Below are 44,184 nucleotides of genomic sequence, written 5' to 3'. Positions count from 1 at the left end.
CCCGCCTCCTCGATCTCCTCCCCCAGGTGGTAGTTCTCCTGTTCGCTGAACTGGAACCGATCCAGGTGCGAGCGCCACACCAGCCCCTTGACGACAACACCGCGGCGTGCGGCGTCGCACAACACATCGCCGATAGCGCTCTCCGGACCGTCCAGCACCTCGTCAGGGTCACCCCGCCAGTCCGTGAACATCAACATGTCGCCGGCCCGCTGCGCCCGCACGGCCGCGAGCAACTCGGCGAAGTACACCGCCCCATGTACCAGGGGGCGGACGTCGTTGCCCGTGGACCACGCCGCACCGTCAGCATGACGGCGGTCCACCCGCGACGCCGGATTCCCCCGCTGAGCGGCGGTGAGCAGCCAGTCGGCGCGTTCCACGTGACAGTCCTTCCAGCCGACGGCCCTTCCGGGATCTCCTGGTAGATCCGTTACCCCCAGAGCGCGCGACCACGCGATTCCTGCTCCGCCAGTCCTGCGGAGACCTGTCAATCCCCTCGAATTCGAATCGTGGAGACCTTCCTATGCAGCCAGCCCCGCACCGAGGCTGGCCCAGTAGTCGTGTTCGTAGTCGATCGGGCTCTTGAAGCCGCACACGCTGTGTAGCCGACGGCTGTTGTAGAAGTCGGTGATCCAGGTCGCGATCCGGATCCGGGCCTCGGTGCGTGTGGCGAAGGCGTGCCGATGGACGTACTCGACCTTCAGCACGCCGTTGAACGCCTCGCTGACGGCATTGTCGAAGCACGAGCCGACCCGGCCCATGGACCGGAAGACACCACGCCGGCGACAGGCCCGGCGGAACCTTTGAGAGCCGTACTCGCTGCCGCGGTCCGGGTGGAAAATGACACCGCGCACGTCCCCGCCGCGGGTCGCGGGCGGCCATGTGCAGAGCGGCGACGACCAGTTCGGCATCGTAGCGGGTACCCATCGAATACCCGAGCAGGCGGCGGAAAAACATATCGATGACCGTGGCCAGGTACAGCTTGCCCTCACCGGTTTCGATCTCCGTCATGTCCCCGCACCAGACAAGGTCGAGCATCCCGTGAAGTCGCGACGCACGAAGTCCGGGGCGGCCGGACTCTCCGCCGTGCCAGAGACAGCAGTGCCTGCTTGTGCCCCTTCCCCTCAGCGCGCTTGCGGTCGTAGTACGCCCGTGACGCTGGACACGAGCGCAGACTGGCCATGGAGGAGAGGTAGAAGGCCCGTAGGAGACCGCGGTGGTAACGGCGGGGCCGGCGCATGTTGCCGCTGACGCGGCCGGAGTCACGCGGGACCGGGGAGAGTCCGGCGAACGCGGCCAGCCGGTCGGCAGTCCCGAAGACTTCCAGATCGCCGCCTGTGGCGGCGACGAACTCCGCGCCGAGCAGGGCGCCCATGCCGGGCAGACTACGAATCACCTCGGCATACGGGTGTTCGTGAAACCGGGCCTCGATGAGGGTGTCGAGCTCGGCGATCTCCTCTTCGAGGGCCATCACCCCCTTGGCGAGACGGGCCACCATTGAGGCGGCCAGCTTCTCGCCGGGCAGCGCGGTGTGCTGAGCCTGGGCCGCCTCCACGGCGATCTGAGCAAGGGCGGCAGCACCCTTGACCTTGCGGTTCTTCAGCCAGGTCTCGATGCGCCTGGCACCGCTGCGCCGAATCGCGGCCGGCGTCTGGTAGCCGGTCAGCAGGAGGAGGGATCCCTTGTTCGTCAGGCTCAACGAACGCTCCAACGCCGGGAAGATCTCAAGGAGTTGTCCTCGCAGCCGGTTGACCTGCCGGGTGCGGTCGTTGACCAGATCGGTGCGGCGCCTGACCAGGATCTTGAGGTCGACGGCTATCTCGTCGCCGGGCCGCAGCACGCCGAGGTCCTTGCGCATGCGGGCCTGGTCGGCGATGACGAAGGCGTCCTTCGCGTCCGTCTTGCCCTGGCCTCGGTAGGCGGCTGACGCCTGGTGGACGGCGAGGCCGGTGAGGTAGACCATCGGCTGGCCGTGGCTGATCAGCAGGCCGATGAGCAGGGCGGCTCCGCCGTGGTTGATGTCCACTGCCCACAACGCATCCTCGGAGAGCGCGAGGACATCGCCGATCAGCTCCAGCAGAGCGGACTCGTCGTTCAGGACCCGCCGCGACAGAAGGCGCTCGCCTTGCGCGTCGACCACTACGCAGTGGTGATGTTCCTTGCCGATGTCCGCCCCGGCCCAGATCTCGGGCACGGCCACCTCCGCCAGCTCGTCGTCACAGAAGCCCAGCAGACGACCTCGCCGACGTTGTCCTACACAGCGATCGAGTCGCGTATCCCAATTAGCGGTCGAGTCGTCGCGGGGCTCCGGGCGGCCAAGTTCTTTGAGCCATCAAGCGGCGACAAGCTCACAGCCATACCCGGAACCCCCGGGTCCGACGATCTTACGAATGACCGTCTCAGACCCACGCTTGGAAGGTAGGACAAGCTAAGGGGGTCACCTCAGTTGGTAGAGGCAACGGTAGGGGCTCTGGAAGGGGGACTGGCAGCTTGCCCGCTACTGGCGGGCAAGCCCGGCCGGGTCGATGTCCACCGGGAACGGTGCGCGGATCCGGGTAGTGGCGCCGGCGAGGGCAGTGGTGGTTTCCACGTACCGACCTGCCTGCAGCTCGCTCACAATCAGCCGCGGCGCCGGGTCGAACTCCAGGCGCCAGAAGTGCGGGATGGCCGCCTCGGCATAAAGCAGGGGCTTGAACTTGCGGTCCATCGTCTTGTTGCCCGGGGAGACGAGTTCGACCACGAGTTGAACCGCGTCCGCGTCCACACTGACGATGTCCTCGGCGGTGGCGCCCGCGTCGGTGACTACGAGGTCGGGCACAACCAGGCCGGACGGCAGGATCACGTTGATGGCTTCGAGGATTTCCACCGGTGTGCCGGCAGCGCGAGCCGCTGCGTCGAGAATGACGTGGAGCCGGAAGGACGCCCGCTGGTGGCGGATTCCGGGAGCGGGCGACATCACCAGGGACTCTCCGAGCAGCTCATAGCGGGTCGTGCGGTCTTCGGGCAGCGCCAGGACGTCGGCAATGGTCCAGGGCCCGGTGTGGTCCGTGGCAACGCTCATGTGCTCCACCTCCTCCAGATCAAGTGGCATTCCCAGTGTGACCCGGGCGCGGCGCCGCTGTCTTCGGCCAGGCGGCGAGTGAGGGCTTCTCATCGTAAAGGGGTGGGTACGGGGCGGCTGCTGTACCGGAGCCCGCGCCCTGTGCCCGGTCCCTTCTCGCGCCGACTCCGTCCAACGCTGAGCGCGAAGCCCCGCCCGACGCGCAACCAGGAGACGTGCAGCGCCGATCCCCGAGTCGCACCGCCCGTCCCGCCCGTCCTTTTTGTCTTCTTGTTGTCTTCTTGTTGTCTGGTGTGGTGTGGGGGTGTGCAGAGGGGGATGTCAGCTCCCCGACCACGGTCGAGTGACATGTGGGCTGAGCCAGCGGGTTCACGGGTCTGTCGTACATGTCACCTCTCGGTCTGCTGCCAGACGGAGGTGAGTGCCGTGACCGGGTCGGGGTCGGCCGGCGCTGCTGGCCACCAGTCACCGTCGTCATCCTGGAGATAGGGGTACCAGCGGGCGTCGGGGCCCAGGCGCAGCTGGATGCCGTGGTCGGTGAGGGTGAGGCGGTTGCGCCAGGCCCTGAGGGCGACCGGGGTGGTGGTCATTTCGGTGAGGGTCTCGGTCAGGGCGGTGCGGGCGGCTGTCATCGCCGTCGGGTCGGGGGTGCGGGGCTGTTCGGCGACGGTGACGCCGGTCGGGCCGCCATACCGCCAGGCGCGGGTGAGGCGGGCGAACGCGGTCGGGTTGGCACCGGTGTTCTGGATGAGGTGGTGGAACCACTCGGGTCCGCAGTTGCTCGCGGCGATCCGCGCCGCGTCCTCGTGCTGGGACAGGTGCAGGCTGGTGGTGTCGCCCGTGAGCAGCCCGGCGGCGCGTGCGGCGGTGTCCGCCATGAGGCGTTCGAGGTCCGCGGTGGACAGACCGGTGCCGAATGGCGGGGCTACGGGCAGTGCGGCGGTGTGGGGGGCTGGTTCGGGGAGTTCCGGAAGGAGCGGAGTGTGTTCGGCCAGGGCGGCCCAGGCTGCGTAGGCGCCGGCGGCCGGGAGGCCGGCTGGGGCCGGTGGGGTTGAGGTCGCCCGGGCCGCGGTACGGCGGGCGCGCAGCTGGGCGAGGACCTCCTCCCGTCCGCGGCCGCGGAGGGCGAACACTACGAAGGGGTCGGCGTCGATGGTGGAGGCGATGGCGTAGCAGAGCGCGGCGGCGTGTTTGCAGGGGTAGCCCCAGTCGGGGCAGGAGCATTCGGGGTCGAGTTCGGTGGGCTGCGGGAGCAGGGGGACGCCGGCGTGGCGGGCGTCGTCCACGAGTTCGGCGGGCATCTCGCCGTCGAGGAGTGCGGCGAGATGCCCGGCCCGGGCCGCGATGGTGTCGAGGAGGGTGTCCCACTGTGCGTCGATGAGGACGGGCAGGTGGACGGCGGAGCGGTAGGGGCGGGGCCTGCTGCCCTGGACGGCGGCTTTGACCTGGCCGGGGGCGATGGTGACGGGACCGACCATGCCCTGGCGGGCGTAGGTGCGTCCGCGGGACAGGCGCCCCGAGTCCAGGGTGGAGTCCTCCAGGGCCGTCACCCATGCCTGGCCCCACCAGGTCGCGGCGAAGGCACGCTTGCCGCGGGTGGGTGCGGGGCGCGGGCCGGGGAGCGAGGGACTCATGACTGCCTCCCCAGGGCGACCAGTTCGGCGAGATCGTCGTGGGACAGTTCGGTCAGAGCGGCCTCACCGGAGCCGACCACGGAGTCGGCGAGCGCGCGCTTGGATTCGAGAAGCTTCGCCACCTTGTCCTCCACGGTCCCCTCCGCGAGGAGTTTATGGACCTGTACGGGCCTGTCCTGACCGATGCGGTAGGCGCGGTCGGTGGCCTGGTCCTCGACGGCAGGGTTCCACCAGCGGTCGTAGTGCACGACATGGGTGGCGCGGGTGAGGTTGAGGCCGGTGCCCGCGGCCTTCAGGGAGAGCAGGAACACCGGCACTTCGCCGCGCTGGAAGCGTTCCACCATCTCCTCGCGCGCGGTGACGGACGTGCCGCCGTGCAGGAAGAGGGTGGGGACGCCTCGTTCTGCGAGGTGTTTCTCCAGCAGGGTCGCCATCTGCTTGTACTGGGTGAAGACCAGCACCGACTCGCCTTCGGCGGTGATCGTGTCGACCAGTTCGTCGAGAAGCGCCAGTTTGCCGGAGCGGCCGTGCAGCGGTGTGGACTGGCGCAGGTACTGGGCGGGATGGTTGCAGATCTGCTTCAGCGCGGTGAGGAGCTTCAGGATCAGGCCGCGGCGGGCGATGCCTTCGGCTTCGGCGATCGCCGCCATGGTTTCGCGGACCACCGCCTCGTACAGACTTGCCTGCTCGGCGGTCAGCGGCACGACACGGTCGGTCTCGGTCTTGGCGGGCAGTTCGGGCGCGATGCCTGGATCGGACTTCCTGCGGCGCAGCAGGAACGGGCGGACGAGACGGGACAGCCGTTCGGCGGCCTGTGGGTCCTCGCCCGACTCGATCGCGCGGGCGTGGCGGTCGCGGAAGGCGGAGAGGGGGCCGAGGAGTCCGGGGGTGGTCCAGTCGAGGAGCGCCCACAGTTCGGAGAGGTTGTTCTCCACGGGAGTGCCGGTGAGGGCGACGCGGGCGCGGCTGGGCAGGGCGCGCAGTTCGCGGGCGGTGACGGCGTAGGGGTTCTTGACGTGCTGGGCCTCGTCGGCGGCGACCAGGGACCAGGCGGTCTCAGCGAGGGCTTCGCGGTCACGGCGCAGCACTCCGTAGGTGACCAGGACGATCTCGTCGTCGGCGAGGTCTTCGAGGTGGCGGTCGCCGCCGTGGTAGCGGCGCACCGGCGTGACCGGCGCGAACCGGGCAGCCTCGCGTTGCCAGTTGCCGAGCAGCGAGGCGGGGCAGACGACGAGTGTGGGGCCCGCGGTGGCGGGATCGGTCTGGCGGTGCAGGTGCAGAGCGAGCAGGGTGATGGTCTTGCCCAGGCCCATGTCGTCGGCGAGGCAGCCGCCGAGACCGAGCTCACACATCTCGGCCAGCCAGGCCAGGCCCCGTTTCTGGTAGTCGCGCAGCGTGGCCTTCAGTGCGCTGGGCTGCGGGGCGGGGGTGCGGGTTTCGGGGTCGCGGATGCGGGCGACGAGGTCGCCGAGTGCTCCCACCGCCGCGCAGCGAAAAGTCTCCCCGTCCCGCTCCATCTCACCGGTCAGCGCGGCGCCCAGTGCCTCCATGGGGGCGAGCGATTCCATCCGGCGGCGCCTGGCGCGGGCCACCAGCTTCGGGTCGGCGACCACCCACTGGTCGCGCAGCCGGACGAGGGGGCGGCGCGTCTCGGCGAGGGCATCCATCTCGGCCTCGGTGAGCGGCTCGCCGCCGAGCGAGAGCTGCCAGCGGAAGTCGAGGAGGGTGTCAGCGTCGAGCCTGCCGCCCGCGCTGGAGCCGGGTGCGGTGCGTTGCCCGATCTCCGCGGTCGCGGTGAGTGCCTTGACAAGCTCGCGCGGCCAGTGCACGTCGACACCGGCGGCGCGCAGCGTGTTGGTGGCATCGCCCAGCAGGTCGAACGCCTCGTCGTCGGTCAGCCGCAGCTGGTCCGGAGCGGCGTCCTTCAGCAGCCGGTCGAGCGGTGGCCAGACGTGGGCGCCGCGGCGCAGTGCGAGCAGCGTCTCGGTTTCGGCGCGCGGGCCGAGCAGGCGCTCGGTCGCGGCCGGCTCGCTCCACAGCTGTGCGGCCTCCACGACGAGCGCCGGATCCGCAGCGGTGTGCAGCTGGAGGACGGCCCGGAACTGCCGACGGCGTCCCTCGGGTACGTCGACCCGCAGCGAGACCCTGACATCGGCGGTGAACGCGGCGGCGGTCTCCTCGGCCCACTCGTGCAGGACGGGCACGGCACGCGTCTCGCGCCAGGCGTACGGCAGGGCTCCCATGGCGAGCGGAGCGGCGGGGGTGCGGACCAGCTCGTCGGCGACCGCGTCGCAGAACCGGCGTACCAGCGCGCCCGGTTCGGTGATCCGCAGTGGGGCCGGCCCTGGTTCGGGCAGGCAGTGGCCGTGGGGCGGGAAGGTGGCGGCGAGGGCGTCCAGCGTCCGACGCTGGGCGGCGGTGAAGGGGCCAGCCTGCCAGGTGTCGTAGCCGGCGGGGGTGAGGGCCGGGTGGAGACGGCCGTCGGCGAGCAGCCGGAGCGCGAAGCGGGCGGCGGCCTGCCAGGCGGCGGCGGACGGGTGCGGCGGCTGTGCCCCGGACAGCGCGGCGACAGCGAGGGCGACAGGCAGCGCGTAGCCCTCCGCCTTGCGCCGTCTGACCGAGCGGCCGTGCGGCAGCACGAGCTCCGCCGACTCGGCCTCGACGCCCGCGGGCGCCATGCTCTCGGCGGCGGCTGCCCCGGCGGGCTGCCAGAGCAGCAACCGGCCGAGGCGGGCGGGCTCACCGGGCAGGAACACCGCCGCCCAGCCGTCGTCGAGCAGACTCCGCGCCCAGGCAGCCGATTCCGGTGCGGCCAGTGGCGGCACGCTCCTCATACCCGTGCCCTGCTCCCGTACGAGGACTCGTGCCACTCTTTCGCCTCACCGTCGTCCAGGCGGCCTTCACCGCGCCTTCGTCCACCAGCAGGTTCCGACGGTGCTGTCACCGGCGGGAGTGGGCCTTGTTCGCCGCGGTACGCATGCGTTTGGCCAGCCGCTTGTCGACGCCGCGCAGGCCCTCACCCAGTTCGGCGAGCACGTGGGCGGTGGCTGGGTGCTCCACTCGCCACAGCTCGTCCACCCGCTGTTCGAGCGCCTCCGGCGCCGTGTTCCAGTTCTCCAGGAAGCCCCGGACCAGCTCCTCGGTCTCCCCCGCACCGGCGAGGATCGACAGCCCGTCGATGAGCAGCCACAGTCCGGCCTCCTCCGCCCGCGCCGGGTCCACGGGTGCTTCTGCCCCAAGGCGCGCGCCCAGGGTCGCGGTGGCCACCTGCCGGCACCCCTCGACGTCGGAGTCCGCCGCCTTGCGCAGCACGCGCAGTGCCCTGGGATCGTCGAGATCGGCCAGCACCAGTTGGGCCCCGGCGCGCTTCGCCGCTGCCTCGTGGCCAGCTCCCGCGCATGCGTCGAGCAGCCCTACCGCGGCATCGGCCGCCGAGCGATGGTCCAGCCACCCTTCGACCTCCCGGCGCATCTCCTCGGGGGAGTAGCCCAGGAGTCCCTGGAGCAGAGCGCCAGCGTCCGCTTCGGCGTACTCACCGAGCAGGGGGGCGGGCACACCGCACTCCATCAGGTAGGCGCGGAGCCCGTAGCGGCCGAGTGGGGTGAGCCGCATGCGGTGCCCGCGCTTGTCCTCCCACGACCGGTCCGACGCCGCCGTCGAGGTTCCCGAACCGCCGTCCAGCTCATGTCCGGCCATGGCGTTCAGGAGTGTGCGCAGAGTCTCCTCGGCTGAATCGTCGCCGTCACCGGGCTCGTACTCCACCGCGCCCAGCAGGGCGAGCCCTTCCCCGAGCTCCCGGAAGGACGCCGCGAACAGCGCTTGGAAGAGATCGAACTCCGGCCCGTTCTCCCCCGCTTCGCGGGCCTGCGCGCGCAGGTCGTCGACATCCATCCAGGCGTCGTCCGGGGCGTCGTACAGCAGGCCGACCAGCCCGTCGGCGATCTCGGCCGTCAGCTCGCCCAGCTCACCGTGCCACCCGCCCAGCACCCCCGTCTCACCGATCTCCTCCAGCAGATCGCCCATCGTGGCAGCCCAGGACTCCAGAAGGTCCTCACCGGTGAAGTCGGTTGCCGCGCCACCCCACGCGCGGCCCCCGCTGACCGTGATCATTCCGCCATCCACGGCGAGCCACCACGGATCATCGAGAACGGCCACGTCCTTGGCGCTGCGCACCGATTTCAACGCACGAGCCCGCGCGACGGCATCGGCATACGGCGAGTCGTCGCCGGCCAGCTTCCACAGCCGGAGCTCCTCGACGGCCTCACGGGCGAGCGCGGGCCGCAGCACCCGGCCGGCGGTGACCTGCCGTCCCTCGCGGCACCAGGCGGCGAGCCGCAGCGCCGCGTCGAAGAGCGGAACACCCCGCACGGCAGCGACAAGGTCCTCCTGCGGAGCCAGGGTCACCGGGCGCAGCACCGGCGCATCCTCGGCCGGTCCGTCGACTCCGGCATCGACCAGATCACCCACCCCGCACTGCCCGCAGGTACACAACGCCACGTCCTTGGCGGTCAGCCGACGGACACCGCCGCGCCCGGCCCGATCACCGGCCGGCGGCTTCGCTCTACCGGACACCGTGTCCGGCGTCACCTGGGCCAGCCGCGCGGTGATCCCGTCCCGGTCGAAGGCCGCCGGGTCGTAACCGGCCGCCCGCAGCCCGGCGACCAGCTCACCGTACGGGCCATCCCAGGCCCCGTCCGGGGTGTCGAGCAACTCCAGCACCTCGGCCAGCCCCGACACGCCGCCGATGTCCTCGGCCGGTGCGTCGGCGCGACGCCCGCCGACGCAGCGCACCGTCCGCTCCGCGCCGACCGGGCGCGGCAGTGTCTTCTCCAGCGTGATCCCGTGCTCCCAGTCGTCGCCGAAGTCGTAGACGTAGCGCAGCCGTGCTCCCTCCTCGGCCAACACGTCGCCGAGCGCGATGGTGTCCTCGTCGCCGACCCCGCGGCCGAAGCCGAGATCGATGTCGGTGAGCCGGGCCGTATCGCCGTACCCCCGGCCGAACTCGTCGGTGAAGAGATGCAGATGGCCACCGTGCCATCCGAAGGCGACCTGGATGGCGTCGTGCAGCGTCCCGAGCGGGGTGTCGGACGGCAGCACGAGGCGCCGCCACAGGGGCGGTCTCGTGCCGTGCAGCACGATCTTCAGCTGGAGATCGGACGGGGCCGTCTTCCCGTCTGGCCGCATCTGTTGCTCCCACCGCACCGGGGCTGCTCGAACGGCCCCATCATGGCGCGGTCTGTGTGCCCAGTTCAAACCCGGTTGCGGCGGCCACCGTCCTTGTGCGTAGACACGGTGTCGATGCCGCCCGCAGTGGATGTCCTGTGTCCTCGCGATCTTTCGCGGGCAGCGCAGGCGCTCGGGAGCCCACGGCCCTACGGCCACGGTTGTCCCAACCCTCGGCATGTGCAGACGCAGCTTGAATCCTCCCCAGCTAAAGCAGGGGATTCCTGGCTCACGCTGCCTGCGGGTCAGCGACCCAAGGGCGTAACCACCGAGTGCTGGCGGCCGTGGAAGAAGTCTGGGCGGCCGACTCGGCCGTCCTCGCCCACCAGCACGCCCACCAGCACGACCTGCCCCCTCAGCAGATCCTCGCGGCAGCGAACCTCATAGCCATCGCCGACGACCTTCATCAGGACGTCTCGGGCGGGTTGTGCTGGCTGTCCGCCCAGCCCAAGCCGAGCGCAGCGACCCGGCTTCCCGAAACGCTGCTCCAGCAGGCGCGCGAACTCATCCTCCCGGGCGACTGGAACGCATTGCGCCGCACTCCTGCTGGGCACGTCCTCGTCGAGGAGCACTGGGCGGCCCGGCGTAAGGCCCTGGCCTGGCAGCGGACCGCCCTCGAAACGGCACCACACACTGACGCGGACGCCGTCCTGCACGCACTGCTGACCGCACACCTTCGCCTCGCGGACGAAACCCCCAACGGCATTGCCTGGCGGCTGGCCAGAGCGATCGCTCTGGCTCACACGAAGCCACGTCGCTCGGTGAACCGTGCCCCGAGGCAGCCATGAATCGCCCTACCTCGCGGTTCTGCTCGCTCCTGGAAATGGAGCAGGCTGGACGGGGCAACCAAGGTAACGGCGCTCGGCGCATTGGATTACGCGGCGACCTGGTACAGCAGTTCGGTCACACCCTGGGCATCTCGATATGCCTCAAACGACGGGACAAGGTCGCGTACGAGGGCGGCGCACCGTGGGGCACCGATGCGCTGAGCAACCTGGAGTGCCTCGAGGGCAGCTGCGGCCGCGCGTTCGGGCTCTCGCAGGTCGAGATGACTGCGGGCCTGGTACGTCAGGAAGACGCCGCGGGTTTTGTCGCGGCTTGGCGGCAGCAGTTCGTGGCCCTCACGGATCAGCTGGTGGGCGCGGCGAGTGTCGCCCAGGTCGAGGAGTGCCTGTCCCGAGTCGACAGCCAGATCGGCTGGGGACATCCAGGCGCACCACGCTGGCACGGGCTCGCCGGACGAGGCGTCGAGGAGATGTTCGGCTGCGGTGAGAGCCCGCAGCGTGGCGCGCCGCTCGCCCTGTGCCGCGAGCGCTCGCGCGAGCCGAAGCTGGAGCAGAGACTGGGCAGCTGGGTGCCGGGTGCCGGACAGGGCTCGGTCGAGAATGCCGGCGGCCGTGCGCGGATCGTCCCGCCAGGATGCCTGGTAGGCCAAGTCCCCGAGCAGTGCCGCACCCATGTCGCGGTCTCCTCCGGTGTGGGCGCTGTGCAGGCCTGCGATCCAGTACTGGCTGGCCTCGGCATGGAATCCGTGGTCGAACCGGTGCCATCCCACGGTCTGGCTGAGACTCGCGGCGAGCGCGTGAAGACGGACCTTGATCGGCAGACTGTACCGGCTTTCGTCGATGATGTCCGTGACCGTGGTCAGGAGCGCGTCCAGCAGGGGCGCGGTGTGTTGACGCTGATCGGTGGCCTGGAATGTCAGGCGGGCGCTGGTCTCCTCGAGCAACGCCACCAGGTCTTCTCCGACCGTTTTGGGGCCGCGCGAGGACTCGCCTGTGAGGGCCTGAGCGCCGCTCGACGACCAAGTGCTGGCCAAGGCGAGCAGGGCGGTGCTGGAGACACCTGTCAGAAAGCTGCGGCGGGAGTTCATGGTCGTTCGCAATGCCTCTCGGAGGGCCGGGACCGGGCTGGCTGGACCGAGCGGGATCACTATGCCGCCGACTCCCGGCAGCCAGTTCGGCCACGAGCCGGGGTCAATGGCCTCGGCCGGGATGCCCAGCGCTTCGGCGATGTAGGTCTGCGAGTCGGCATCGGGCGTAACGCCCCGCGCCTCCCACTTGTAGATGAGCTGCTTGGTCGCACCCGACCTCAGTTCGCGGCGCGCAGCCGCGTCGCGGATCGCCCGGGCGAGGTCAACCCCGGTCATCCCGCGCGCGATCCGGGCCCGCGCCAGAGGGTGCATCGTCTCTGCCACGGAGTCATCCAATCAAGCGCGCCTGCGCTGAGCGTAGTCGCGAGCCAGCCGGGATTACCGCGAGATGACCGTCAACTCCTGCCGAAAACAGCACATTTGCTCGACACTCAATCACCTTGGCGATCCGGTGTCGAACCAATGGCGGCATCCCGCAGCTAGAACCACTCACTCCTCTATCCACGAAGGACTCTCATGGATCTCCGTTCCGTTCCGCTGCCGTCCGGGGCCGAATTCCACGAACCCAGTCTCCTCATGTCTCATGCCTGATCACCCGCTTGGCTCTGCCAACCAACAGGGGGCGCAGTGCCGCCGAGGGACAGAGGCCCACATGAGTCCGAACAGTACCTACTGGATGAACTACGCCATTAGCGTTGCACAAAGGGCGCCGCAATCAGGCCGGCGGGTCGGCGTTGCGCTCGTTTCTGAACACGACGAGTTGATTTGCTCCGCCTTCGAGGGAGAAGTGCGCGGCGCATCCTGGTATCGCGCTCTGCGGAGCAAGATTCAAGAACTCGGAACACCCAGCGCACACAGCGTATATCTGACGATCAACACCCTGTCAGTGGACTGCTCGTTTGAGCTCGGCGAGCTCTTGAAGGAAGTGCGCATCGGCAGGGTCTATGTCGGTTTGCCAGACCCCGCGTTGACGAGTTACCTCGACGACGATCCCGTCACTGCACGAGGTCTCACACACCGCTTCCCCGACGATTTGCAGCGCGAGATCCTCGAGCAGAACCGAGATTTCTACGCAGCGAGCGAGCAAAATATCGAGTGCAACCCCCACTACTCCACACATCGCATTAGTGAAGCCGTCTCCAGTCGGCTGCAGTCGAGCGGGTTCATGCTTTCCAGGAGTGATGTCAATGAGAACAGGGGGAGGGCCGCGCTCGCTTCTCTGATCTGCCAGAGGTATGGAATCGAGTACGAAGAGGCTGATCGCACCGTAAACGACGTATTATCCGAAGCGTTTGACGCGAAGTACGGTACTTATGATTACGCTTACGACGCTCGCGCCGCCAACTTGAGGTGGCCCGACGACTTCAAGTCGGTTTACGGGAGGTCGTCCACAAGGTCTTTGTCTACGGTCAACATCCTCAACGTCGGCGTCGGAGCCGGCTACGAAGCGGCAGCTTTGTTTTCAGATTGCTCGCAGATCACCTTTGTCGATATCGCGGAACGTGGGCTTGCGAATATAAGCGAACGCATTCCCACGTCGAGAACGGTCGTCTCCAGCGCCGAAGACCTGTCTGCTCTGCCAGAGAAAAAATTCGATCTGTATGTCTCCTTGAGAACGTACAACTCGTCGTTCTTCGGCACGTCCGCAGCGGCCTCAGAGGCGCACAGAGTACTGAAGCCCGGCGCAGTGATTATCGTCTCCGTAGCCAACGGATTTCTGTATACTCAGCGAGGCTGCGTTGTCCCGGGACTGATCATCCCCGGCACTGACTTCGTCGACATCTATCGCGGGATGGACACAGCCCATCTGATTGGCGTGGAGCTTGATCGTATCGGATTCAAAGACATCCGAATATTCCCAACAAGTACCGAGATTTACCTGTCGGCTGTCACCGCCTAGCGTTTCCACCGCCTCTCCGGCCGGCCACGTTCATGAGGTCCCATCAGTTCTATGGGAGGACTGAACCGCGGGCGGCCGGGCGCGAACGGACTATTCAGAGTGGCCAGCGTGAAGGAAGGACTTCTGCAATGAATGGGCGAACAACTGTTGCCGGTCGGATCCTGCAGTTCAACGAGGAACTTGCGGAAACGACGCTTGAACTTCCCCCCGGATTCGCGGTCATCAATCCGTTCAACGGCCCTCAGAAGGAGCGCGTCCGGGAGGTGACGACTGCGTTCTACAACAAGTACTACGACGACGATAAGCCGCGTCGTCTGGTACTGGGGAGCTCGCCCGCACGACGCGGAACGGCCGTGACCGGGGTGCCGTTCGAAGACGCCAAGCTCCTCGAAGACGAAACGGGAGTCGATGTCGAGGGCTATGCGGTGAGCGGGCCTTCCGCCGGGTTTCTGTACGACGTCATCAGCCGCTACGGGGGCCGCGGCACGTTCTATTCCGACTTCGTCATGAGTTTCGTGTGCCCCCTTGGCCTGGTGAGAACGAACTCCAAGCGAAAAGAAGTCAACTGCAACTACTACGAGAACAAGAAGCTGCTGGAACTCCTGGGCTCTTTCCTCATTGACGCCCTGGAACGCCAGCTGGAATTCGGAATTGACACCTCCGTGTGCTACTGCATCGGCAGTGGCGAGAACTTCGCGTACCTGTCGAAGGTGAACGAGGGTCAGCGCTTCTTCCGAGAGATCGTGCCCCTGGAGCACCCCCGTTTCATCACCCAATACAACGGGGGCAGGAAGGAAGAATTCGCCGAAAAATACCTCGGCGCCTTCCGTGGAAAAGGCGATTAGTCGTTGCGTCGTCCGGAACGCTTGCCAACCTCTCAGCTGAATAGATGAAGGTCTTAGATCCGAACGTGCTCGACCGGGAAGAAGGAGAGCAGTACATTGGCGGCAGAAGGCAGGGTCCTGGTCCACTTCGACTCGGAACGCGTGAGCGTCTACCGCTTCCAGAGCGGCGAGCTGAAACTACTCAAAAGGGAGCGGCTTGCGTTCGAAGACATCCGCGCGCGCGAGGTGCTGGCAGAAAGAGTGGGCGAGTTCTGCATCGGGCTCACGGAGTTCAGCGAGGTCGTTGACAACAAGACCACGCGCCTGCACGCCACCGGGGTCTTTCAGCAGCTCCCGCAGTCGGAAGCAGCCGCACTGGTCAACAGCCTCTATGTCGACACCGGCCTCTACTTCAACATAGTCGGGCCTGAGCTGGAGCAGTTCTACCGGGAAGCGGGCATGTCCGCGTGCGGGTCGAACGAAATGATGGAAGGTCTGACCCGGCGGGAATTTCGGAATGTTGTCGTCTGCGGCAGCTTCCAGCAGTCTCTGGGGTACATCGAGGACGTCATTGCCAGTCTGCGCGGGAGCGGTACCGCGGTGCTGAGCCCTCCTTCCACGAGGGTCAAGCCAGAGACCGTGGGTACCGACTTCATCCTCTTCGACTATCAGGATCTCCTGAAGAACGAACGCGACACGTGGCGGCACAAGTACGTGCACCTGGACGCGTTCAGGCAGGCCGATGCTGTGGTCGTATGCAACCCCGGCGGCCGCGTTGGAAAGGGAACCATTTTCGAGCTCGGCTACATGTCCGCGCTTTCCAAGAGGGTCATCTTCACGGAGGAGCCCCAGGATGTTTCTGTCCTGTTCCCCTGTGAGGTCGGCCTGGAATCTTGAGCGTTCCTGCCGAGTGCTGCGGCACCCTATTCCGCTCTTCAATCCCTGACCGGATGCAAGCGGCGTTCCGGCGAAAGGATCCGGGGCGGGAGCAGGTCTCTGGCTCACTCTCGCTTTCTTTCTAACCAGGTCTCACTTCTCGGCTACGAAGATACGGAAAGGACCCCAGCGGTGCGCGATGCAGAACCCATCGATTCAGTCCTCGACTGGCTGCGAGAGATCGTGGCGTCTGTCCTCGAAGTCCAGAAGGAGGACATCGAGTCCGGTGCCCTGTTCTACGAGGAACTCGGGATGAGCTCCCTGGAGAAGGTCGCGATCACGGTCGCGATCGAGCGCGAGTACGGAGCCCTGTCCGCTGAGGAAGCGGCAGCCCTCACCAGCCTGGACGCCGCGGTGCCCGTGCTCAGCAAGCGGGCGACAAGCCTCCGCGGGGTCGACCTGCTCGACCACCTGGTGGCGGGTCATGTCTCCGCCGGCCGGGGCGAAAGGATCAGCTACCTCGACCCCCAGGCGGGGGAGATCACCTACGCCGCCCTCCTGGAGGCGGCACGTGGGTACGCGGGCGCACTCAGGGCAGCAGGCGTGCCTGAGGGCGCCCGCGGCCTCCTGGTCGCCGACGACTCCGTGGCGACCGTCGTAGCCGTCCTCGGCCTGTGGTGGCACGGCTGCGTCCCCGTGGTGATCAGCCCGATGCTCAAGGACGACGAAGTCCGCTACATCGCCGAGAACTGTGCCGCCGCGATGGTGCACCTCGACGCAGCCCCCACGCGGCAACGCGCCCTGGAGGAGCTGTTCGAGACGACAACCCAGTTCGCCGGCGCTGACGTCCTCGCCGCTCTGGCCACGGCCGAGCCCGGCCCCGCACGCCGCCCGCAGAACGTCGGGCCCCCGGCCGCGTGGAGTGCAGGGCGTGAGGCGCTCGTGCAGTACACCTCCGGAAGCACCGGCATGCCCAAGGGAATCCGGCACTCGGCGGGAGCGATCGCGGCCATGGCCGACGGCATCGGCACCGTACTGGCGCTGACTCCCGAGGACACCGTGCTCTCCAGTGCCCGGATGTCCTTCGGCTACGGATTCGGCAATTCCGTCCTGTGCCCTCTGGCGGCCGGCGCCCGCGTTGCACTCATCCGCGGCACGGTCGACGTCCACTCACTCACCGCCGCTCTGCAACACCACCAACCCACCGTGCTGTTCTCCGTCCCACGGCTGTACGCCGCGCTGCTGAACGCATCCGAGACGGCGACGCTCGCCTCCGACTCCGTGCGGCTGTGCGTGTCGGCGGGCGAGAATCTGCCCGCTCCGCTCAGCGAGCGGATCCGCACCGCCTTCCAGGCCGAACTGCTCAACGGTCTCGGCGCCACCGAGGTGCTCTACACAGTCGTCGGCACCCCGCCGGGAAACGAGCGTCCGGGCACCTTCGGGGTACCGGTGCCCGGGATAACCGCGACCATCCGCGCTGCGGACGGCACGCCCGTCGCCGACGGGGAGGAGGGCCGACTCCACATCGCCGGCCCGACCGTCGCCCTCGGCTACATCGGCCGCCCGGAGGCCGCAGCGGCCACCTTCTCCGACGGCGGCGCCTACACCGGCGACGTGGTGCGCCACGCGCCGGACGGCACGTTCACCCATCTCTGCCGCGCCGATGACCTGCTCAACCTGGGCGGCTACAAGGTCTACCCGCGTGAGATCGAGAGCGTCATCCGCGGCGCTGACGGGGTTCAGGACTGCGTGGTGGTCGGCTGCCGCGATGGCGACGGCCTGGAGCAGGCCGTCGCGTATCTGGTGGCCCGGCCGGGATGCGACACGGCCGTGGTACGGCGCGCGGTGATCGCCGCGATCCGTAGCGGTCTCGCCGCCTACAAGCGGCCCGCCCGCCTGGAGTTCCTCGACGAGCTCCCGACCACTTCAACCGGCAAGCTGGCCGCCTTCAAGCTCAGGAAGGCGGCACGATCGTGACCTGGGACATTACGGGCATGGCCGCCGTCGCCAACATCGGCGCCAGCCCCCAGGAGATATTCGCCGCGTTGTGCGCGGGCCAGGAGAGCCGCAAGCCTCTGCGAGCGTTCGACCCCGACAAGTACAGGGCGGGCTACGCCTACGAGATCGACGACCGGCCCGAGGGCGGTGGCGACATCCCACGGCGCGCCACCCGCTGGCTCACTACCGCGGTTCGCCAGGCAGTCGCTGACGCGGGCCTGGGCGAGGACCTGTCACAGGTACCCGTTCTGGTCGGGACCACCATGCGCGAGCAGCGCAGCCTCGAACTGTGGTGGCGTGATGACGCGGACGTCGCCCTCGAGGACCTACACTTCGGCACCGCCCTGAAGGAAGCCTTCGGGGCGTCCACCACGTACACCTTCGCCAACGCCTGCTCGGCCACCCTGTACGCGCTCGGCATGGCCACCGACATGATCGAGCTCGGCATGGCCGACACGGTCGTCGTCGCCGGCACCGACGCCGCCACCGAGAGCGGCTTCGGCACGCTCGACCGGGTGCAGAACGACATCCCCGACGCGCTCCGCCCCTTCGACACCACGCACAAGGGCATGCTGATGGGCGAGGGCGCGGCAGCCGTCGTCGTCCAGCGCACCGGCACCGGGAACGGCCCCGTGCACGCCCGGGTGCGCGGTGTAAGCATGAACTGCGACGCCCACCACGCCACCGCGCCCGACCCCGACGGCATCACACGCGCGGTCCAGGACGCCTACAGCAGAGCAGGGGTACGGGCGGAGGACATCGACCTGGTGATGCTGCACGGCAGCGGAACCCCCCGCAACGACCTGACGGAGTCGAGCGTCCTGAGCCGCATCTTCCACGCCGCCGGAACGGATCCGCGGATGACCGCCATCAAGGCGATGACCGGCCACACCCTGGGCGGTTCGGGACTCCTCAGCCTCCTGATGGCGGTGCTCGCCATGAAGGAAGGGACGGTACCCCCGGTCCTGGGACTCACCGACCCGATCCCCGAGGCCGCAGGACTGGGCCTGGTGCAGGGCGCCCCCGCAGCCGCCGACCTGAGCATCGCTCAGATCGATGCCTTCGGCTTCGGAGGGATCAACGCCGTCGCGATCGTGGAGGCAGCCCGGTGAGCGGGACGAGTACCGCACGGATGAGTAACCCGGGCGCCCCGGAGGTTGTCGTTACGGGCATTGGACTGGCGCTCCCGGGTGTCGCGACGTACGGCGACCTCCTGGGACCGCTGCCCGGCGAGGGCGGCTTCGACCCGGCAACCGGACTCGGCGGACGCGAGATGCGCCATAAGGACCGTGCGTCCCGGCTCGCCCTGCGGGCTGCCGAGTCCGCCCTCCACGACGCGGGCCTGACCGACGCCTACGCCACGTTCACGGGCGTGGCTGACTCGACCGCCGTCGTGGTCAGCACCAACTTGGGCAACTCGGACAGCGTCTGCGAAGCCACCGACACCATCGCCAGGGCAGGCGTCAGGGGCCTCAGCCCGTTGGGCCTGCCGCAGACATCAAGCAATGTCATCGCCGGCTGGATGGCCATTCGCTACGGGCTGCGCGGCCCCAACCTCACCGTCTGCAACGGCGTCACGAGCGGTCTGGACGCCCTCGCCTGGGCCCGCAACCTCATCTTGGCCGGGCGCGCCGAAGCAGTCGTCGTCGCTGGCGTCGAACCAGCCAATGACGTGGCGACAAAGCTGCTCGGCAAGCAGTCCCCCGACGCGGCGGTCGCGATCGTCCTCGAACCAGCGAACGCAGCTGCTTTCCGTGGCGCACGGCCGCGCGCCACGATTGCCGGGTACGCACGGGCCCGGGATCTCGCCGCGGCGCTGACCTCCGCCGGTGTGACGGAGGAGAAAGCCGTCGGACTGTGGCTCGTGGACGAGGCGGGTTCCGGGGCGGGCCAGCTGCTCGCAGCCACGCGCCGGATCGACCTGGAATCCCAGCTGGGCCCGCTGTCCGGGGCACTGGGCGTCCTGCAGTGCGCCGCCGCGGCTGCCCATCTGGAGAGCGACGCCACCGGGAACGTGGTCGCCTCGGCTGGAGGCCCTAATCACGACGCGGCAGCCGCCCTGCTGCTGACCCCTTGACCGACCAGTCGTCCATCCACGTAGGAACCAGGGGAACTCCAATGACCACTACGTCCGTGAACATCGAGGACCTCCGCGCTCTGATAGCCGGCGCACTGGAGATCGAACCCGAGGAGGTCACCGACCAGGCGCACTTCTCCGACGAGCTCGACATCGACTCGCTGCTGATGCTCGAGATCTCCACCCGCGTGGAGACCGCGTTCGACGTCCCGGAGAACACCATGGTCGCCAGCGGTGCTGGCACCCTCGCCGAGCTGCACGCCTTCCTCATCTCGAACCTCGCCGATAAGGCATCCGCCCGGCCGGTCATCCGCCCGAGGCCGCTGAGCGACCCAGCTGTGCGCCTGTTTCTGTTCCACCACGCCGGCGGCTCACACCTGCTCTACCGGGGCTGGGCGAAGCACTTCCCCCAGGACTGGGAACTCTGCCTCCTGGAAGCCCCTGGCCGAGGCCAGCTGGAGACCGTGCCGCTGATCGACGACTGCGACCGGCTGGTCGACTACTTCCACACCGCGATCGCGCCCCTGCTCGACCGGCCCTTCGGATTCTTCGGCCACAGCATGGGCGCACTCATCGCCTACCAACTCACCCACCGGCTCCACCACGAGGGGGGCCCGCTCCCAGACTGGCTGGGTGCGTCCGCCTACGGCGCCCCGCGAGGCGAGGCCGACGCCGACGGCCGCCCTCACCTGATGCCCGACGACGAACTGCGCAGCTGGCTACGGAACGTCGGCGGCAGCACACCGCAGCTCCTCGACGACGACGCCGTCTGGCACAAGTTCGCCCCGGTGGTCCGCAGCGACTTCAAGCTCCTGGACACCTGGGCTCCTCCCCGCGACCCCGAGCCGCTGCCCGTTCCGCTCTCAGTATTCGGGGGCCGCGGCGACACGCTGATCGGCGAGGACCATCTGCTCGCCTGGCGAGCGTTCACGACGCACTTCCACGGGCTCAAGAGATACGAGGGCGATCACTTCTACCTGATGAACCACCAGCAGCATCTCGCTGCCGCTATCACGGCCGCGATGCGTTCCGCCGCCGCTTGAGCTCGCTCTTACCACCACGCCACCCGCTAGATGATCAATTCAAGGGGTGCCTGCGGAGGGAGTGGAGGTGGGCCCTCAGGCGTCGGGGTCGACTTCGGGGTGCGTGTACCGCACGGGCTTGCCCAGCGACTTGGCGTAGACGATTTCGTCCCGGGTGCTGTCTCCGATGTAATCGCCGACAACGAGCACCTCATCAGCGAGCCGGATCTTCGACCGGTGCAGTTCGTCGAGTCGAATCTTCAGCGCCTCAGCCTCGACAGGATCGGACCAAAGCTCGTGCGCCGACTTCAGGTCGCAAGCCGGCTTGACGACAATCTTTGCGGGCCGAGCGGTGGTCTCCCGCAGCTCGGCCTCGGCCATCTCTGCCATGAAACGGGTGGAGCCGCAGATCACGACGATATCCGGGAGACTCAGCTGCTTCTTCGCATCAGCGAGTTTCGCCTCGGGGGTGGTCAGTTGCAGGGATGGCACTGGTTCCTCCTGGTGGTGCGGCCCGAGGGGAGCCCGCGGAGACGAGAACGAAGGTGTCCAAGATCGTCTTACCGCGAACGTCGGGGACACCCTCGCGCCAGCACCCTATGCGACGAGCATCCCGACCTGGTCGCCCACCGATCGGCCCTCCGCCCCGCCTGTGCGATGCCGAACTGGTCACCCGCGCCACGGCAAGCCGACGTCGGTTACCGCGTTCACCGCCTTGATCAGCCGAGTCGCGCGGCAGGGAGCCGCGTTGTCGGCTTGGTTGGCCGGTCTCCTGCCGGCAACTGGTGGCGGTACCGGGTCGGGCTCGGGTACTGCGACAACCCGAACGGGGGAGGCGCAATCAGATGACCGCATTGACCGGGTCTCTTGAGCGCAGGCCCCGTCCTTTAGGGCGGGGTTAGCTCATCGTGCCGGAGCCGCGTAGCGGCGGAGTTCGCTGCGTTGTCAGTGGCCCGCGCTATGTTGATCAGATCAGTTGGAGGGGGGTGTTCCGATGCGGTCGGGCCGCAGGTACCGGCTTGAATTGACGGCCGAACAAGCCGCGCAGTGCGAGGAGTTCGCGAACGTGTGCCGGGCAGTGTGGAACACCGGCCTGGACCAGCGGCGCCAGTGCCGCAGGCGCGGGGCGTGGATGAACTACGCGCCGCAGTGCAAGGAGCTGGCCTACGCCAAGCGTGAGCACGAGTGGCTGAAGGCCGCCCCCTCTCACATTCTCCAGCAGACCCTTAAGGACCTGGATCGGGCCTGTCGGGACCACGGCACGTTCAAGGTGCGGTGGCGGTCGAAGGCACGCTGGTCCCCCTCGTTCCGGTTCCCTGACGCCAAGCAGATCGCCATGGAGCGGCTGGGGCGGAAGTGGGGCCGGGCCAAGCTCCCGAAGTTGGGATGGGTCCGCTTCCGCTGGTCCCGTCCTCTCGGCGGTGAGATCCGTTCCGCGACCGTGTCCCGCAAGGGCGTCCAGTGGTTCGTGTCGTTCCTCGTGGACGACCAGGCCGTCACGCCCGAGTGGCATGCGGTGCCAGGCACGGCCGTCGGTGTCGACCGCGGGGTGAAGAGTGCCGCTGTCACCTCCGACGGCGAGTTCTTCGACCGGCCGTTCATCATGGACGGCGAGGCCGTACGGTACCGGCGGCTTCAGCAGCAGCTCGCCCGAACGAAGAAGGGCAGCGCAAACCGGCGCAAGACGATCCACGCGATGGGCCGGATCACGAGCCGGATGGTCGACCGGCGCGGGGACTTCTGCGCGAAGACCGCTGCGCACCTGGCGGCGAAGAACGCTCTCGTGGTCCTGGAAGACCTCAAGATCCGCAACATGTCCGCCTCGGCCTCGGGCACCCTCGCCGAGCCGGCCCGGAACGTCGCGGCCAAGCGCGGTCTGAACCGGGCCATCCTCGACAAGGGATGGCACCGCCTCGAACTCGCCCTCACTAGCGCGGCCCGCTATACGAGCACAACGCTGGTGAAGGTCAATCCCGCGTACACGTCGCAGCGGTGCTCCGCCTGCGGCTTCGTATCGGAAGGCAACCGCGAAAGCCAAGCGGTCTTCCGATGCAAAGCCGCAGACTGCGGGCACGCAGAGCACGCCGACGTCAACGCGGCCAAGAACATCCGACACGCGGGCGGACAGCCCGTGTCAGCCTGTGGAGACCTCGGCGCTGGCCGGTCCGCGAAGCAGGAACCCGGCAGCCGGGCGACCGGCCAAGCCACCTGAAAAGGGAATCCCGGTCCTTCAGGGCCGGGAGGACGTCAAGGAGCGTTGTCCGTCGGCCATCTTGCGGCCCCGCTGCACCCGCCGCGGCTCGCCTGAAGACCTGGCGGCCACGGTACCTGCCCGCCTCCGGATCGCCCCAACCACCTGGCGCCCGCCCATCATCTGACCGCTATCGCTGTGCGCTTCGACGAGGAGACCATGTCCACCGCATCTCAGCAGCCCGCCCCCAAGCCTGTTGCCGCGCCTTCCACGCCCGGCCGCACCGCGGAGGAGGAGCAGATCACGGCGGTCGCCGCCACGCTGGTGATCGTGTACGGGCTGCACCCGGCAGGCATAGCGCGTATCCCGGAGGGCACCGCGACGGACAACTACGCCGTCGTGGACCAGGCGGGCCGACGGCACTTCGCCAAGGTCTACCGGACTCGGGAACACTTGGATCTGGAGCGGGCGTCGGTCGAACTGTCCGAGTACTGCGCCGACGGAGGTGTCGCGACCGCGCGGGCAACTCGCACGCGCGAGCACGAACTCATCGAAGCTCACGGCCGGCTGCCGATGTCCCTGTGGTCGTACGTGCCGCACACCGCGAGCGCCGAAGGCGGCCTGACGGGTGCACGGTGGGCAGCCGTCGGCACAGCGATGGGCCGCCTCCACAGCCGGCTTGCCGCTCACCCCGCCGCCGCCCCCACCCTGGAACCCGGTGCCGCGGTGTGCGACGTGGCCGCCTCACGTGACCGCTTCGAGCACCTGATCCATGCGTACGAGCACATGCCCAGGCTCGGGGAGTTCGAGACGTGGGCGCTGCAGGCAGCCCATGAGCGACAAGCCATCTTGGGGGACGTCGAGCGCGCCCTCGCTTTGCTTCCACAGCTGACCGTCCAGGTCCTGCACGGCGACACGGCCGGCCCCAACGTCCTGTTCAAAAACAACGAGATAGCCGCGATCGTAGACTTCCGACCGCCCGCACCCGGGTACCTCGCCTGGGAGATCGCGCGTCTTGGCTGCGACCCCAAGAGCGTGCTGGACAACAGTGCGGAGAGCTGGCTCACCGGATACACCGATCTCACCCTGGCCTACCGGGACGCCAACCCGAAGGCGTCCGTGGACGACCTCGTGTCCTCGCTTCGTGTCGGCTGTGCAGCCATGCTCTGCTCGGCCTTTCCTTTGTCGGTACCAGTGGAACGACCGCACATCCTCGACGCTGCTATGGAGGCCTACGGGCGGGTGCGGCACGAGGCAGCTCTGATGCTGCTGGACCGGCTCCCTGCCATGGAGGAGGCCCTGCGTGACGCTCTTCGCTGAGTTCATGACCCCCATGGCCGGCGTACCTCACACAAGCCGCAACCCCGGGCAGCGAACTCGCTTGTCCGGGCCCGCGGTAGCAGCAGGGCACTTAAGGGCCGGCCGATGGCGCAGAGTCGGCGCGTCGAGCTCGGCATGGAGCCGGGCGGCGGCCGCGGTAGGTCAGGAGGGCGTGCTGCGATCATCTGGTGAGCTGGTCCACCCGGAGCAGGTCGTCGGGGCTGATGTGGATCGCGGCGATGTTGGCGAGCCACTGCATCCACACCGGCTTGATGCCGGGCGCGGCCTCGAACTCGGCGTCGGTGATGTGTCCCCGGGCGTAGGCAACCGTCCGGTCTGCCAGCTCCTGCAGAGCATCGGGAGCGATCCAGCGGACGTTCTTCGTCTCGTGGGCGCTCGGGGTGAGGTCGCCGGTGACGGTGGCCCGGTAGACGGTCCATTCGTGACGGTGACCGGTGCTGCGCGCGCCGGGAAGGCGACGGCATGGGTTGTCCCGCCAGCCGCCGGTGACGTGGGTGAGGCCGGTGACGGTGAGGCCGAGCTCTTCCTCGACCTCGGCGCGGGCCGCGTCCTCGGCGGTCCCGTGGTCGTCGATATGGCCGGCGGCAGGTGCCGTGCCGGGTGGGAAGGTGGCGCGGTCGAACATCAGGCAGCGGCCTTGGTGATCGGTGATGACGATGCCGACCGAGGTGTTGTCGCAGGTCTTCATGGTCTCGTTCCCGGTGAGTGCTGGAGGTCAGGCGGCTACGAGCAGAAGATGGCGAACCTCGCCGAGGCGACCGCCGGGACAAGCCAGACGACGTCACGGTGACGAGTTGGCTCGTGATCGTCGCCGAGCTCCCGGAGGAGGCGTGACGCCATCGCGCCCGCCCCAGTGCCTTCTACGACGGGATGCTCCCTGCCCGTTACCGGTAGTTCGTTAAATCCGGTGGTGGTGTGGGTTGACGGCAGGTCGGGTTGGTCGTAGGCCGGTGGTAGGAGCCAACTGCCTTGGTGGGGGCTGAAGATGACTGCTCGCCGTCCGTGTCCGCCTGCGCCGGGGCCGTTGGAGGAGTACGCGGCCCGGTTCGACGACCTGTTCTTCAGCCTGGCCCAGCGGCGAGGGTTTCGCGAGTATCTGACCGGGCTGCTGGCGCCGCGGGAGCGGAACAAGACGATCACCTGGCCGGGGCGGAGCCGGTGGCGGGGATGCCGGGGGTGCAGCGGCTGCAGTTCTTCCTGTCCGAGTCGCCGTGGGAGGCCGAGCTGGTCAACGACCGGCGGCTTGAACTGCTGCGTGAGCAGTCGGCGACGGCTCCGCACGACGGCGGGGTGATCGTGATCGACGACTCTGGGGACCGCAAGGACGGCACGGCAACTGCGCACGTGGGCCGGCAGTGGCTGGGCCGGCTGGGCAAGACGGACAACGGCATCGTCACGGTGACCACGGTGTGGACCGACGGCCGCGTGTACTACCCGCTGCACGCGACTCCCTACACCCCCGCCCACCACTTCGCCCGCGGCCAGTCCGATCCGGCCTTCCGTACGAAACCGCAGCTGGCCGCTGCCCTCGCGGCCCGGGGGAAGGAGGCGGGCTTCGGCTGCCGGGCGGTGGTTGCCGACTGCGCCTACTCCGTCAGCGACACCTGGTACCTCGCACTGCGCGAGGCCAGCCTGGCCTACGTGGTCGCACTCAAGCCGCACCGCGGCACCTGGGCCCGGGCCGACCAGCCGCACACCCCCATCGAAGCGGCCCACGCCCTGACCTGGAAGGACGCCAAGCATCCTGGCGACTGGACACCTGTGGAGCGTCACTTCCGCGACGGGCACACCGAGACCTGGTGGGCCGCCGATGCCCGCCTGGGCGGCTACGGCCCCGACTCACCCTGCCGACTGGTCGTGGCCACCACCGACCCGGCCCGGCTGCCGGAGAAGGCCACCTGGTACCTGGCCACCAACCTTCCCCACCCCGACGCACCCCACGCCAGCACCGGCCCGCACCCGCCGGCCGACCTCGCCGAGATCGTCCGCCTCTACGGCCTGCGGCCCTGGATCGAGCAGAGCTACAAACAGGTCAAGGACGAACTCGGCTGGGCCGACTTCCAAGTCCGCTCCGACCGCGCCATCCGCCGCCACCAGACCCTGGTCAACTGCGCCTTCTCCTTCTGCTGGGACCAGTGGTTCGCCCCGCCGGGACCGCTGGATGCCACCGCGCCGGATCCCTGCCCCGACGAGGGGCCAGAGAGGGGGCCCAGCCCTACCCCACCGGCCCCAACAGCCCTGCTGGCCCAGGGCCTTACGAGCCATCCGTTCCTGGCTCACCCCCGCCATCACCCTGACCCGATGGTGGCAAGCCTGGACGGACACAGACCCACCCTCCGAGCTCCAGGCCCTGATCGACGCGGTCACCACCGGACACGGCATTGACCTCTACCGCCGGATTTAACGAACTACCGGTAGCTGGCCGCCGCGAGAGCTTCCGGTGGTGCAGGGGTTACCTGATTCCGGTCGATGTGGTGACCGCCCGCGCGATCCGGGATCCGACGAGGCGCTCCGCCACATCGAGTGGGTACCAGGCGGCGCCGGTCACCTCGGACTCCTGGATGCGTCCGACCTCGGCGTCACCCGTCGCGAAGGCATAACCGATGTCCAGGTGGTAGTGGTCCGGCTCGTCCTTCGCGGGCCTGGCCGGCACCTGGCCGAACTCGATATAGGCGGGGTGCGCCGAGACAGGGACAACCTGTTCGGGGTCGATGCCGGTCTCCTCGGACAGCTCCCGCATGGCTGCGCCGATCAGCGTCCTATCGGTCGGTTCAAGATGACCGCCTGGCTGCAAAGTGATCCCGTACGCGAGGTGTTCGATCAGGAGGACCTCGGCGTGGTCCCGAACCAGCAGCGCGCCGGCGGTGACGTGCATCGGGAAGGTACGCCGCGAGGCGAACCCTCGGCCTTCGGCCAAGAGCCGCAGCGGCTCGCCCAGTTGTCCGGCCTCTTGCGGGTAGCGCTCCAGATAGGCGGTGAGCACTCCCGCGATGTCGGAATCAGTGATCGCCACAGGTCATCGCCCTCCGCTCAGCCCGAAGAGGGGTTCCGCCGGAATGTGCCGCTCGAGGGCGGCCATCAAGCACGTGCACAGTCAGCTCCACGAGGGTCGTGCCGTTCCGGAAGCCCCGCACTCTACAAGCCCGACGGGCCCCATACGCACCAACGCGCCCGTTGGTGTGCGGCGCTTGCGAACCTCGGCGATTCGGCCAACCGCCCTTGGTGTCAGTGCCGTTGCGCGAACTGGGTCCGTGCAGCTTCCACGATTCCTCGAACGCTCTATCCCGGGACTTCAGGACCGACCGAAAAACGTGTGTTCGATATCAGGGCTGTGTCGTTGAGCCTCACGAACCAGCCGTGACCGACCGACAGGGGGATCGACTTGACCTCGGGCAGCACAGCCGCACAGCCGAGTACAGACGAAGCGGAGGGGACTCCACCGGATGGCGAGGGCACGGCGCAGGAGGAGGAGTTCCAGTACCGGGACGAGTCTCGGCTCCAAGCCGGCGCGCAGATGACGACGACCACGATGGCGCGGCGCCTGCCTGTGCTGGTGCGTCGGTCGTTGCGGATGGCGTGGCAGGTGGACCGGGGCGCGACGGCCGGACTGCTCGCGTGCCAGATCGGCACCGGCGTGCTGGCCGCACTGGGCCTGTTCGCCGTCACCGGCACCCTCACCGCGCTGATCTCCTCCGGCGACATCACCGAGCGTCTGCGGGAGGCGGCTCCGCAGCTGGCCGTCATCGCCGTGGCCGCCGGGCTGCGCGCCCTGCTGGGAGTCACGGTGACCTGGCTGACCGGGCGGCTGCGGCCGGTGCTCGCCCGTGCCGCGGAAGTCAGCATGGTCGAGGCTGCTCTCGGCGCCGAGGCCGCGGCGAACAACAAGCCGGGGTACAACGACCAGTACGACATCGCCGACCGCGGCGCCCAGGTCACTCCCGACCTCGTGGAGGAAGCCCAGGACGTGCTGGGCGCCACGGCGACCCTCGCCGCCGGCGCGACCGTCCTCACCGTGATCCATCCAGTTCTGTTGCCTCTGCTTCTCCTGGCGTGCCTGCCGCAGGCCGCCGCATACGTGCGCGCGGCCCGCGTGGTGTACCTCGCGAGCCTGGAGACGTCAGGGCGCCGGCGAATGCTGCACAAGCTGCGCTGGCACATGTCCTACATGGAGTCCAGCGAGGAGATGCGGGCCTGCCTCGCCGGTCCTTTCCTCCTCGGCCGCTACCGGCGCCTGGCCGCCTCCGTCAACGTCTCCGAGCGCGAGGCCGCGAACACCGGGGCCTGGATGGGCCTGGCCGGTGCGGCGGCCGGCGGAATCGCCTCGGCGGCGGTTTGGGCGACGCTGCTGTGGCTCCTGGTATCCGGCCGGATGGACCTGGCGGCCGGGGGCGGTGCGGTCTTCGCCCTGCAGACGGCGACCGGCTCCGTCCGCGGCATCATCAACGGCGGGGCCCGGCTGGTGCGCACCGGCTGGTACGTGCAGGACTGGCAGAACTTCATCGACAACGCGCACGGGCAGGCGATGGTGGCCTCGCGTGGGTCCGAGGTACTGCCAGCGCCGCCGGAACGGTTCGAGGTCCGCGACCACCTACCGGTACGACGGTGCGGAGAAGGACAGCCTGGCCGGGGTGTCGCTGACGGTACGGCGCGGGGAGATCGTGGCGCTGGTCGGGGAGAACGGGTCGGGGAAGACGACGCTGTCCCGGCTGATCTGCGGGCTGCTGCTGCCGACCTCCGGGGAAGTGGCCTGGGACCACAAGACCACCGCGCGGCTGGAGCCGTGGGAGGCGTGGAAGCACGTAGCGGTGGCACCGCAGCGGTTCACCTACCTGCCGCTGACGCTGCGCGACAATGTCACCCTGGGGCAGGGCGACACCAGTGACGCCGCGCTCATGGCGGCCTGCGAGGCGTCCGGAGCCGCGGCCATGCTGCCCGCCCTCCGTTCCGGCCTCGACACCCTCCTGACCAGCGAATGGTTCGGCGGCCACCAGCTGTCCGGCGGGCAATGGCAACGCGTCATCCTGACCAGGGCCTTTCACCGGAAGGCCGAGCTCCTGGTGATGGATGAGCCCACGGCCGCCCTCGACGCCCGAGCTGAGCACCATGTCTTCACCGGCCTGCGGGACCTGGCCAAGGACCGGGCCATCCTTCTGATCACGCACCGGCTCGCCAATGTCGCCGTGGCCGACCGGATTGTCGTTCTCGACCAGGGCCGCCTGGTCCAGGAGGGAACGTACGCCCAGCTCACCCGCGAACCCGGACTCTTCCGGACCCTGTGGGAGTTGGAGCAGCGCACCGGAGGTGCGCCCGATCCCACCTGAGACCTCGCCGCCGTCCTGAGCCAACCCCGGCCGTCCGGCAACGGCCGGGGTCCGTCGATCCGCCTACCTGGCTGGCCGACCCGGCGCCCCCACGACCAACGCGACCGACACCCCAGGAGGAACCGTGTTCCCCGACCTCAGAAGTTGTTGAGTCTTTCCGCGAGTCAGGCCACCGCTCGAAGCGGTACCTGATCATCCTCACAGTCTTTCCGTGCTTGAGGGCTGCGTTTCCGCTGGTCAGGGATAGAGGCGGTGTTTCTGTGGGAGTGGTGGGCTGTCGTGTCATCGCTTCTGTGGGGGTTGTGGATGCCGTCGGTCCTGGGGCTGCTGGAACAGCGCGAGCTCGCTGCTCGCCGCCGGGTGGATGCGTTGCGGGAGGAAGCCGACCGTATTCAGGCCGAGTTGAGCGTGGCCGAGCTGGAGTGGAAGGAATGGGCCGTCGCCCGCTCGCGCGTCGGTGAGGTTCTGGATCCGGTGGACGAGACCGGGCAGGACCATGCTCCGGCCGTGCCGACGTCGACAAAGGCAGAGGCCGCGAGGCCGAAGTCGCAGGTGCCCGTGTGGCGTGAGGGGCTGGCCTGGTCGGTGCTGTCGGTGGACTATCAGCGCATCGTGCAGGCGCTCGCGGACCGGCATCGGCTCCGTCAAGGGCCGCTGACCTGCCAGGAGTTGGCTGTCTTGTTCGGCCTGGACGCGGTGCCGGCCGAGGTGGAGGTGTTGCGGTCGAAGGCGAAACGCCTGGTGGCACGCGGCTGGCTCGCCGAGCGGCAGCCGGGCCGGTTCACCCTTGCAGACGTCGTCGCGTCGCGGCCAAGCGGCGGGTCATGAGCAGGATCATCGACCAGTAGACCATCGCTTCGGCGCTGGTGGTGCGGCGCTCGTAGTCGCGCGCAAGGCGGCGGGTGCGCATCAGGTGGGCGAAGAACCGCTCCACGATCCACCGCTTGGGCAGCACCACGAAGCCACGCATGTCGTCGCTGCGCTTGGCGATCGACAGGACCAGCGCGAGCCCGGTCAGGCAGTATTCGACGAGGCTGCCGGTGTAGCCGCCGTCGGCCCAGACCAGGGCGAGCCGGTGGTGCGCGTCGGCGACTTGTCGCAGCAGGACCTGGGCGGCGGCGCGGTCGCCGGTGTCCGCGGCGGTGACCATCACTCCCAGCGGCAGGCCGAGCGTGTCGACCACGACGTGCCGCTTGCGGCCGTTGACCAGCTTCCCGCCGTCGAACCCGCGGCTGTCGGAGCCGACGACGGCGTCCGCTTTGACGGACTGCGAGTCGATCACACCCGCACTCGGCTCCGCGTCGCGGCCCAGCTTCTCGCGGACCGTGGCGCCCAGCCGGTCGTGGAACTCCCTGACCAGGGCGTGGTCGCGCCAGCGGCGGAAGAATGCATTGTACGAGTCCGGCGGACAGCCTGCCGACGGCTCCTCCGCCCTGGGCCCGGGGAAGACATGGACCAACGTGAGCAGCGTGCTGTTCGCGCTGCTCCGCGACAGTACCGTCTACGAACCCACATCCCACGCCTCCCCCGCACGAGCGCACCTGGTTGGCGTGGCCGGGCCCCAACCCCACCTTCGACAGCCCTGACGACCTCGCCGAGTCGCGGACGGCCTGGTCGGCGGGCTTGACATGGTCTCCGAGGAGATGGCCGTGACGGTGCAAGGGCTCGGACCGCCGCTCTCTGCCCGACCGGCCGGGCGCCTCGCCGGTCGACCTACAGCTGTTCGAAGCGGGTCATGAGCAGTCGAGGCAGCTGACTGCCCGTTTCCGGACCGTGACGATCGGAATTCCCGGCTCCCTCACCTGCGCTGTCGTACACCCTCGCCATGAGCTACACACTCTGTGTATACACGCCGCGTATACACGGCGTGTATAGTGCGGGTCATGTCCATCGGTCACACCCTTTTGGGGCTCCTGGAGTCCGGCCCGCGACACGGTTACGACCTGAAGCGGGCCTTCGACGAGACGTTCGGTCACGACCGACCGCTGCACTACGGCCAGGTCTACTCGACGATGTCCCGGCTGCTGAAGAACGGCCTCGTCGAGGTCGACGGGATCGAGGCCGGCGGCGGCCCGGAGCGCAAGCGCTACGCGATCACCGACGCTGGCATCACCGACGTAGAGCGGTGGCTCGCGACCCCGCAGAAGCCGGAGGAATACCTCCAGTCGGCCCTCTACACCAAAGTCGTCCTCGCGCTGCTCACCCATCGGGACGCCGCCGACATCCTGGACACCCAACGCTCCGAACACCTGCGCAGCATGCGCATCCTGACCGACCGCAAGCGCGAGGGCGATCTGGCGGACCAGCTGATCTGCGACCACGCCCTCTTCCACCTGGAAGCGGACCTGCGCTGGCTGGAGCTGACCGCCGCCCGACTCGACAAACTCCGTGAGGCTGTAGCTCGATGACGACTCCTCCCCCTGGTTCCCTGCTCACCGCGCAGGACCTGCGCAAGACCTATGGGCACACCCATGCCCTCGACGGCGCCGAGTTCTCCATCCACCCCGGCGAGGTCGTCGCCATCATGGGCCCCTCCGGCTCCGGCAAGTCGACGCTGCTGCACTGCCTCGCGGCCATCCTGCCGCCCGACTCCGGGTCGATCACATACAACGGGCGCGAGGTGACGACGATGAGCGACGCCCAGCGCAGCGCGTTACGCCGCTCCGAGTTCGGCTTCGTGTTCCAGTTCGGGCAGCTCGTGCCGGAACTGACCTGCGTGGAAAACGTCGCCCTGCCGCTCAGGCTGAACGGCACCTCCCGCAAGGAAGCCGAGCGGGCGGCGCTCGGCTGGATGGAACGCCTGGAGGTCGACGACCTGAAGGGCAAGCGGCCCGGCGAGGTCTCCGGCGGCCAGGGCCAGCGCGTCGCCGTGGCCCGCGCGCTGGTCACCGGCCCCCGGGTGCTGTTCGCCGACGAACCGACCGGCGCGCTCGACTCCTACAACGGTGAGCGCGTGATGGAACTGCTCACCGGCGCGGCCCGCTCCACCAACGCCGCCGTCGTCCTCGTCACCCACGAGACACGGGTGGCCGCCTACTCCGACCGCGAGATCGTCGTACGCGACGGCAAGTCCCGGGACATGGAGCGCGCCATATGAGTCCGCGCCAGTGGTCCAGAGACCTGGCCATGGGAGCCCGGTTCGCCGTCACCGGCGGCCGCGAGGGCTGGGTCCGAATGACGCTGACAGCGGTCGGCGTCGGCCTCGGCGTGGCTCTGCTCCTGTTGTGCACCGCGATGCCCAACGTGTTCACCTCCCGCAGCAAGGTGGAGGACGCCCGCTACGCCAACACGTACTCCCAGACGGTCCCGCCCAAGGCCGACAACACTTTCCTGATCGCCGATGCCGACACCACCTGGCACGACGACGACGTCCGGGGCCGGTTCGTCGAACCCGAGGGCAGGCGGGCGCCGCTGCCCCCCGGGGTCGACCGCTTCCCGGGTAAGGGCGAGATGGTGGTCTCCCCCGCGCTCAAGGACCTGCTGGACTCGGACGACGCGAAACTGCTGCGGGAGCGCCTGCCGTACAAGATCACCGGCACGATCGGCGAGAGCGGGCTGATCGGCTCGCACGAACTGGCTTACTACGCGGGCGCCTCGGGGTTGAAGCTCACGGACTCCTCCCTGGTGACACGGCTGGCCAAGTTCGGCAAACCGGACGCGACGCCCGAGAAGAGCGACCCGGTGCTGCTGCTCATGGTCTTGGTCGTGTTCGTGGTGCTGCTGACGCCGGTCGCCGTGTTCATCGCCGCCGCCGTCCGCTTCGGCGGCGAACGCCGCGACCGCCGCCTCGCCGCGCTGCGCCTGGTCGGCTCCGACCGGGGGATGACCCGGCGGATCGCGGCGGGCGAGGCGCTGGCAGGAGCTCTGCTCGGTCTGGCCGTGGGCACCGGCTTCTTCTTGCTCGGCCGCCAGAAGCTGGGCACCGGCGAGTTGCTGGGCGTGAGCGTCTGGCCCAGCTACCTCGACCCCACTCCCGCGCTTGCCGCGCTGGTCGCGGTGGCGGTGCCGGTCGCCGCGGTGCTGGTCACGCTGCTCGCGATGCGCGGCGTGGTCGTCGAACCCCTCGGTGTCGTGCGTGCTGCCAAGCAGAGTCGCCGTCGGCTGTGGTGGCGGCTGCTGCCGACTCTGGCCGGCCTCGCGATGCTCTACCCGATGATCGGCCAAGGTCACAAGAACGGAAACTTCAACCAGTACCTCGTCATCGGCGGCGTCCTGATGTTGCTGATCGGCATCACCGCCCTGCTGCCCTGGGCCGTGGAGGCGGTCGTCGTCCGGCTCGGCAAGGGCCCGCTGTCCTGGCAGTTGGCCGTGCGACGACTGCAGTTGAGTAGCGGCACTGCCGCCCGCATGGTCAACGGCATCGCCGTGGCGGTGGCCGGGGCCATCGCGCTGCAGATGCTCTTCACGGGAACGCAGAGCCAGTACACCAAGAGCACCGGCAAGGACCCCAGCCGGGTCCAGATGCAGGTCGACTTCAGCGGCCCCAAGCCGCTGCCCGGCATCGAGCGCGAATTCACCGGCACCAAGGGGGTCCGGGCCGCGGTGGCCCTGGCCCGCTCCCAGTACGGGGACGCACGTCGCAACCCGGAGAACAGCAACGGCCTGACCGTGGGTAACTGCGCCGCCCTGCGTGAACTCGCCACATTGCCCTCCTGCAAGGACGGTGACGTGTTCATCACGCGAACGCGGAGCGGTTACTCGGACCCCAGCAACGCATCCGAAATCGCCCTGGTGAAGCCCGGTCGGCAGCTCTACATCGACCCGTCATACGACGGCGCCGAACGCCGCCTCGAGGTGCCCTGGACCGTTCCGGCAAACATTCGGGAGGTGAACGCGCGCAAGGACTCACTGCAGGACTACACCAGTCTGCTGGTCACCCCCGCCGCCCTGCCCCAAAAGGCCGCGCCCGCGGTGTTCTCGGACGGTGTCTACCTGCGTCTGGACCCGTCGGTGCCGGACTCACGGGAGTACATACGCAACGTCGTCGCCCGCATCGACCCCCTGGCACAAACCTACAGTTGGTCGGCGACCCAGGAGGACGTCAAGTACACCTCCATCCGCACCGGCCTGTTCGTCGGCTCCGCCTTCGTGCTGGCACTGATCGGCGCGAGTCTGCTGGTCTCCCAGCTGGAGCAGCTGCGCGAGCGCAGGAAGCTGCTCTCCGCGCTGGTCGCCTTCGGCACCCGGCGCCGCACGCTGACCCTGTCGGTACTGTGGCAGACGGCCCTCCCGGTCGGACTCGGCCTCGTACTGGCCACATCGGTGGGCATCACCCTTGGCTCGGCGCTGCTGAAGATGACCCGTACACCGGTGGCCATGGACTGGGCGAGCGTCCTGACCATGACCGGCGTGGGCGCGGCCGTGGTCGGCGTGGTCACGCTGCTCAGCCTGCCGCCGCTGCTGCGGATGATGCGCCCGGAAGGCCTGCGCACGGAATAACCCCTCACACACCCCCCGAAGTGGGCTCCTCCTGCCAGGAGGAGTTCCGCTTCGGCCACAGTGAACTCAAGCACCTCGACGCTGCGGAGGCCCTTCTGCAGCAGTTCCTCCCGGACATGTTCCGCCGCTTCAAGCCTGGAACCTGACGCAACCGGCTTGCAGCGGCGGCCCGAGGTAGTCCTCGGGCCGCCGCTGGTCTTGCTGTTCAGCTCCCGGTGATGCGGGTCCAGGTGAACGGGCCGAACGAGGTGGACGTCGTCGGGTTGTGGGCTCCTGGGGTGACGGTCAGCTTCAGCCATTCCAGGGGTGTGGTGCTTCCGTGCACGACGATGCGGTGGAAGTTCCGGACGGCGTAGCCGGGGTGGCTGTTCCAGGCGTCGTACGCGCAGACGTCCTCGTCGCCCGTGCAAGGCGCGCCCTGGGTGAGCGGGTTGTCCGAGCGGTAGACGTGCGAGTCGCCGACGAGCAGGAGCACCGGCTTGCCGAAGGCAGCGGTGTGCCTGGCGAGGCTGGAGACGACCGGCTCGTAGTTCGCCACGTGGTCGGCCGTCTTGCCGTCCAGGTCCCACATGTCGGCCTGGGTGGTGACGACGACGTTGGACATGCCGCCGGCCTTGGCGAGCGCGAAGGCGGTGTCCAGCCAGCGCAGGTCGGCCGCGGTGCGCTGGCTGGCCTCGTCGAGCTGCTCCTGGGAGGCCGTCGGCGCGCCGTACCAGGGGTCGGCGTCGTTGTTGGAGCCCCCGGGCACGTTGACCGTCACGAACAGGGTGCCGTTCTTGACCCAGAGCACGTTCTCCACGTACTTAGCGTCCTCGGGGTGCGCCCAGTTCGGCAGCTGCGCCTGCGACAGGACGCGCAGTGTCCCGCTGCCGAGGGTGTGGCCCGGCTCGTGGAAGAACGTCTTGCGGACCAGATCCAGGTTCGCGGCCGGGTTGCCGGAGGCGTAGTCCACCGACTGGCCGGTGGCCGGATCGAGTACGTAGTCGATCTGCCCCGTGAGCGGGTTGTACGTGCCGCCGCCCTCCTTGGCCTTGTGGCAGTCGGCCCACTCGTTGTCGCCGGGGGTGTAGACCATCGGATCCGCGAAGGTCTTCCACAGCGCGGCGATGGACTGGTCGTAAGCGGCGGTGCAGTACTGCTTGCCGGAGTGGATGTCGCCGACATGGATCACGGTGCTGACGTCCGGATCGGCGTTGACGTTGGCGATGAACGCCGGCGTCCCGTCGAACTCGGAGGTGTCGATCGGGGAGGTGCCGTACGGGGCGTCGCCGTACACGGCGAGCGTGAACGGCGCACGGGCCCCGGACCCGGAGTCGGTCGCGTTCGCCGTCACGGCGGTGGCCCATATCGCGCTGAACGCCAGGGCCAGGCCCACGGCTGCAAACGACCTTCTCTTCATTTGTCTCCTCGGTGAGTTCGACCGTGCCGAAAGCAGCGTGCTGGCAGCGCCCGTCTCACCGGAAACGGACAGGCGAACGGAAGTTGAATACGGCGTCTATCGATCAGTCATCCTGGCGCGGCATGTCCAGCCGCTCTCCCATGGCCTTCTCGATACGGGCTCGATGGGCCGCCTCCCACACGTCGAAGGGACTCCCCGATCGAGGTCACAAGTCCCGCCCCAGGCCCAGAGATCAGTCAGTATCAGCACCAACGACCTTCGGCCGAATGGGTGACGGCTGATACCGCACAGGGCGCCGAGATCAAGTACTGGCGGCTTTTGGGCTTACCTCGGCGCTACCTCAGACGGGGCTCGATTCCCACCGCCGGGGCCTCCGCCCTGACCGGAACGATCAGTAACGAGACCGGCCCGCCGGGGAGCTGACGCCCCGCTGCCCGGCACGGGCCGGGCGGCGACCGTCGGCAGACCTGCCCGGGCCGGGGCCCTCTCACCCGTGAGGCGTGAGACGGCCCCCGTCACCCTACGCGCCGGACCAGGATGAGCGGCCGGCAGTGTTAGTGCCGATCACCGGCGACGTGCTGCGTCGCATCACTGTGGGCCAGATCCTCGCCCGAGCCCAAGCCGAACTGGCTGACCAGTCCTGGAGAGACGAGGGCGTCATCGTCCTCGGGCGATCCCGGGCGGCGGAACCAGACCTGGCGCCCCGAACCGTGCAAGCGCTGGAGAACGCACACCTCCTCGCCACACCGGCGCAGCGACGGCGACCGCGGCTCGACGAAGGCCTCCTGCACAGAGTGGCCCACGCATATCTCCGCGAAGCCATCAACGGACCTGGGCTTACCCGGCGCCTGGCCAGCCTGTTCGACCGGCCGGAGCCCACCATCAAGGACTGGATCAAAGCAGCCCGGGAACGCGGCTACCTGTCCCCCGCAGTCCCTGGCCGCCGAGCTGCCGGCCCAGGTCCGCTCCTTCGCCACCCCGAGGAACACTCGCCGTCATCTCCCTGAGCGCTCTACATCTCAGTCGCTCACGTCGCTGTCCTGCGCCGCGGCGCGAGATGACCGTTGGCCCGCCCCATGCCACCACAGAGGTGGAATCGCATGCTGGCCTTACTCGTAAGTACGGACGCGGCGTGCGGCGCCTGCCGAACGGGCTCACTGTGGAGTGCAGTCGGCCCGACACGATCCCTGTGGCCGGCTCCGGCCCGAACGACGTGTCCGCTGCCCCCGGCCACATACATCGGGCAGGGCGCACCGGTCGATGCGCGAAGGGTGAGGACCCGGGACCGTGGCGGCACTGGTCCTCACCCACTACACCGAAGCTCACCTTGACCAGCGCCCTGACGGCCTGGTCAGGTCAGGGCCCGCGCGCTACGAAGATCCTGATTTCGCGGTGATCCTGCACGGGCCCCGCCGACGGGAGGGCAGGGTCATCAGGAACCCGCCGGTTGGAGGCGCTGCTGGGAGCGTGTCTGCCGTATGGAAGGCATGCGATAGCCCCTGTCAGTTCGCCGTCTGCTCGTCAGTCGTGGTCGGGTGGTACGAGGCTCAGGTGAGGCGGCGGACCGGGGGACGCTTCGGCCTGTGGAGAGCGTGTCTAGTGCTGTGACCGCGTAGGTTCGCCGGGTTGGTAGTCGTGGCGGTTGGATGTGCGGTGACGTCCGGCAACATCGCGCGGGCGAGCCTCAACGCGCTCGTCCAGGTGTGGGTGGGCCCGGCCCTGGAGTCGCTGCCCAAGCTCGCCGACGAGAACCCGGCCCCCTTCGACCTGGTCTTCATCGACGCCGACAAGAGCAACGACCCGCAGTACCTGGAGTGGGCGCTCCGCCTCCCCCAGCGCGGGCAGCCTGATCGTGGTCGACAACGTCGTACGGCAGGGCCAGGTCGCCGACGCCCGCAGCACCTCGCCGGACGTGGTGGGCAGCCGGGCCGTGATCGAACTGATCGGCAGCCACCCGAGGTTGACCGGCACGGCGCTGCAGACGGTGGGCAGCAAGGGCCACGTTCGGCTTCGCTCTGGCGCGCGTGCTGGCGTAGCCCCCGGCCGCTCAGCTCTTCGGGGTGAGGTCGAAGGCGGGGTAGGACGGCGTGGACAGCCCGAAGCCGGACGACGGGTAGCCGGACGGTGCGGGGGATGCCGTGGGGATGCCGTTGTCGTCGCAGAGCTGGGGCGCGGACGGCGCGAACACGTGGTAGTCAACCACGCGCTTGGTCGGGAAGGTGACGTCGTCGCCGACGATCGTGTTGCCCGTGCTGATCTTGGTCGGCAGTTCGCGTTTCTTGAGCGGTGCGCCAACGTAGATCGCCTCCAGGAAGCCGTCACAGGGGCTGGCCTTGGCCGAGGCGAAGCCCTTCGGCGGCTTCACGTCGTGGACCTTGCGGCCGTCGATGTGCAGTTCGGTGCGCTTGAGGAACTGCAGGGCGTAGTCGTAGTTCACCTCCCTCGAAAGCGGGTCGGCGGCCGAAGTGGAGCTGGACGGCCGGTAGTTGACGCGCCAGTACTGGACCTGGACGGTCACCCGGTCGCACAAGGGCCCGTCGAAGCCGGGCATGGACTTGGGGAACCGGACCTCTCCCGGGCCCAGGGCCGGCGTGCCGACCTGCCCCCAGTCGACCCAGTCCACCGCCTTCGCCCTACTCCACTTCGCGTTCGGATGGCAGCCGGCCGCGTTCGTGGGGTAGATGTCCGACGGTTTGACCGCAGGGGTGGGCGAGGCCGTCGAAGGGGTGGTGGCCGGGGCCGCCGCGGTCGTCGTCGCGGAGGGGCTGGAAGCGGCGTCGTCACCGCCCCCGCCGGAACAGCCGGCGGCCGCCAGCACCGCCGCAACGATCACGGCCGCACGAACCCGTCTGTGCGCAGTGGTCATCCCGCTTTCCCCCCGTCCACCCGATGGGCAACCATGCTCCCAGGTGAAGTTGCCCGTCGGCCATGACGGAAAACTCACGTTTCGCGGGGTTCGAAGCGGGCGGCGGGTCCTCAGAGAGCGTCATCTCTCGATGTTTCCCATTTCGTCAATGAAGGCGAGAATGCCCACCTGGAGGTCCTTGTCCACGCCGACCCGGAGCTCATGATCCGGATTTGCCATACTCGAGAAGCGGCCGATCCAAGGAGTACAGGATGGCCGTATTCCCGAGCTCCGAACTGGCGAGAAGCGTGTCGATGAGGCCGTCAATATCGTCGACGCCCAGCACGGGGTGCTTGTCCGCATGCTCTCGTCGATAAAAGACCTCAGCCTTCCCCTGCACTATTTTTCCTTCCAATTTCTCGCTCTCCGGGCCCAACCCTCCCAGGCGAGTTTGAGAGTGATGGACTGTCAGCGCCTGCCTGAGACCGTGTTTGAGATCTGCCGTGTCCCAGGGCAGGAGGGGGCGTTGAGCCTTGCGTGAATGGCTCTGGGGGCGGGTATCCGTCGGATCTGACGGATGAGCAGTGGGCTCTGGTCGAGCCGCTACTGCCGGCGGCGAGGGTCGGGCCGAAGGGTGGGCGGCGGGAGAAGCACCCGCGTCGGCGGATCGTGGATGCGATCTTCTATGTGGTGCGGACCGGGTGCGCCTGGCGCCAGCTGCCGAAAGACTTCCCGCCCTGGCCCACTGTGTATTGGTACTTCACTTGGTGGCACGACGACGGCACCGTCGAGCAGGTCCACGACACATTGCGAAGCTGGGTACGCAAGGCTGACGGCCGTAGCGCGGAGCCGAGCGCCGGGCTGATCGACTCGCAGTCCGTGCGCACGGCCGATACGGTCCCCGTCGGCACTCGGGGCTTCGACGCGGGCAAGAAGGTGAAGGGCCGCAAGCGGTTCATCGTCACGGACACCCTGGGCCTGCTGCTGGCGGTTCACGTGGGCGCGGCGAACATCCAGGACCGCGACGGTGCGAAGCGTTCCTTGCTGTGGAGTCGCCTGGACCATCCGGGCGTGCAGAAGATCTGGGCGGACCAAGGCTTCGCCGGCCGCCTCGTGGAATGGTCACGCACGATCCTCGGTCGTGAGCTGGAAATCGTACGCAAAGCACCGGACCAGCGCGGATTCCAGGTCCAGCCCAAGAGATGGGCGATCGAGCGCACCTTCTCGTGGCTCACCGCCCACCGCCGCCTCGCCCGTGACTACGAGACCAGCCCAGCCCGTTCAGAGACCATAATCCGCTGGGCAACGATCGGCATCATGGTCCGCCGGCTCACCCGTGGTCGACCGGCGACGCGTCCGGGCCCGCGCTCGCTCCTGCGAGACGCTCCGTAGATGCGTCGCCCCTTTCCCTTCCAGGGGAAGCATCTTGCGCCGGCGTTCTATGGAACCAGGAAGCATTCAACGCTCTGTTGCAGGTCAGGGGGCAGTCCGGTCAACTTCGAGACGATCACGCGAAGCTCTCGGCCGAGTTCGGGAAACTCGGCCCAGACCGATGGATTGCTGGCGAGGACCGCAGACAGCAGATCACCTTCGTACATATGGCCCTCTGCCATCGGGTTCTCCCGCAGTACCTCCAGCGCCAGTGGCAGGAGGTGGGACAAGCCTATGTCCTGCCTGATCAGCAAGCGCATGTCCTCGACCGTCAGCTCGCCGATCGGTCGACGTCGCAACGCGAGTGCAGTAGCGACAAGGCGGGTGTCGTCGGCTGACGGGGCCGACCATCGGTCGCGTTCGAGCTCTTCAAGGGAGCGGTGACGGTTCAGGGATCGAGTCACCGAAGGATCGTCCCATGCAGATCTCAAACACGGTCTGAGGAACGGTACGTCCGTCCGCCTCGGAGGGTGGCTCGACAACACCCGGCGGCGGCCCGACACGCTCGCCCGGAGCGCCGAGCGGAACTCCATCAGTTGGGCATGCGCTGGTAGGTCCGCTACCGAAGGGAAGCTCTCGGTGAATCACTTCGGTTCGTGGGGCTGCTCTGTCAGCTGGATGCCACATTGCCGGTCGGTCGGTCTCCGAGCGCGAACTGCTCTTTCGGGGCGCACCATCGGCAGTCGGGGTTGGTGCGGGAGTTGATGAGGTCTCGTGTTCGGGTGCGGGGGCAGTGCAGCGCGTTGGCGTGGTCGAGGTCGTCGTCGTGGAGGCAGCTGACGGCGTGCATGAAGTGGCTGACGCCTTCGGCGGCGGTGAGGGCGTTGAGGGGGAGGGCGCTGGCGGCTGGTGTGCCGGGGACGTATTGTGCGGCGGCTCGGTCGGTGGGGGTGTGCATGTCGATGGCGAGGTCGGTGGGGTTGATCAGTCCGTCGCACCACAGGCAGCCGGTTCCGGGGAGAAGGAATCTGGTGACGGCGTGGATTTGTCCGACGGTGCCGTCTCGTACGGGGATCTTCACGCCGACCTGGGTGGCAGGGATGAGGTCCTCCCTGTCATCCAGCCACGAGAAGGACAGCTGAGCTTGAGGCGCTGAACGCCAGCGGCATCTACCTGCTCTCGAACATCGCCGCAGGCCAACCCCGCGCCACAAAGGCGTGGGCCCCTTGCCCTTGGCGAACGCCTCGAACTCGTCGCGCAGTGGCTTGGGCAGGCGGAATCTCACTAGCGTCGGCGCCGTCCACAGCTGCGGTGTCGGTGATCAGGCCAGATCTCCGGCCGGGTCGGCGAGGCGCATCAGGCTTACTCCGCGGGTTCGCGGAGGGTGCAGCCGGTCAGTCCGGCTGCGGTCTGGGTGAGGTGCTGGGTCAGTACCTCGGCCGCGGTGTCGGCGTCGCGGGCCAGCGCCGCCTCCTCCAGCTGGCGGTGCTCGCCGGCGTGGTCCCGGTCGGGGACGCGGTGCGCCGACCAGCGGCGAGCCAGTTCGCTCGCGGTCCACGTCCGGTCGAAGGTCTCCAGCAGGACGGGGTTGCCGCAGCCCTCCAGCAGGGTGCGGTGGAAGACCCGGTGGGCTTCGGACCATGCGCCGCTGTAGTACTCGCCCTCCTCCGGCGCGTACGCCGGGGTGCGGGCCAGGCGGTGGTGGGCGGCTCGTACACGGGACTCCCAGTCGAGGTCGCCGCGCTCGATGGACATGCGCAGCATGACCGGTTCGATGGTCCGGCGGGCCTCCGCGACCTCCTGCCAGCGGCGGTCGGAGCAGGCCGGGACGGCGAAGCCGCGGTTGGGCAGCCGGTCGGCGAGGCCCTCGCCGACCAGTCGCACGAGCGCCTCGCGCACGACGGCCAGACTCACGCCCTGTTCCTTGGCCAGGTCCTGCGGCTTGAGGGCGTCACGGGGGGCGTGGTTCCCGCGCATGATCGCGTCCCGCAGGTGTGCGTAGACCTGCTCGGAGAGCATCTGCTTCCCCGGTGAGGTCGAGGTGTGGACCGTCTGAGTCATGCCCCCAGCATAGACGATCCAGCGAATAATCGATTATTAGTGTTATGGTCGATCCAGCGGTTGATGAAAGGCGGTGGCGGTGCCTCCACACGACGCTGTGAGCCCCGCCGGCCGCATCACCGCCAACCCACGGCACGGCCTGAAAGGAACGACGCGATGAGCGCCAACGACCCCTTCGCCCGCCTCCCCGAGGTGGCCTCCTTCACCGTTACCAGCACCACCGTCACCGACGGCGCCGCATGGTCGCCCGAGCAGTACTCCTCCGGCGTCCCCGGCGGGAAGGACATCTCCCCGCAGCTGTCCTGGAGCGGCGCCCCGGCAGGCACCAAGAGCTACGCCGTCACCGTCTACGACCCCGACGCCCCCACCGGGTCCGGGTTCTGGCACTGGGCGGTCGCCGACGTCCCCGCCACTGTCACCGAGCTGCCCGAGGGCGCCGGCGACGACGCCGGCTCGGGCCTGCCCGAGGGCGCCTTCCAACTGCCCAACGACGCCCGTGCGGCCCGCTTCATCGGCGCCGCCCCGCCGGCCGGGCACGGCCCACACCGCTACTTCGTCGTCGTGCACGCCCTCGACGTCGCCTCCATCGGCGTCCCGGCCGACGCCACCCCGGCCGTCCTCGGCTTCACCATGGCCGGCCACATCCTCGGCCGCGCGGTACTGACGGCCACCGCCGAAACCCCCGCCTGACCAACAGCATGTCCCCACTCATCGACACCACTCAGATGTATCTCCGCACGATCCTGGAGCTCGAGGAAGAAGGCGTGGTCCCCCTGCGCGCCCGCATCGCCGAGCGCCTGGACCAGAGCGGCCCCACCGTCAGCCAGACCGTCGCCCGCATGGAGCGCAAGGGTCTGCTGCACGTCGCCGGCGACCGGCACCTGGAGCTGACCGGGGAGGGCCGACGGATCGCCACGCGCGTGATGCGCAAGCACAGGCTCGCGGAGTGCCTGCTCGTCGACGTGATCGGGCTGGAGTGGGAGCGGGCCCACGCCGAAGCCTGTCGCTGGGAGCACGTGATGAGCGAGGCCGTCGAAAGCCGCATCCTTGAGCTGCTGCGGCACCCGACCAAGTCGCCCTACGGCAAACCGATCCCGGGCCTGGAGGAACTCGGCGGGAAGAGCACCGTGGATCCGTTCCCCGGAGAGAGCATGGTCAGCCTCAGCGACCTTGAGCCCGGGCCGAACGGCGCGAGCGCGGTCGTACGGTGCATCAGGGAGCTGATCCAGACCAACCCTCAGCTGATGTACGCCCTGCGGCACGCCGGGGTGCAGCCCGGCGTGGTCGTGAGCGTGACGTCCTTGCCCGGCGGCGTGATGGTCAGCAGCGACGGGGAGGCCGCGGAACTCCCCACGCAGGCCGCCGCGCATGTCTTCGTGGCCAAGCGGAGCCCAGCCGGACGCCGACCCAGACCGTAAGGCCCTTGCAGGCAGGCGGACGCCCTCGACCACGATCGTGGTCGAGGGCGTCCGCCTGATTCAGCGGAACGCGTGCACGAGCTCGCTCAGCACGTGACGGCTGGCCAGTTCTCCCAGGACTGCCGGGACCTCGTCGAGAGCGAGAGCGTTCTGGACAGCAAATGCACTCACAAGCCGGACCCATGATCACTCGACGAACCGGGTTGAAAACACCTACTGAGTAGGGTCGGGGACTGGCGCGGTGGCTGATGCTCCGTTTCCAGTCCCCGCCGCTTCAAACCGTGCATGCAGTTCTCCCGCACACGGCTTTCCG

At 68.6% G+C, this 44,184-nt stretch carries 36 protein-coding genes and 4 pseudogenes; 21 read left to right on the top strand and 19 right to left on the bottom strand.

All coding sequences use genetic code 11. The features are described from left to right. The 8 genes and pseudogenes from ACFYR3_RS41795 to ACFYR3_RS41760 all read right to left on the bottom strand — a co-directional run. Positions 1–377 (bottom strand): annotated as a pseudogene (locus ACFYR3_RS41795) (phospholipase); the annotation flags it as partial. Positions 378–518: 141 nt separating this feature from the next. Further along, positions 519–851, bottom strand: coding sequence for an integrase core domain-containing protein (locus ACFYR3_RS41790; RefSeq protein WP_389287453.1), 333 nt, complete (start codon positions 849–851; stop codon positions 519–521). 67 nt (positions 852–918) lie between these two features. Beyond that, positions 919–1,008: pseudogene (locus ACFYR3_RS41785) on the bottom strand (hypothetical protein); the annotation flags it as partial. Beyond that, positions 986–2,191, bottom strand: a complete 1,206-nt coding sequence (locus tag ACFYR3_RS41780) for an IS110 family transposase (protein WP_389287451.1) — start codon at positions 2,189–2,191, stop codon at positions 986–988. The pseudogene ACFYR3_RS41785 and the gene ACFYR3_RS41780, both read right to left, overlap by 23 nt. 303 nt (positions 2,192–2,494) lie before the next feature. Beyond that, the gene (locus tag ACFYR3_RS41775; RefSeq protein WP_355854529.1) at positions 2,495–3,058 is read right to left on the bottom strand and encodes a Uma2 family endonuclease; all 564 of its coding nucleotides are present in this window, start codon (positions 3,056–3,058) and stop codon (positions 2,495–2,497) included. 389 nt (positions 3,059–3,447) lie between these two features. Beyond that, positions 3,448–4,692 carry an SWIM zinc finger family protein gene (locus ACFYR3_RS41770; RefSeq protein ID WP_389287448.1) on the bottom strand — a complete coding sequence of 415 codons (1,245 nt, stop codon included), beginning with the start codon at positions 4,690–4,692 and terminating at the stop codon, positions 3,448–3,450. Then, a complete protein-coding gene (locus ACFYR3_RS41765) occupies positions 4,689–7,526 on the bottom strand; it encodes a DEAD/DEAH box helicase (protein ID WP_389287455.1) in 2,838 nt (945 codons plus the stop codon). Before ACFYR3_RS41765 ends, ACFYR3_RS41770 begins: the two co-directional genes overlap by 4 nt. A gap of 106 nt (positions 7,527–7,632) precedes the next feature. Next, entirely contained in the window at positions 7,633–9,876 is a 2,244-nt protein-coding gene (locus ACFYR3_RS41760) for a plasmid pRiA4b ORF-3 family protein (protein WP_355854421.1), read from the bottom strand. Positions 9,877–10,199: 323 nt separating this feature from the next. On the opposite strand from ACFYR3_RS41760, the gene ACFYR3_RS41755 reads away from it, so the two are divergent. Further along, entirely contained in the window at positions 10,200–10,703 is a 504-nt protein-coding gene (locus ACFYR3_RS41755; protein WP_389287446.1) for a hypothetical protein, read from the top strand. An 86-nt stretch (positions 10,704–10,789) separates the two neighbouring features. On the opposite strand, the gene ACFYR3_RS41750 is transcribed toward ACFYR3_RS41755, so the two are convergent. Continuing rightward, entirely contained in the window at positions 10,790–12,112 is a 1,323-nt protein-coding gene (locus ACFYR3_RS41750) for an XRE family transcriptional regulator (RefSeq protein ID WP_389287444.1), read from the bottom strand. Positions 12,113–12,464: 352 nt separating this feature from the next. On the opposite strand from ACFYR3_RS41750, the gene ACFYR3_RS41745 reads away from it, so the two are divergent. From ACFYR3_RS41745 to ACFYR3_RS41715, 7 genes are all read left to right on the top strand, one after another. Beyond that, on the top strand, positions 12,465–13,688 hold the full coding sequence (locus ACFYR3_RS41745) for a methyltransferase domain-containing protein (protein WP_389287442.1): 1,224 nt from the start codon (positions 12,465–12,467) through the stop codon (positions 13,686–13,688). A gap of 128 nt (positions 13,689–13,816) precedes the next feature. Next, positions 13,817–14,533, top strand: a complete 717-nt coding sequence (locus ACFYR3_RS41740) for a uracil-DNA glycosylase family protein (RefSeq protein WP_389287440.1) — start codon at positions 13,817–13,819, stop codon at positions 14,531–14,533. 141 nt (positions 14,534–14,674) lie between these two features. Then, complete coding sequence (locus ACFYR3_RS41735; protein ID WP_389287437.1) at positions 14,675–15,409, top strand: nucleoside 2-deoxyribosyltransferase; 735 nt, start codon at positions 14,675–14,677, stop codon at positions 15,407–15,409. Positions 15,410–15,580: 171 nt separating this feature from the next. Further along, the gene (locus ACFYR3_RS41730; RefSeq protein WP_389287435.1) at positions 15,581–17,365 is read left to right on the top strand and encodes an AMP-binding protein; all 1,785 of its coding nucleotides are present in this window, start codon (positions 15,581–15,583) and stop codon (positions 17,363–17,365) included. After that, positions 17,362–18,498 (top strand): beta-ketoacyl synthase N-terminal-like domain-containing protein, encoded by a 1,137-nt coding sequence (locus tag ACFYR3_RS41725; protein ID WP_389287433.1) that lies wholly within the window; start codon positions 17,362–17,364, stop codon positions 18,496–18,498. Before ACFYR3_RS41730 ends, ACFYR3_RS41725 begins: the two co-directional genes overlap by 4 nt. A 20-nt stretch (positions 18,499–18,518) precedes the next feature. Beyond that, positions 18,519–19,463: a beta-ketoacyl synthase N-terminal-like domain-containing protein gene (locus tag ACFYR3_RS41720; protein WP_389287431.1), complete on the top strand. Its 945-nt coding sequence runs from the start codon at positions 18,519–18,521 to the stop codon at positions 19,461–19,463. A 41-nt stretch (positions 19,464–19,504) separates the two neighbouring features. Next, positions 19,505–20,506 carry a thioesterase domain-containing protein gene (locus ACFYR3_RS41715; protein WP_389287429.1) on the top strand — a complete coding sequence of 334 codons (1,002 nt, stop codon included), beginning with the start codon at positions 19,505–19,507 and terminating at the stop codon, positions 20,504–20,506. Positions 20,507–20,581: 75 nt separating this feature from the next. On the opposite strand, the gene ACFYR3_RS41710 is transcribed toward ACFYR3_RS41715, so the two are convergent. Continuing rightward, positions 20,582–20,977 carry a hypothetical protein gene (locus ACFYR3_RS41710; RefSeq protein ID WP_389287427.1) on the bottom strand — a complete coding sequence of 132 codons (396 nt, stop codon included), beginning with the start codon at positions 20,975–20,977 and terminating at the stop codon, positions 20,582–20,584. A gap of 502 nt (positions 20,978–21,479) precedes the next feature. Here ACFYR3_RS41710 and ACFYR3_RS41705 point away from each other — a divergent pair. Continuing rightward, positions 21,480–22,697, top strand: coding sequence for an RNA-guided endonuclease InsQ/TnpB family protein (locus tag ACFYR3_RS41705; protein WP_389287425.1), 1,218 nt, complete (start codon positions 21,480–21,482; stop codon positions 22,695–22,697). A gap of 198 nt (positions 22,698–22,895) precedes the next feature. After that, complete coding sequence (locus ACFYR3_RS41700) at positions 22,896–23,996, top strand: phosphotransferase enzyme family protein (RefSeq protein WP_389287423.1); 1,101 nt, start codon at positions 22,896–22,898, stop codon at positions 23,994–23,996. A gap of 181 nt (positions 23,997–24,177) precedes the next feature. Here the strand turns inward: ACFYR3_RS41700 and ACFYR3_RS41695 are convergent, their stop codons facing one another. After that, positions 24,178–24,705 carry an NUDIX domain-containing protein gene (locus ACFYR3_RS41695; protein WP_389287422.1) on the bottom strand — a complete coding sequence of 176 codons (528 nt, stop codon included), beginning with the start codon at positions 24,703–24,705 and terminating at the stop codon, positions 24,178–24,180. 488 nt (positions 24,706–25,193) lie between these two features. Between ACFYR3_RS41695 and ACFYR3_RS41690 the strand changes: the two genes are divergently transcribed. Continuing rightward, positions 25,194–26,402 carry an IS701 family transposase gene (locus tag ACFYR3_RS41690; RefSeq protein WP_389287420.1) on the top strand — a complete coding sequence of 403 codons (1,209 nt, stop codon included), beginning with the start codon at positions 25,194–25,196 and terminating at the stop codon, positions 26,400–26,402. A gap of 67 nt (positions 26,403–26,469) precedes the next feature. Here ACFYR3_RS41690 and ACFYR3_RS41685 read toward each other — a convergent pair whose 3' ends face one another. Further along, complete coding sequence (locus tag ACFYR3_RS41685) at positions 26,470–27,030, bottom strand: NUDIX hydrolase (protein WP_389287418.1); 561 nt, start codon at positions 27,028–27,030, stop codon at positions 26,470–26,472. A 369-nt stretch (positions 27,031–27,399) separates the two neighbouring features. On the opposite strand from ACFYR3_RS41685, the pseudogene ACFYR3_RS41680 reads away from it, so the two are divergent. Together ACFYR3_RS41680 and ACFYR3_RS41675 are read left to right on the top strand one after the other, a co-directional pair. Beyond that, positions 27,400–29,338 (top strand): annotated as a pseudogene (locus tag ACFYR3_RS41680) (ATP-binding cassette domain-containing protein). A 306-nt stretch (positions 29,339–29,644) separates the two neighbouring features. Further along, positions 29,645–30,166, top strand: a complete 522-nt coding sequence (locus ACFYR3_RS41675; RefSeq protein WP_355858444.1) for a hypothetical protein — start codon at positions 29,645–29,647, stop codon at positions 30,164–30,166. Here the strand turns inward: ACFYR3_RS41675 and ACFYR3_RS41670 are convergent. After that, on the bottom strand, positions 30,120–30,797 hold the full coding sequence (locus ACFYR3_RS41670; protein ID WP_355858441.1) for an IS5 family transposase: 678 nt from the start codon (positions 30,795–30,797) through the stop codon (positions 30,120–30,122). The genes ACFYR3_RS41675 and ACFYR3_RS41670 overlap by 47 nt on opposite strands. Before the next feature lie 424 nt (positions 30,798–31,221). On the opposite strand from ACFYR3_RS41670, the gene ACFYR3_RS41665 reads away from it, so the two are divergent. Genes ACFYR3_RS41665 through ACFYR3_RS41650 form a run of 4 tightly spaced genes read left to right on the top strand, consistent with a single transcriptional unit; the run spans position 31,222 to position 34,923 of the window. Next, positions 31,222–31,746: a PadR family transcriptional regulator gene (locus ACFYR3_RS41665; RefSeq protein WP_389287416.1), complete on the top strand. Its 525-nt coding sequence runs from the start codon at positions 31,222–31,224 to the stop codon at positions 31,744–31,746. Next, a complete protein-coding gene (locus ACFYR3_RS41660) occupies positions 31,743–32,435 on the top strand; it encodes an ABC transporter ATP-binding protein (protein WP_389287414.1) in 693 nt (230 codons plus the stop codon). The genes ACFYR3_RS41665 and ACFYR3_RS41660 overlap by 4 nt, the downstream gene beginning before the upstream one ends. Continuing rightward, positions 32,432–34,777 (top strand): FtsX-like permease family protein, encoded by a 2,346-nt coding sequence (locus ACFYR3_RS41655; protein ID WP_099938967.1) that lies wholly within the window; start codon positions 32,432–32,434, stop codon positions 34,775–34,777. The genes ACFYR3_RS41660 and ACFYR3_RS41655 overlap by 4 nt, the downstream gene beginning before the upstream one ends. 20 nt (positions 34,778–34,797) lie before the next feature. Beyond that, positions 34,798–34,923 (top strand): hypothetical protein, encoded by a 126-nt coding sequence (locus ACFYR3_RS41650; RefSeq protein WP_356786464.1) that lies wholly within the window; start codon positions 34,798–34,800, stop codon positions 34,921–34,923. A gap of 59 nt (positions 34,924–34,982) precedes the next feature. On the opposite strand, the gene ACFYR3_RS41645 is transcribed toward ACFYR3_RS41650, so the two are convergent. Further along, positions 34,983–36,176 carry a hypothetical protein gene (locus ACFYR3_RS41645; protein WP_355858431.1) on the bottom strand — a complete coding sequence of 398 codons (1,194 nt, stop codon included), beginning with the start codon at positions 36,174–36,176 and terminating at the stop codon, positions 34,983–34,985. 554 nt (positions 36,177–36,730) lie between these two features. Continuing rightward, on the bottom strand, positions 36,731–36,979 hold the full coding sequence (locus ACFYR3_RS41640) for a hypothetical protein (protein ID WP_389287412.1): 249 nt from the start codon (positions 36,977–36,979) through the stop codon (positions 36,731–36,733). A gap of 850 nt (positions 36,980–37,829) precedes the next feature. On the opposite strand from ACFYR3_RS41640, the pseudogene ACFYR3_RS41635 reads away from it, so the two are divergent. After that, positions 37,830–38,212, top strand: a pseudogene (locus tag ACFYR3_RS41635) (O-methyltransferase); the annotation flags it as partial. An 11-nt stretch (positions 38,213–38,223) separates the two neighbouring features. Here ACFYR3_RS41635 and ACFYR3_RS41630 read toward each other — a convergent pair. After that, positions 38,224–39,042, bottom strand: a complete 819-nt coding sequence (locus ACFYR3_RS41630) for a hypothetical protein (RefSeq protein ID WP_355858428.1) — start codon at positions 39,040–39,042, stop codon at positions 38,224–38,226. A gap of 516 nt (positions 39,043–39,558) precedes the next feature. Between ACFYR3_RS41630 and ACFYR3_RS41625 the strand changes: the two genes are divergently transcribed. Then, positions 39,559–40,413 (top strand): IS5 family transposase, encoded by an 855-nt coding sequence (locus tag ACFYR3_RS41625; RefSeq protein WP_389287410.1) that lies wholly within the window; start codon positions 39,559–39,561, stop codon positions 40,411–40,413. A gap of 47 nt (positions 40,414–40,460) precedes the next feature. Here the strand turns inward: ACFYR3_RS41625 and ACFYR3_RS41620 are convergent, their stop codons facing one another. The 3 genes from ACFYR3_RS41620 to ACFYR3_RS41610 all read right to left on the bottom strand — a co-directional run bounded on the left by ACFYR3_RS41620 (position 40,461) and on the right by ACFYR3_RS41610 (position 42,453). Beyond that, a complete protein-coding gene (locus tag ACFYR3_RS41620; RefSeq protein ID WP_389287408.1) occupies positions 40,461–40,856 on the bottom strand; it encodes a contact-dependent growth inhibition system immunity protein in 396 nt (131 codons plus the stop codon). 206 nt (positions 40,857–41,062) lie between these two features. Further along, a complete protein-coding gene (locus ACFYR3_RS41615) occupies positions 41,063–41,473 on the bottom strand; it encodes a hypothetical protein (RefSeq protein ID WP_389287406.1) in 411 nt (136 codons plus the stop codon). A 281-nt stretch (positions 41,474–41,754) separates the two neighbouring features. Beyond that, positions 41,755–42,453, bottom strand: a complete 699-nt coding sequence (locus ACFYR3_RS41610) for a GntR family transcriptional regulator (protein WP_389287404.1) — start codon at positions 42,451–42,453, stop codon at positions 41,755–41,757. Positions 42,454–42,609: 156 nt separating this feature from the next. Between ACFYR3_RS41610 and ACFYR3_RS41605 the strand changes: the two genes are divergently transcribed. Together ACFYR3_RS41605 and ACFYR3_RS41600 are read left to right on the top strand one after the other, a co-directional pair. Then, the gene (locus ACFYR3_RS41605; protein ID WP_389287402.1) at positions 42,610–43,143 is read left to right on the top strand and encodes a YbhB/YbcL family Raf kinase inhibitor-like protein; all 534 of its coding nucleotides are present in this window, start codon (positions 42,610–42,612) and stop codon (positions 43,141–43,143) included. A gap of 8 nt (positions 43,144–43,151) precedes the next feature. Further along, on the top strand, positions 43,152–43,871 hold the full coding sequence (locus ACFYR3_RS41600) for a metal-dependent transcriptional regulator (protein WP_355858408.1): 720 nt from the start codon (positions 43,152–43,154) through the stop codon (positions 43,869–43,871). The last annotated feature ends 313 nt before the right edge of the window (positions 43,872–44,184 follow it).

This window comes from Streptomyces sp. NPDC005784, assembly GCF_042871525.1.
Classification (GTDB): domain Bacteria; phylum Actinomycetota; class Actinomycetes; order Streptomycetales; family Streptomycetaceae; genus Streptomyces.
This window is presented reverse-complemented; position numbering and strand designations above follow the sequence as displayed.

What these genes read in the sequence shown, in the direction of transcription:
- ACFYR3_RS41715 (WP_389287429.1), top strand. Translation starts at nt 19,505, where the DNA reads ATGACCACTACGTCCGTGAACATCGAGGACCTCCGCGCTCTGATAGCC.
- ACFYR3_RS41770 (WP_389287448.1), bottom strand. Translation starts at nt 4,692, where the DNA reads ATGAGTCCCTCGCTCCCCGGCCCGCGCCCCGCACCCACCCGCGGCAAG.
- ACFYR3_RS41665 (WP_389287416.1), top strand. Translation starts at nt 31,222, where the DNA reads ATGTCCATCGGTCACACCCTTTTGGGGCTCCTGGAGTCCGGCCCGCGA.
- ACFYR3_RS41745 (WP_389287442.1), top strand. Translation starts at nt 12,465, where the DNA reads ATGAACTACGCCATTAGCGTTGCACAAAGGGCGCCGCAATCAGGCCGG.
- ACFYR3_RS41775 (WP_355854529.1), bottom strand. Translation starts at nt 3,058, where the DNA reads ATGAGCGTTGCCACGGACCACACCGGGCCCTGGACCATTGCCGACGTC.
- ACFYR3_RS41645 (WP_355858431.1), bottom strand. Translation starts at nt 36,176, where the DNA reads ATGAAGAGAAGGTCGTTTGCAGCCGTGGGCCTGGCCCTGGCGTTCAGC.
- ACFYR3_RS41760 (WP_355854421.1), bottom strand. Translation starts at nt 9,876, where the DNA reads ATGCGGCCAGACGGGAAGACGGCCCCGTCCGATCTCCAGCTGAAGATC.
- ACFYR3_RS41765 (WP_389287455.1), bottom strand. Translation starts at nt 7,526, where the DNA reads ATGAGGAGCGTGCCGCCACTGGCCGCACCGGAATCGGCTGCCTGGGCG.
- ACFYR3_RS41630 (WP_355858428.1), bottom strand. Translation starts at nt 39,042, where the DNA reads ATGACCACTGCGCACAGACGGGTTCGTGCGGCCGTGATCGTTGCGGCG.
- ACFYR3_RS41660 (WP_389287414.1), top strand. Translation starts at nt 31,743, where the DNA reads ATGACGACTCCTCCCCCTGGTTCCCTGCTCACCGCGCAGGACCTGCGC.
- ACFYR3_RS41700 (WP_389287423.1), top strand. Translation starts at nt 22,896, where the DNA reads ATGTCCACCGCATCTCAGCAGCCCGCCCCCAAGCCTGTTGCCGCGCCT.
- ACFYR3_RS41720 (WP_389287431.1), top strand. Translation starts at nt 18,519, where the DNA reads ATGAGTAACCCGGGCGCCCCGGAGGTTGTCGTTACGGGCATTGGACTG.
- ACFYR3_RS41600 (WP_355858408.1), top strand. Translation starts at nt 43,152, where the DNA reads ATGTCCCCACTCATCGACACCACTCAGATGTATCTCCGCACGATCCTG.
- ACFYR3_RS41610 (WP_389287404.1), bottom strand. Translation starts at nt 42,453, where the DNA reads ATGACTCAGACGGTCCACACCTCGACCTCACCGGGGAAGCAGATGCTC.
- ACFYR3_RS41655 (WP_099938967.1), top strand. Translation starts at nt 32,432, where the DNA reads ATGAGTCCGCGCCAGTGGTCCAGAGACCTGGCCATGGGAGCCCGGTTC.
- ACFYR3_RS41705 (WP_389287425.1), top strand. Translation starts at nt 21,480, where the DNA reads ATGCGGTCGGGCCGCAGGTACCGGCTTGAATTGACGGCCGAACAAGCC.
- ACFYR3_RS41695 (WP_389287422.1), bottom strand. Translation starts at nt 24,705, where the DNA reads ATGAAGACCTGCGACAACACCTCGGTCGGCATCGTCATCACCGATCAC.
- ACFYR3_RS41605 (WP_389287402.1), top strand. Translation starts at nt 42,610, where the DNA reads ATGAGCGCCAACGACCCCTTCGCCCGCCTCCCCGAGGTGGCCTCCTTC.
- ACFYR3_RS41675 (WP_355858444.1), top strand. Translation starts at nt 29,645, where the DNA reads ATGCCGTCGGTCCTGGGGCTGCTGGAACAGCGCGAGCTCGCTGCTCGC.
- ACFYR3_RS41740 (WP_389287440.1), top strand. Translation starts at nt 13,817, where the DNA reads ATGAATGGGCGAACAACTGTTGCCGGTCGGATCCTGCAGTTCAACGAG.